This window comes from Rhodococcus sp. C-2, from assembly GCF_027854095.1.
In the GTDB taxonomy this organism is placed as follows: Bacteria; Actinomycetota; Actinomycetes; order Mycobacteriales; family Mycobacteriaceae; genus Rhodococcus_F; species Rhodococcus_F qingshengii.
Window position 1 is genome coordinate 1 of record NZ_JAQGFI010000024.1, and the last position, 49,967, is coordinate 49,967.

Below are 49,967 nucleotides of genomic sequence, written 5' to 3' on the forward strand. Positions count from 1 at the left end.
GAGAGAACAACACATTGCTTCTTTCCTTCTTTGAAGACCACGTCAGTCAGCCGCGAAGCCAACAGATTATTGCGCGTATCGCACCCGTCATGCCCGAACTCCACATCGACATCATCAGACCATGCCTGACCGAACTGATCTCTGCTGTAACCAGTTTTCGGAGCACGCCCCTTCACCGGAAGCGTCTCCAACAGCGCAACGGAAGAAGCCACATCAACATCGTGCTGACCGACAGAGCTCTCCACAGACAACGATCCTGCTGGGATCACATCCGCCAACGTCGTACTGCAACCGGAAATCGACAACCCGACCAAGGCAGTGACGGCAACCAGGAGGGAACGGGAACGCACCAAGCGACTATGCAACGTGAAACTCCTAAATCATATGCAGTGCAGAGGATCTACACTCTTATCAACAAAACTCATGAGGATGATGTCGGGAAAACCCGACATCAGACCAGTCGTGCTACACATCCACCGAACCCAATCAACCGGCCACATGCGTGATTGAACATGCCATCGTCCCTATCCGTGCGGTCGAATCGGTCGACCGTCACACGACCTGACCATCGTCACTCACATAACTCACACCGTCGACATCGAACGATGGAGCCCCTACCAGCGAGGTTTTGAGATATGTCAAAACTGCGTGCAGATAATTCGGGTATCGCAGCCGTTGTGGCCGAATTCGACGGTGACGTCGTCGGTCCAGGCGGTACCGAACAGCGCGCGGTCGTATCCGGTCTTGGGTGCGCGTCCCTTGACGGGGATCTGTGCCAGCAGTTCAATTGCGGCGGACGAAGGAGCCGAGGCTTCGGTCACGACCGTCGTGGTGACACCGGATCCGATTCCCGAACCAAGAGAAGATGTTTCGGGCGCGTCGGCGTTGGAATTGGCGCAACCTCCCAGCACGATCACGGCAGCAATGCCGATGGTGACGCCGGTGATGCCGCGCCTGTGATGTGCCGTGCGTGCCATGTGTGAGAGTCCATTTCTGCGAGAGATGAACTACAAGTATGTCATTCACGACAATTCGGGCCTAACCGGCACTGTCTGTCAGTCTGGTCGAAGGAACCATCGAGTCACCGGGACCGAGACGAGGACCCGCGGACCGTCACGAGTTTCGTCTGCGGCATCCCAGCCGTCGTACTTCTCGCCGAAAAGTCTCAGGAGGTCGACGAATTCGCCGACATCGTGATGAATTGTCGCGAGGCCCTGTGCGACCCACGGGTCGCCAGCGGATCCGTCGACTGCCAACGAGACCCGAGGATCGTCCAGCAGGTTCCGAACCTTACGATTCTGCTCAGCGCTCGGTATCCAGAATGTGTTCTGATGCAGTAAGAACCAGACCGGAGTCGTGTGCGGCGAGCCGTCGCTTCGGAGGGTGGTCAACCACACGCAAGGAGCATCCGCGATAGTCACGGTCCCAGTATCGGCGCCGGCGCGAGGTTCACCAATCGAGTGTTCGGAACGAACAATGCCCGGCCCTCGCCGTTGGCGAGGACCGGGCATTGTCGGGAAGGAAGTGGAAGCGTCAGATCTCGATCTTGGGGGTCTGTTCGCCCAGCTTGTGGCGGGCCAGTGCCAGGTTCGCACGCGCACGGTCCAAAACGAGGTACACGAACAGCGTCGACAGTCCGGGCGTCTCGAGGACGCGAATGAGGTGGTACTGGTTGCTCAGGGTGATCAGGATGTCTTCCAGGGTGTCGGTAATCCCCAAGTTACTCATCGTGCGGAGCTTTGCTCGCACAACCTCGGAGTTGCCGGCGCCGGCGTACTCGAGGCTGAATGACGGGTTGCCGCTCATGCCGAGAACCATTCCGCTGTCGGCGTCGACGACGGCTGCACCGCTGGCACCGTCGATGCGCATCAATTCGCCGAGGATCTTGTCGATGTTGCTCATTGCTTCTCCTTGGTAGGGCCGAGTCGCGCGGGGCGACTCCAGGTGATGCTTCGGTGGTGAAGTCATCGGTACATTTCGAGGTGGAATCGTTGGTTGCGGCGTCGGGAGTGGGTCGGGCGGCAACTTTTCAGTTTGGGAGATTTGTGGGCTCGTTCCGTTCGGTGCAGATGGGCGGCCATTCGACGACTCGAATTCGTCGATGCGGTCTGCGGGTAGCCAGCCGTCTCCGGCGGGTGCGTTGAGTGGCCGTCTCGTATCCGTCTCGTAGTCCGGGGCCGGCGGCTGGAGTTGCGGATACACCGGTGCGGTCAGCGGTCGCTTGTACGGAATCGGCTGACCACCCGCGTCGGCGACGTTCGCGAACCAGGCGGCGTACCCGGGGTCGCTGCGATCGAGGTTTTGCCCGCGATCGTCGTCTTCCTCGCGGGAACCTCGTCGACGAAAAAGTCCCACTCGTTCCAGCCCCTTATAGACGAACTATTTCCGATCGGAGCGTTCCGGATGAACGCGGCAGACCGGACAATCCCACCCGTAGTTATTTTGCAGTTAAGTCACCGTAGCATGGGTTCGCGAACGGGGCATACAGTCCAATCCCGCAGTCGGGAGGGCGAGGCGCTCGGATTCGGCCGGATGCTCGGGCAATTGGCGCTGACGGGCGATGCCGGTCCGTTCGAACGCCAGTGGCCCTCTGGCATCCTTGAGGGATGAAGAAAACGATCACCGGGTTCATCGGTGCCTGCTCGCTGGTGGCGCTGGTTGCCTGCGGTTCAGACGGAGACAAGCCGACCGAGGTCGGAACACTCACTTCCTCTGCTTCGGCGACCACCACAGCGACGTCGACGACGTCATCCGAGGCTCCGGCGACGTCGTCGGAAATACCTACCGAGACCCCTTCGGTCGACTCGAGTGCTCCGGCTGAGGTCCCGTCCGACCCGAATGTGAGTTCGGCGCTGCCACGGACCTACGCGCAGGCGTGCTCCGACGTTCTCCGGTACCTCGACGCATACCAGCCGGCCATCGACGAGTCCGGAGAGGAAATGGGCATGACGCGTGAATCATTGGCAAACGACATGCTGACCTCCATCCAGGCTTATCCCGAATGGTCGAGCCTGTCTGCCGACGAGCAGGCCGAGGTCACTCGCGGATTCGCCGCAGCGACCGCGGGAAGTTGCTGACCTACTTTCAGAACAACGATTCCTGAATCGCCACGCCAGGGGACTCGAACTCGCCGACGGTGATGGTTCGACCGACCAGTCCGGACACATCCGCGACGAAGCGTGGCGATTCAGGATCGGGGTCGATCCGCAGCGAGGCGATCGAACCGGCAAGGCCCTCCAGATACAAGGAATGTTCCCCGGACTCGAAAGTGTGCGGATACGCGATCAACGGTGCCGCATCGAAGACCACGTCAGCGCACGCCGGCGCCGTCCATTCTTCGGGAGCCTCCAGGATCTCGATTCCGTCGATGTCCGATCCGATGTCATTCAGCTCGTCTTTGATCGACGATACGAAGTGGTGCAACGACTTTCGTAGTTTCTCTTGATCCAAGGGACCTGTCAACGCTTCGATCTTCCGAGACGTACGTATTGCCTGGCTCAAGTGGAAGTGCTCCGAAACTCGGGCTTCGAGGGCGCGAATGCTGTAACCGTCCGTCGACCGCGCTACGAACAATGCGCAGACTGCCCCTTGTTCGGCGACTCGCGGATGCTTGCGGAACTCGGACGCCGTCCCCACCTTCATCTGGCCGCCGGCGAATACGTCGACGTAGAGCCATTGTGGTTGTGCGAGGTAGGTACGCACATTCGGATGAATGTGCGCGCCGCTGACGTGTGCCTGATGAACCGTGGTGAACCCCTCACGATTTCGGCATCGGTCGCATTGGCGTCCTGCGGTGACCGTCGCCCCGCGGTCGCACGGCGAGTGTCCTGGACCTTCGGCGGTGAGATCTCGCCAGCCGAGGCAGCGGCGGCCCTTCGTCTCGTCGACGGAGAATCGCAGCACCGAGTCGTGAGTGAAGAAGGTCGTAGCAGCAGTGGTGTCGTCGACGCATCGGATCCGCGGTGCTGTCGGGTTCGACCAATCGATTCCGCGAACAAGCAGGGTCATGATGAAGTGTCGATTCCTTCTGTAGTTCGCAGGTCGACACCTATGGTAGTCACTGGACATGCGGGTCAGTGCAGTGGTTGTGCCCCACGTTGTTCGAGCATCAGTGTCATCAGCCCGGATTCCTGACTCTGGGTGTTGATCATGTCGCGGGCGGACTGTTTCACCGGCCCGCTCTCGAGCAGGGCATCGGCGGCCTGCGCCATGGCGATCCCGCCACGGTGGTGGCGTTCCATCAGTTGAAGGAAAAGGACCTCGGCGTCGAGCCCGCGAGCGCTGCTCAGTTTCTCGAGTTCTTCGGTCGTAGCCATACCCGGCATGGAGTCGGTCTCGGTGTCCAGCGTTGCCGGGTGATGACGAGAGTCGCCGGCGCCGCTCGGCGACGCCTCCATCCACGCCATCGGCGTTCTACTATTCGGCGGGACACCGGCCAACCTCAGCCAACCGAGCATGACACCGATTTCCGTTCGTTGAACATCGTCGATCTGCTGGGCCAGTCTCGTCACCGCCGGGTCCACATCGGGACTCAGACGCGCGAGAATGAAGAGGGCCTGTTGATGGTGGGCCGCCATGTCGTGCACGAATCCGATTTCGGTTTCGCTCAGAACAGCTCTCTGCGTGTGGTTCTCGGGTGCGAACAGGGGACGTAATGCTGCGCCGAGTACGAGCAGCATCAGTGCCGCGGCCACGAGTGCGACGGCTTTGACCGATCGCGGCGCCGTCATGATCCCACGGTCGTCTTCTGGTCGGCGGGTGGTGTGTAGACACCGTTTTCGAGTTGCATGGCAACAAAGCCGTTGTCGGCGCACGTCGCCCACAACGTGGTCCCGCGCCATTCGGGCGGGGAGAAGCACCAATCGGTCGAGATGTCGCCGAGAGCGACCATGCCCGACCGCGAACTCAGTGCTTGGCCGGGGTCGAACTGGCCCTGCGCGATCGACTGCGCGATTGCCGGGGTGCTGAGAACGGGTACCCCGATGAGCGACGCGAGAGCGTGTGGCGAGTTGGCGAGTTCGAGATTGTCACCGGTCCGAGCAGGTGGATTGAAGTACGCAATTTCGTGGACGTCGAAGGGATCTCGAACATCGAAGACCCGAATCCCGCTCGAGATCCATCCACATGCGAGCGCAGTCGGGTCGACCGGGCGATCTGCCGAACAGTAGTGAGATTCGTACGCGAACAGCGATCCACCGGCCGAGGACGCCAGCGCAGCGTCTTGATTCTCCGGCAGATTGATTTCGAGCTTCACCGAATTGACGACCGACGGTTCGTCGTCATCGGAGACGTCGATCAATTTGACTCCGCCGGAACCACCTTCGTCGACGGTGAACAGGTACGGCGAACCGTCGTAGGTGACCGGAATGCTGTGTTGGGTGGCCCACCCGTCGGTCCACGAGAGCTGGGACAGTTGGCGCACCCGAGGATTCGGGACGCGGCGCTGAACCTCACTGATGTCGAGGACATGTATTCCGCCGAGATTGTTCGACAAGTACATGCGATTTCCGTCGGGACTGATTCCGAAGCCGTGCGTCGACAACCCGATGAGGTCCTGCCAGACGACGCGTGGGTTGGCGGGATCGGTGAGATCGACGGCGCTCACCACGCCGGGAGCGGTGCCGGAAGACCAGTAGGTGTTCCCGTCCGGTGAAAATCCTCCCTCGTGATTGGTGATGGGCAGCAGCATCCCCAGATCGGTTCCTGGTCCGGGGTTGAGTAGTTTCGGGTGCGCGCAATCGGAGATGTCGTAGACCGACATCAGGCCGACGCCGGTCAAGAGCGGAACGCCCGTGCCCACCAGCAGCTTTCGCGCGGTGTTGACCTTGAGGCTCTCCCACGTTCCGGCCAGCATCGCGGGTTCGGTCAGCGTGGCGGTGAGAGCAGGATTGGCAGGATCCGATACGTCGAGAACTTGGACGCCCTGGGCGGGGCCCAGGAGGTTCCCGGGGAAGAAACTGCCGACGTACGAGCAGTGTTCGAAGTTGGTGGACGTGATCCCGCCGCCGCGACCCGAGTAGCCGCCGATCTGAGACATGTTGCAGCTGTAGCCGTCTCGGCTGCGTCCGCTGTTTCGGTCCTCGGCCGGAACATCACCCTGCAACCCGGTCTCGGGCATCGATCCCGGGCCGCATTCGGCGCGGCTTGCGGCGGTGGAAGCGACACCCGGATTCTCGTGGATCGAGCCCGGGGCAGTGGCGGGCTCAGCCGACGCGACGCACACGGGAAGGACGGTGATCAAGGCGACGAGTGCGATGGCAGATCTGGTTCTGATGGTCGTGAACGATTTCATCGAGTCCAACTCCCGGTGCGGGATTGCCTTTCGTATCTCACGGGCAGACGTATCTCACGGACAGGCAGCACGGAGGCAGGCGCGTGTTCGAGCGCTCACGACGATCGGGTCGGGGTGTGAACCGGTGTCGGGCCGCAACCAACCGGACAATGCTGTCCGGTTGGTATCGTAGTGTGCGTGACATCGTCTGGCCGCGTCAATAGCGGATCTCTCAACAGAGGGCCGAGAGATGCGGCGCGCAATCGTGCGGCACTCGTCTCAGCAGCTCGTGAGGTGTTCGCCACTCAGGGTTTTGCTGCTCCGCTCAGCCTGATCGCCCGCACGGCCGGCGTCGGTCAGGGCAGCCTCTACCGGCACTTTCCCACTCGCGAAAGCCTCGCACTCGCGGTGTTCGACGAGAACATCGTCGAGCTGCAAGATATGGCTGCCGATCCGGATTCGACTCTCGACGATCTTTTTCGATTGTTGGTAGACCAGATCACCACCTCCATCGTGTTCGTGGAGGTCATCAAGCCCGTCTCCTTCGGCGACTCACGACTGAATTCGGCAGGCACCCGCCTGACCGATCTCCTCGAAGGACGCCTCGAGGAGGCGCGTCGAGCTGGGAAGATACGCGAGTCCGTGACTGCTGAGGACGTGATCCTGGCGATCGCCATGTTCGCCGCGATCATGGAACGGACTGCCGAGAGCTCGCGAAAAGAAGTCGCGCACTCGGCCTGGAACCTACTTGTGCAGGGACTGGCCGGGCCGGCAGCGGCGGGCTGAGTCGCGTTCGCCTCGCGTCTCGAGGTGATCGCCTAGGCTCGTGGCATGGCTATTGTCTGGACAGTTCCTCGCGCTATCGGCTCCACTTTGCTCGTTGCTCCGTTGATCAAGGAGTTCCTTGTCGAGGGTGACGGCACCCTCGATGCAAAACTGACTGCGGTCGGTACGGTCTCTGCATCTCTCGAGAAGCAAGTCGGCCGCACGTTCACCTCGATCAGCGCTGCTTCGGCGGCAATCTTTTCCGGTGCTGCCGGTTCCACCAGCGTGCCAGACGCACTACGTCTGGCCGTGATGCGCACTCTGTCCACCGAGGTCGTCGTCAGGAAGCCCGCTCCGCAGCCGTTCTCCGAGAAGGTCGGGAAGAGGCTGGGGCAGTATGTCTTTGCTTTGCGTGACCCGCGTAACGACCAGGTGTTCCATGTCGGGCACGGCACGGGAAATCAAGTATTCGCGCCGGTATTCGAAGCGCTCGGTGAACTCGCGAACCTCGAAGGAGCGGACGCTCCGGCCGAGTCGAATGCTGCTGTGACGGCAGCCAAGATCGCTCGGATCCGCGAGATCTACGACGCAGGTTCGGCGGTGGAGCACTTCGTACTCCTCCGCTCGGTCTCTGCCGCCACGGATTCGGCCGCCACTACCGACGAGGTCGTCCGAGGCATCGTGGAAGCTTTGCGGATCACCGACGCGGGAGAGGGTCTGACCAATCTCGCAGGCGATACCTCGGACAAGGACGCCCGTGCGACGCGCGTCGAGGAACTCGCATTGCGCTACTCGGCTGATCCCGCGCCGGAACTCCCGACGCCGAGCATCGTCCTCCACGTACCGGCCTCCGCCCGTCCGGGAGCAACGCCGGAAGAGATCTACGAACTCGCGCGCGCCGAGTGGTCTGCCGGTGCGGCCGTTCGTGCCGAGATCGGAATCCCCGTTCTGGTGTTTGCCGACAGCATCATTCGTGGTGCCTTCCGTGCTCAGTCGTGGGAGGTGTCCACGCGCAACGCCGACGGAAGCCAACTGTGGCGGTTCAACGGAACCGTCGACGACGAGCTTGCTGCCAAGTACGTCGGAACCGAGGTCACCCCGCACAACGTCGGCCTGAAGAAGTGGCCCGTCAGTGGTTGGGTCACGAGGTTGACTACCGCCCGTCCAGGTGCGGTCATGCCGGGACCTCGTAAGTCCAAGTAACGCAACAACTTCAGGTAGAAGGAATTGTGGGGGCGGGATCCGTTCGGATCCAGCCCCCACAATATCGTTGCCCGGGGTTGTCAGCCGAGCAATCCGCTTCCCAGATAGTCGTTCTCGGTGCATCCCGGCGGAATGAGATACACCGCAGAACCGATCGGCGTCGTCCACTCGTTGAGTGCGTCGAAGTCACTCAATCGCTGTTGGACCGGTAGATATTGCTCGGCGATGTCCCGTTGGAATGCTGCGAAGATCAATCCCGAATTCGAGGTCTGCCCGCTCTCGGGTGCGTCGTCGTAGTTGTATGCCCGACGGAAGAACTGCTCCTTCTCATGCGTCTGGTGGGCTCGCGCGATGTGCGATCCTGGCGGGATCACCGGAATGCCGAACTTGTCCGTGAGTGTGAAATCCGCTTCGTCGAATTCGTTGGTTCCGTTGAGCGGAGCGCCATTGGACAACGTGCGCCCCATCGTGAGTTCGCGCCCCGAACGGTCGAGTTCGTCCCAGGTATCCATTTCCATGCGAATGCGTCGCAGTACCAACGAGGTTCCGCCCGCCAGCCACGACTGACCCGCGCCGTCGTGCCAGATCAGTGAATCGAAATCCACTGTTCCCGGAGCAGGATTGACGGTCCCGTCCACTTGGCCCATGAGATTGCGCATCGTGGTTCCCTCAGGCGTGGTGCCGCGAGCGTTGCGGAATCCCTTTTGCGTCCACCGGATGGTTGTCAGTGATCGGACGTTCTTGGTCAGAACTCGCACAGCATGAGCAATGGTCACCGGATCGTCGCCACAAATCTGCAGCAACAGGTCCGATCCGCCCCATCGATCGTCAAGTCGGTCGATCGCGTAGCTCGGCAACGGCTCGAACCAGTCCGGTTGACGTGCTTGCAATCCCAGCTTGGTGAACAGGCCAGGGCCGTAGCCGACGGTCACTGTCAAGCGTGCCGGATCCACAGCCAGTTCCCGTTCGGTGTCCGCCAACGCCGGGTTGCCCGCGGTGAGCCGTGACGCATCCTCGGACCACATCTTCATGATTCCGACGACGACTGCTCGATCGGTTCCAGGCAAGAGGTCGAACCCGATGAAGGTGCCGTGCGCTTGCGGCGTGGTGTCGATGCCGGCTTGGTGGACTCCGTAGAACGGTTCCACCAGCTTGCCTGCTTGCTGCTCGTGTTCGCTGCGCTCGACCACTGTGGTTGCGCCCCAGGTTATTCCCGCCACGCCGAGCGCGGCGGCGCCTCCTCCGAGAAGGCGCCGCCGACTGACTGCTCGGCTGGGCGGGTTCGTGTTCTCAGCCACCGTGATTCGGGTCGTAGTTCTCCTGATTACCGGAGAAGTCGCGAATCTGGGCTGTGAACGTGGTGCTGGAACCGTCGTCGTAGATCAAGGTGAGGTCGGTTTCTGCGCCTGGGAGCAGCGGCGCGGACAGGTCCATGAACATGAGGTGGTCACCGCCCGGGGTGAGGGAGGCGGACCCGTTGGCAGGGACCAGGAAACCGCCGTCCTTGGGACGCATCGTCATCGTTCCGCCGTCGCCGGTCACGACTTCGTGCAGTTCGAGTCGAGACGACGCGGGGCTGGTGGCCGAGACCACGCGTACGTCCTTGTCACTGGAGTTGACGAGTTCGGCGAACGCCGCGCTCATTCCTTCCGGCGCGGCCTTGACCCATTGATCCTGAACTGTGATGGATTGTGCAGCTTCGGTTTCCTTGTCGGAGTTGGAAGAACAGCCGGTCAGGGCGAGAGCTGCGGACAGTGCAACAGCTGCGAATATCTTTGTGCGAACAGTCATGTGTGTCTCCGTAATTCGTGAAGTGTCAGGTGGTGGCACGGCGTTTGAACGCCGCAATGCACAGGTCGATCAGCAGGAATGCGAGAAGGCTGATGCCGAGTAGCGGAACGAACCAGCCGACCAACGCCGTGATCGCGACGAGAGCAACGAGGCCGACCGGGGAGAGGTTGCGGATTCCGCCGCGGGCAGGAACCCGGCCGACTGCCCAGTCGGAGCCACGAGTGGGGCGTCGGCGCCACCACATGATGTAGCCCCGAATGACCACGCTGACCAGTGCGAGTGCCAGTGCGGCGAGTGCGATCTGGTTGGCAAGACCGAACAGCAGGCCCATGTGGAGTTGGATTCCCCAGGCCGAAAGTTTGGCTGCGAGTGGCCAATCCGAGAACCACAACTCGTCGGTGACCTTTTGCGTCGCTCCGTCGATTGCGATGGTGTTGTTGCTGTACACCCAGGGCTGACGTGTCTGGGCGACGGTGAACGCCGTCTCGGCGTTCGCGGGTATCGATACTTCGACAGGACCGGTGATCCCGTTGTACCTGGCGATACCGAGGACGGTGTCGACGCGTCCGACGTTGGTGTCCGTCAGCGTGCCGGTGGCGGCGGGGGCCATGTCGTGACCCTCGTGCCCGCCTGTCGCCGGAGGGGGAGCGTCGCCGAGAGTTTTCACAACTGAGGGCGTCGTCCAACTCAACGCGGTTCTCAGATTGCTGACGTTCTCTCCGGCGTAGGTCGACCACGTGAGGCCGGTCGCCGAGAGGAAGACCAATGCAACTGCTATCCAGATGCCGACGACACCGTGCCAGTTCAGGGTCCGGCTTCGTCCGGTGGATGCTCGGTCGATCGTGAGCAGTCGAGCGTTCCGGGCGGTGCGGTAACGACGGAACCAGAGGTAGACACCGCCGAGTGCGACCACCCACATCCACGACGCGGCCAATTCGCTGTAGAGGCGGCCGGGTTCGCCGAGATGAAGGTGGCGATGCAGTTGGGAGATCCAGGTTCGCAGCGGCAGCGAACCACTGCTTCCGTAGACCGCCAGCTCGCCGACCGGCTGTGCGAGCACCGGATCGACGAAGACGGCGAGTCTCTCCGATTCGCCCAGTGACGGATCGGTGAACAGGACTCGGGTGGTTTCGCCGGCAGCAGGGGACGGACGTACTGCCGAGACCGTCAAGTCGGGGCGGTACTGCTGAGCGGAACGGATCTGGTCGTTCAGTGACGCGATCTGTCCGGTGGTGTCGGTCTGGAGGTAGTCGCTGTAAACGAACTTCTCGATGGTGGGTGCCATCGCGTAGAGGCCGCCGCTCAATGCGGCGATGAGGATGAACGGTCCGATCAGGACGCCGGCGTAGAAGTGCAGACGCAGGATCAGTGGTCTGGCCCCGCCAACCTGCTTCTTCGGGGGAGAACTGTCGTTGGACGCGCGCGTTTGTGCGCGCTCCAATTCGGGTGCGGACATGCGTGTACTCGATCCCGCTGTGCGCCTTTATTAACCGCGGGCGGTTAATAAAGGCGCACAGCAAAGTGGCGCACGTAATCACGTGCGTGAAAGGAAAGGGGAGGTGAGTTACACGAATGCCGGTGGGCCGCGAGTGCCCAGGCCAGAGGTGAGAAGTTGACGCAGAACAACTTTGGCGCGGTATCGAGTACGTGCAGCGAACGGTGACGGTTCAGCTGCCCACGGGCGCAATAGAACGGCGACGATTGCCGCTACCGTCGATGCGGCCACGACGTATCCGCGTTCTGCGCCGCGGATCAGCACTGCGCACACTCCGACGGCAGCGATGTGTGCTGCGAGCATCGGAAGGGACAGGAGCAGGCCGTGTTGATGATCCGAAGCGATGGTCAACGTCGCGTGACCGATGGCCTGACCCGCAGCGAGCATGAGGGCGAGCAAGAGCGCGGGGGAGCGACGGGTGTCGATGGACGTGACCACCGCGCCGACGCTCGCGCAGGCGAGGATCAGCAACACGACAGCGCTTTCGGACGGGGCCATGCCGCCACCACCGAGCGCGTGGGCTGCGACGGAAACCGCGCCGGAGGTGCCGCCCACGAAAGCACCGCGCAGCTGCGCGACATCTTTCGGACCCGGCGTCATACGCGAAAGGATACAGGCGCCTACTACCGGGCTTAGTAGGTGATCGGTCGGGATCGTTTCGGTGGCCGACCGACGAACGCGTTAGGTGGGGGATTTGTCCGATTCGCCAAACTTTGCCGAGGACCGGGTGAAACAAACGTGACGGTCATTTTCCGGTGCCAGACTTGGCTCTGGTCGCCGGCAACGGGTCGACGGCAGGGCAAACACATAGGAGAGTTTCATGAGGCGTCGATTCTTTGCGATATTCGCCCTGATGGGTGCGTTCGGTCTCTTCCTGTCTTCGGTGGCCTCGGCGGACCCGGTCACACGCTCCGTGTCGGGCACCCTTGTCAACTCGTGTAGCGATACTGGCGATCCGGTCGGGATATGGATGGTCGTATGGGATGGCTCGACGCAGATATCCTCGGCCACTGTCGGGGTGGGTGGCGCATACACGATCACGAACGTTCCTCCGGGCAATTACACGGTCAGTCCATACTCGCCGGCTGGATGCGGATCCGTACCCGACAGGACGGCGGTAGATCTGACGACGTCCGACGCGACCGGGATCGACTTCGAGTTGGTGAAGGTGTTCAGCATCGTCGGAACTGTCACTGGGTGTCCGGGTGCCGACGGGGTCGGGGCGTCTGACGTGACGTTGAATCTCCTCGATGCCGGCACGCAAATCGCGACGACAACGACGGATGATTCCGGTGACTACTTCTTTCAGTACAAGCCGGCCAAGGACGGCTATTCCGTAGAAGTGGTTCCCGGCAGCGGATGCGGTGCCGATCCAGCAGCAATTCCGGTGAATCTGAGCACGAATGACGTCACCGGTGTCGACTTCGCGCTCACTGCCGACGGCTGCGATACGGGCAGTTCGTTCGGAAGTGTGGATCTGTCGACGATTTTCGGAAGTCTCGGTAGTTCGGAATTCTGCAGCAGCTGAACACTTGTCCATGAAGGGAGGGCGATCGCCGAGGCGATCGCCCTCTCTTTTCTCGTTTGTTACCAAGGGATTTGCCCTGACATTGCGGAAGGCTGTTTCTAGCGGCAGATGAAGATATCTGTGCCGCATATCGTTACGACGTTCGTATTTGCTGAGATCGGCACAAGCTTGGGGACCAAAGTCATCGAAGTGCGGGTGTAACGGTCTGTTGTGCCACGACGGTATTGAGCAGAGAACGGCAAGCCCGCCAGAGTGATAGCGTCCGAGAGGCTATGTCCGAAATGATTCCGAACTCGACCTAGGAAAACGGTGCGCAGCGATAACAACGGTTCGAATAACGGAGTCCTGGGGAACAACTCCGGAACGACTCAGGGCGACGGCCATTTCGACGCGTCCGACGACGGCTATGCAACGTCGATTCGAACCGTCACCTTCACACCACAATTCGACGAGCCTGCAGCAAAACCGTTGCCCAGTCAGCGGATGCGCCAGCAACGTCGTGAAGAGCCGACCGATTTCCGGACCTCGACGCCCAGGCCTATGACCTCCGTCGACGACCTGGACATCATCAAGCGGGCGAAGCGTCCACCCGAACGCGGTTTGGGCAGTGTGTTGTTCAAACTCACCGGGGGCCGGATCAACACTGGGCAGTCGGCTGCCGAACTCGAACACCAGGCTCTCGTGCGCCGTGCCAACCGAACGGTGCGCGGCGTGTACAAGATTGCTTTCATCTCACTCAAGGGTGGAGTGGGGAAAACCACGGCGGCCAAAACTGTCGGTTCGACGTTCGCATCGATCCGTGGGGATCGAATCGTAGCCATCGACGCCAATCCCGACCTGGGGACCCTGGCTGATCGCGAACGACGTGAACATCACCTGACCGTTCGTGATCTGTTGGCCGACGGTGACATTCGTACGTACAGCGATGTTCGCTACTACACCTCGCAAGGCGACAGCCGACTCGAAATCCTTGCGAGTGAGGCAGATCCGGAAACTTCGGAGTCGTTCAACGAGCAGGACTACCTCGATACTCTCCGAATTCTCGAGGTGCACTACAACATCGTCATCACCGACTGTGGCACCGGAATCATGCACTCGGCCATGTACGGAATTCTCGACGAAGCAGATGCTTTGGTTGTCGTCAGCCCGACGGCTCAGGATGGTGCCCGTAGTGCTGCAGCAACGCTCAGTTGGCTGACCAAGCACGGATACGCAGATCTGGTGAGCAGGTCGGTCGTGGCGATCAATTCGACGCGGCCGGGTTCGTCTTCGCTCGACCTCGATCAACTCGAGGACGTTTTCGCTCAGCGTGGAGTGCGAGCGGTCAAGACGTTGCCCTACGACGATCACCTGGGCGAAGGCGGTCCGATCGACTTGAAGTTGTTGAACAAGCGCACGGCACGGGCATATCTGGAACTCGTCGCAGCAATTGCCGATGGGTTCCCGGACTCGGTGGGCAAGCACGCTTCTCGATAGAACGTGCTCGCCACCGAATCTGATCAGCAGGCTCCGGCGTTCAAGGGTGCCGAAGTATCGCGCCGTATCCGTCGGCGAGAACGAGGCGTTCGTCGATCTGTACCAACTCGGTGCCGGTCCCGATTGCGATGTAGGGGAGTACGCGATCGGCGGGCCCGATCAACTCTCCACTGGTGACTTCCTTGTCGTCAGGATCGGTGAGCAGCAGCGTCTCGACCTTGCCCTGTTCGAGGGCGTCGAGGACGCGTGCGGTCCCGTCGATGGAGAGGCCGGAGTCCCGGCCCTGCTCGGCGACGTAGCGTTCGGTTTCCACATCCATTCTGCGCAGTCGCTGCGTGTCGATCAGTTCACGAATCGACTTGGACACCTCGGCGGGTGTCGAACCGACTGAACGCGAACCCTTTTCGACGTCCACCACCCGTAGCGTCGACGGCAAAAGCTGTGCAAAAGCTTTGCGGGATTGTACTTCTCCGATGACAACTACCAGCGCGACCTTGTGTTCACGGGCGAGCGCCGCCGCGCGCTCCACAGCCTGAGTCAGGTTCTTCCGGATATTCTCCTCCACGAGGCTTTGGCTGTCGGTGTATCGCTCCTGACCGCCCACGTGTGCCTTGTGGACCGGGAAGCCGTCTCCGTCTACCGTTTCGCCGTACACGTCACGCCCGCGAGCATCGCGCACGCACAGGTCCGCGCCAGTGTGGTCGACCTTGGCGATGAGGAACGGTTCGGTGTCGTATCCGTGTGCGATCAGTGGAATCAGGTAGGGCAGTTCGCCCAAGGTCGCGATAGTGGAGCCGGCAGGTTCGAGCAGAATATCGTCGATCAGCACTGCCTCGGAAGTGGCGACGATCGCGCGCCCGGCGCGACCTGAGATGCCGTGATGGTTGTCCTTCACCTCGTCCAGTCGTGCGATCAGCGATTCCGATGCTCCCTGTTTCGTGAGTTGATTGCGCATCGAGCGCCATTCGAGTTCGAAGCGCTCGCGCGCATCTTCCCGGTTACGGACGTCTTCGAAGTACACGGAGACAAACGGGCCGTCACTCGAACCGACCTTCTTCAGTCGCCCAGCATGCATGTCGGCTCCCTTCTGTAGTGGTCCTATGCCGCGTACCCGACAACCGGTGATTCGACACGACCGCTTTCAGTTCGCACGTTTGTTCGACTGCTGGTACTGTCTGTGAACGTGAGGGTGGTGCAGAGGGAAGCCTGCATCACCTTCACGCCAAGAGCCCGGGACCTGCCGCCGACTGCCTTCGGCGGCAGGTCCCGATTCTGCTTACTCGGCGTCGTCAGTGCCCTTCGACCTGTCGGAACTCTTGCGCCAGTGGGTGAATCGTTCCTTGATGTCCGACGCTACATCGCCGACGCCATTCCCCACGGCGCCCACCGCACCGCCCAATCCGCTACCGATGTCGCGCACCATGCGGATCAAAGGGTCCTCCGACTCGTCGAAGTTCTGCTTGTAGGTCTTGGCTGCATTCTTGAACTCGTCGCTGATCTTCGCTCCGTCGTCATCGCCGCGACGGGGGTAGTTTCCGCGCAGAATCGCGGCGTAGTCTCCGCTGTCCACCCACTTCTTGAGCTCGGCGGCGCGAAGCACCGAGAACGGGTGAGAGAGCAGTTCGATGTTGAGGAGCTTGAGTACACCGTCGCGGAGGTCGCCGCTGGCGTCGTACTCGGCGGCCTGGGCAAGAAACGCGTCGATGTCGATTTCACTGACTCGGGATCCGCCCGCCAATTTCATCTGGACGCGAATCGCGGTGTGTACGTCCTGCCCGCACAACAGTCCGGCACGATCACCGGACAGTTCTGACTTGCGCTGCCATTCCATGAGGGCGGCGATGATCGCGCGCAATGCCCACCCGCCGACGGGCAGCCATCCGATGGTTCCGGCCAGTCGCATCAAATGCATCAGGATGGTCCGATACACAGCATGACCGGACAGCGCGTGGCCAAGTTCGTGGCCGATGATGAACCGCTGTTCCTCGTAGTTCATCACGTCCAATAGGCCGGTAGTGACCACCATGAACGGCTTGTCCATGCCGATGGTGAAGGCGTTGACCATCGGGGTCTGGAGTACGAACAGCTCGGGTGTCTCGTCGGCCTGCAGGATGTCGACGCAGTCACGGCGCAGGTCGTTCAGGTCGCTGAACTGGCGTTCGTCGACTCGCACCGACGTGGCCAGGTACATGAGGCGGTGCTGACGTTCTTGGAGCAGTCCGGACAGCGTCCGCAGGACAGTGTCGAACCCCCGAAGCGTCCGGAGCGTCACCAATGCAGCCCGATCGGCTGGGTGTTCCCACGCACGCGAGCTGATGTCCGGGAACTCGATTCGGGTGCGATCTGGTGCAGTGGTCATGGTGGCCCCTCACTTCGATGTGTGTCGACTCACCTCCAGGGTAACGACTAGTCGGTTTAGCGTGGATTTCCGGCAGCTCACTCGGTGGGCTGGGGGAGCGTGCAATCGGTGACTTTGGGGTTGACGCCGAAGTAGTTCAGCGGACCCGCGATGACCGTGAGCGCGATGGTCCCGACGCCGGCGCAGTTGGTCGGCGAACTGCTGTAGTAGCCGCGTTGGCCGGCCGCGACGGCCCCGACTATCAGCCAGATCAGAACGATCAGAGTCACAATTCTCATCATGGCGGGCTCGATTCTTCAAATATTATGGTGCCCAGCGAAATACCCGGTCAGAGTGGGTATGAAACGCTCTGCCGACGGGTATCCGCGGTGTATGCGGCTCGAGGCGGGCGTATCCGCCCGAGTGAACGCACTGAAGGAGCTTGTGATGATCATCCTCGGCGTGATCCTGCTGATAATCGGTTTCGTGGTGAACATTCCGATCCTGTGGACGATTGGTGTCGTCTTGCTGGTGATCGGAATCATCCTGTACGCGCTGGGCGCGGCCGGGCACGCCATCGGTGGTCGGCGGCATTACTACTGATCCGTTGTCGGCTCGTCGTGCGTATCCGTGCCAGTCGGCGCGGTCGGTACGGTGCGCTGAACGGCACGCGCAATCAGTTCCCGAAGGCAGACCTGGCGCAGCGTTCGCTGTTGCCAGTCGCTGCCGTTGCCTGTGACTGACTTGAGCTGCAGCGCCGGCTCCACGCTCGAGTACTCGCCTCCCTCGTCGAGGGAGTCACGGACATGGATCAGGAGCCGGTGCAACAGTTCCGTGGCTGAAATTCTTTGTGAGGTAATCGGATCGATCGACGCTCCCAGGACGCCTTCCTTCGCGGACACCCAGGTTGCGAGGCGGACGCTCTCGAGGGAAATGTTCGGAGCCTCGATGCCCCGGTCTATCGCGCGTAACGCAGTTGCCACCAGAGCCCGTCCAAGGGTTGCAAGTAGCGCTGCATCCTCTGCTGTCGGCTGAACGTCGCAGACTCGGATCTCGACGGTCGGTAGGTGGCAGGAAGGTCGGATATCCCAGTAGGCCATCCGCTTGTCGAGCATCACGCCGCAATCCACCATCTTCGCAACCGCGGTGTCGAAGTCCCCGGTGGTCTCGAAGTACGGCGGCGGCCCGGCGACTGGCCACCTGGACCATTGGATCGCCCGCCAACTCGCGAAGTCGGTGTCGACTCCTTGGTGGACACGGGAATTGGCGCTCAGTGCCAACAAGGCGGGCAACCAGATGCGCACGTGATTGCAGACCTGCACGGCCTGTACTTGATCAGCGACGCCCACATGTATGTGGCAACCGCAGATGCTTTGTTCGGCAGCGAGGGCGCCGAAGCGTTCGCCCATCCGGCGGTAACGAGGCGAGTCGCTGATCTCGAAACGCGAAGGCCCCGAAAGCGATGCGCCGACGGCCAACAGCCTGCAGCCGTTCAACTCGGCAGCTTTTGCCGCGAGCCGACGCATGTCGGTCAAGTGGGTTCGGAGTTCGTCGATGCCATGGCACACGGGAGAGTTGGTCTCGACTTGGCAGCGGGACAACTCGAGCTGAAGATCCAATCCCAGTGTCGACGCGGTTTCCGCAACCGCAGCATTGTCGGTGGACGGCAACCAGGAGGTCGGGTCGACGAGGATGAATTCTTCTTCGACGCCGACGGTCGGGGTCGTCGATTCGTGGCGGCCAGCGGTGGATTCGGTCGAGCAGGTGGCGCCCATGCTCGCGTCTACCCGGTCGGTCGAAGGCGGAAACCGACCCGAGGAAGCCCCGTTCTCGTCGGGAGAACGGGGCCTGTGGTCGGCCTTGCCAACATCTCGGAAGCGTCAACGAGTCCTTGCACACCGTATGAATCTGGGGACTGGCGTGCCTGGGAAAACGTACTGTGTCGGACTCGGTAAAACGAGACCCCAAGGCATGTCTCACCCCCTATTTCACCCTCGTGTGGACTTGTCCGCACACCCTTCGCCGAGTCGCGGATCATGACCTGGCGGCCTGCGGTGGTGCAGTCTCGGCTTTATCCGTGGGGCCGCCGTTATCGAGCAGATTCCGAGAATGCGAACCCATCTAAACTAACGTCCAGCATTCGGATGTGGCGTTCTGGCGGAGTGTGTGGGTTCGGTGAGTCAACAGATATTTGATCAGTTAATCGCGTGCACAGCATCCGGAGAAGTTGTGGAACTTTCGAACTGGTATTGCGTTTCACCAGCGCAAATCTTCAGTGGTCATGGGTAAAAGTCAGAAGATGGGAGAAAGTGCCTGGGATTGTGTTGCTACCGGTTCGTTATCGCAGACGAATGTCCACTATGTGCGTGGATGACGACTCTTGAAGGCGGGCAAAACTGCGTGTCAGCTGTGTCGGAGCTTCCTCTGTCTTTGTGTTCTTGGATTGAGAGTTTCACCAGGAATATCTTTCGTGATCGACGCGCCGGGAAATTTTTCTCAAGATTTACCCACTTGCTAATTGGGGAATTCAGCGGGTTGCAGAAGACTGAAATATTGCGGGTGGGAGCTGTTATTTCCGGTGATTTGCCCATATCTTGCTGAGTGGCGTATTTGCGACCGAAGTGTCGCGCGGTCGAGAAATAATGCTTTTCATGCTTTACATTGGAAATTGCAAGATGCACGTTTCATCCTCAGTGTTAAACGAAAGGACGAACGCAATGGGTAGCTTGGAAGATTTCGACATCGCGGCACTTCTTCAGAAGGTCATCGCATTCTTCGACGGATTCTCGTCGGACGAGACCGAGACCCCCACGGGCTAAGACTTAGCGAAGCCGCTGTGCATCCGGATGACACTGGATGTGCAGCGGCTTCTCTGTATCCGGCGCCTTCATCGGCGAAGGCAATGAATCGGCGTGCGTGGTTTCGGCCCGCCACTGGGCACTAACTGGTTGCATCCGTCTGGATCAAGAGCATCGCGTCGTCGACCGGATCGAAGTACAGAGCCGGGTCGGCAACCAGTGCAGCGTCGTCACCATGAGTTTGCATGGTGACAACCCAGGCACGATCGTCGTGTTCCACGTAATAGGCACCCGCGAGGACCCCGATGGAACTGCCGCCCTTGAATCCGCCGTAAGTGAACCATTTCGCGGACTCGTCACTGAGCGCCGGATCCTCGGCGAGAATGTCTCGAACCGGTGCGCCGCTCTCGGTCTTCGCCTTCTCTTGCAACGTGACCAACGCGGCACGCAGGTCGGCAGGCGAGGCGAACCAATCGATGTCGAAAGGCCATGCGGGGGTGGTGAATGCTGACGCCGGGATGTCCACCAGGCCGCCAGGTAGTGCCGCGAGTATCGCTCGACGCTCGTCCGGAGTTCCGTCGCGCCAAGCGATACGTTGTGCGCCTTGGCCACCCCAGCCGAGTTGGAACAGTGCGCGAGTCGGCTTGAGCGGGATGTTGAGCGAACGATTTGCCATGCCCATCGGGGCGAATTCGGCTTCTACCTGCTCGCGCCCGACAGCAGCGATCAGCATGTCGGTGGCGGTGTTGTCGCTGATCGAGATCATCTTGCCGGCGGTATCTCGGACCGTGACTTCAGTTCCCGATGGCAGGTCCTGCATGGTCCCGCCGGGCATCGATTTGAGGTCGTCGGTGATGGTGAGCTTCTGATCCCAGGAGAGTGTCCCGTTCTGGACGGCCGTCGCGACCGCGCCGAGAACGTACAGCTTGATCGTTGACCCTGTGGGCTGTGGTGAGGTGTCGCCGACACTGAAGACTTCGGCGTTCTTTCCTTCGGTGACCTCGGTGACGGTCAGATTGGTCGGCGCGGGAAGCGCTTTGACAGCTGCCTCGAGTTCTTGCCAAGATGCGGCCGGCACATGAACGTCCTTGGTCGGTGTGATCGCCATCCCGAGGATCAGCCCGTTGCCGTCGACGACGACGTTGACGTCGAACGCACCGCCGGAAGTGCTGGTGATGGAAACTGTGCCGTCGGAGTCGCCTCCCTTGTACTTCACTGTTGTCCAAGGCAGTCCGGCTCGGATGGAGTCGAAGTCCGGAGGTGTCAGGACTACGGGTGCAATGGGCCCGAAGTGTTCGGCGATTTCTTCCTGGGTCAACGGCGTGCTCGTGTTGAACGCACTGAGAAGCCAGGTGATCTGCTTGCCGACGGAGCTGTCAGGGATCGTGACCGTAGCGGGTGCCGCGGTGGGGGAGGTCTTTGTGCTGTTTTCAGAGGTTTGTGCGGAATCAGTCCCGGAAGTACATGCGGCGAGGGCGAATACCGCTGCGGAGGCAAGTGCTACCAGCGCGAGCGGGCGGCCCTTCCTGCGTGTGTGTTCGAGATTCATGGACTTATTTCATCAGCATCTTCTTCGGCGCGCGTCCGTCTGAGGTGTAGACATACTCAGCCTGAGGTACTGAATCGCTTCATTCTGGAGTACCGTCAACCACTTGTAGTGGTGACACGCGCCTTGCCGCTGGACAAATGGGAGAAAGGCTGCACTCGAAGAACTTTCGTGATGACTGCGAGAGCTAGTTCTTGGTCGCGGCCAAAAAGGACGGTTGCGTTGACAGCGCTGCGATTTCTTCGGGGAGTTCGGGGATCCGGCGATCGTACAGTTCTGCCAACTCGACCGAGCTGAAGCGTCGGACAGTCCAATTGTGTTCAGCTAACCACTGGCCCGGATCGGATCGCTTGTCGCTGTAGAACAGTTGCGAAATGTCCAGGTCTCCGAACGGGTCCTTGGCGAAGTACTTGGATCTGATGGCCGCAAGCTTGCTCGGGTCGGTTCCGGCCGGAAAGTCGTTCACCGCCAAGCGACTACCGGTGGCCGAGAGTTTGTCGATCCGCTCGAACAGGGCGTCGTGGGCCGGGCCGGGGAGATAGGCGAGCAGGCCTTCCGCCGACCAGGCCGTGGGTTCGTTCGGGTCGAAACCAGCCTCCTCGAGTGCGGCCGGCCAGTCGTTTCGCAGATCAGTAGGCACAGTGCGTCTATCGGTCTTCGGCTGGGCGTCGTGCGCAGCGAGCACTTCGGCTTTGAACTCCAGCACCTTTGGCTGATCCACTTCGAATACCGTCGATCCTGAGCTCCAATCCAGCCGGTACGCACGCGAATCCAACCCTGCTGCAACGATTACCGCCTGCCTTACTCCGGATTCGGTTGACGACGAGAAGAATTCGTCGAAGAACCTGGTTCGCAACCCCATGAAACCGCCGAAGGGCGTGTCCTCGAGGAGCGTGGGATCTTTCAGAAGAGCTGTGAAATGCGGCTCGGCTGCAGCTTCTACGAACCACGATGCGAACTTGTCTTCGATGATCGCGTCCGGACGGGTGCTCTCCAGTGCTCGGAACGTTGCCACTGCCAGCGCAGTAAGTCCGACGCTACTGACGATGTCCCACGTATCTCCATCGCTCCGCATTGTCTGGGTGTCCTTCCGCTCTTGACGACTGAGCCGAACTCTCTCGACCCTACGCCCGTGTGACCCCTCGTCGCCTGGAACGGAACGGTCGGACTTGGAGCAGCAAATACACGCTGACCGGATCGAAAAATTCTGCAGTGCAAGGCGTTCGGTTTGAATCAGCATCCTGCCAGGAATTTGCCAGGTCAGTGCCAGTGAGCGGCAAGGATGCAGGACTTCACTGGGGTGTGCCTCAGGGCTGAGAGAGAGCCTCGAGAATCCTTCGGGCAGGGGATTGATCGTGGCATGACCATCCGCCGGAACCACTTCGTGGGACCGTTCGGTTCCAGTTGATCTCTCGGACCGCACAACGAATGTCCCGTCGAGAAAGAGAGATGTGAGCCCATGTTGCAGGAAGGCTCGCTGGATGTATTGGCCGCCGCGGCGCGGAGCGGTAGCCGTGAGTCCATGGCCAGTTTGTATGCGGCGTTTCGTCCGATGGTTGTGCTGCGGAGCCGCGCCGAGCTTGATCAGGCCGTTTCCGATTCCGCCGCGGATGCCGCGTGCGTCGCCGTTCTCACGGCAGTGTGCGACGGATCGGAGACGTATCAGCCTTTTCTACGCGTGCTGTACGCGAGTACAAGCATCGCGATTGCTCGGGCGGCATCCGACGGGTTCAGCGGTGGATCGCTCCCGCCTCCGACAACGCTCCCGATTGTCGAACGCGATGTCCTGGTGTTGCGGCTGATCGTCGGGCTCGATACAAAGGCGACCGCAACGTCGCTTGCCCGTACGACAGACGAGGTGTCGCTCGACCTGCATCGGGCGCTGCGGCGACTGCGAAAGTTGTCTTCTCCGAATGCAATCAGGGAGAGTTTGGTATTCACCTGAGGGCGTTCGGAATGCGCAGATTCGGGCGGGAACGGATCCCTGCCTTACTGGCCGGCGATGTATTCGATCGACGGGCCGGCAGTCCAACCGCCGTCGACGGCGATCTCGGAACCCGTTGTGTACGAGGCATCGTCGGAAAGCAGGTAGGTGACCGCGCCGACCAACTCCTCCGGGCGACCGACACGGCGATACGGATTATTGGGGAATGCGCCCTCTTCGAGGCTGATACCCGTCGGTGCAGTCATGGGCGTCAGGACCATGCCGGGGTGAACCGAGTTGACCCGGATCTTGTCGCGGCCGAGTTCGACGGCGGCGATCTTGCTCAGCCCACGCACGCCCCACTTGGCTGCGCCGTAACCGCTGGTCAGAGCCATGCCCATCAGGCCGGCGGCCGAGGAGATGTTCACGATGGATCCGCCGCCGGCTGCCTTCATGAACGGCACTACCGTGTGGATACCGGTGTGCACGGACACCAGGTTGATCTGGATGATGCGCTGGAACGTCTCGAGTGGTTCCTCGGCGACTGTCTGGCCGGACGCCGAGATTCCGGCGTTGTTGACCAAACCGTTGATCGCGCCGAACTCGGATACTGCGTACTCGGCGGCGGACTTCCAAGACGCTGGATCGGTGACGTCGAGGTGAACGTAACGCGCTGCGTCGCCGAGAGATTCGGCCACTGCTCGACCGTCGTCGTCGAGTAGGTCGCCGATGACGACGCGGCCGTTGCCCGCGACGATGCCGCGGGCAAACGCCTCGCCCAGGCCGCGTGCGCCGCCGGTGACGAGAACGACTTTTCCGGAGAGATCCTGAGTCATGATTGTTCCTTACCTGTTGGTGTTGCGAGATATGGCTTCGAGAACGCCCTGAGCGCGCGGGTGATGGCCTCGGGTGCGGGCGTCCGGAGGTCTGCCATCTCACGCAGTGCGGCGACTACCGCAAGTGTTGCCTGGCCCGAAGCCGCTGTGGTGTCGAGCGAGGTTTCCGGACGGTCGATCAGGCGTGCGACTTCTGGGCGAATCAGTTCCATCGTCTCGAAAGTTGCTGATTCCCAAACTCTCCGGAGTGCCGCATCACCGAAGATGATGGGCATCAGTGATCGGGTCATCGGCTCGAAGGACTCGCCGACCGATGCGATAAAGGCATTCTTCACAGCCGCTGCGAGCCCGAATTCGCGGGCTTGCGCGCTGAGTGCCGTGGCCAGACTGCGGTTTCCCTCGTCGAGCATCGGCCAGATGCTCTCCTCTTTGGTGGCGAAGCAACGGTAGAACGTTCGCTCGGAGATTTCTGCCCGCTCGGCGAGCTCCGCGATGGTCGTCGAAGTGTCGCCGCGTTCGACGAAAGCGGCAGCACAACTCTGCGAGACGCGGAGAAGTAGTGCAGTGCGGCGGGCTGTTGCCATATCCGCACTGTACCAAAAGTGGCAGAAACTGCCACAAATGGTGTCGGCCGGTCAGCCGACGTTGCCTTCGATTCCGGAAACCTCCTGCTCAACTGCGTTCTTGAGGTTCAGGAGCGTCTTGCGGATGTTGCCGCGCTGAAAGTCGGCGAAGGTTTTTCCTCCGGTGGCAATTTTGTCGAACATGTCGGCGGCGAAGTCCGGCCAGCCGCGCCTGTCGTCGGTCCACGTTTCGGTAACTCGGGTTCCGTCGGGCACCGGCGAGAATCGGTACTGCCAGGTTGCGATAGAGGCGGGGATCCGGGGAGTACCGAGGCCGATCTTGTGAACACGGAATTCGAAGAGCTTCCCGGCCTCGGCAGCGGTGACTGTGCATCGCGTGGTCCACTGCGCGCGCCCACGCTTGTTGTGCCCGTCGAACTCCATGCCCAGGAAAGCGCTTTCGCGGTCTCCCCGCAAGGTTGCGCCTATGTTTTCGGGACTCCAGGCACCCATACGAGTGGGATCGCTGATGACCTCGTAGAGGGAAAGCGCGTCGGAGCTGACGACGATGCTGTCGGAGACGGTAAGTTCGCGAGCCATTTCGGTTTCAGGTTCTTTCTGTCGAGCGTGTGTGAGGTGTGAGTATGACGATCGGTGGTTTCGCGAACAAGATGCGGACGTGGCGGATGAACCGTCGAACTGATCGGCGTTGAACTACAGGTGCGGTTTCAGTTGGATCTTGACCGCGCCTTCCTGCTTCTTCTGGAAGATCTCGTAGGCGTGTGGCGCCTGATCGAGCGGCAGCTGATGGGTGGAAAAGGTGTCGACGCCGAGTGGGTCGTCGTCAGTGAGCAGGGGCATGATGTCCTCTACCCACTTCTTGACGTTCGCCTGGCCCATCCTGAGCTGAATCTGCTTGTCGAACATGGTCATCAGCGGCAGCGGATCAACCATTCCGCCGTAGACACCGATCAAAGAAATGGTTCCGCCGCGCCGAACGATGTCGATGGCCGAATAGACAGCGCCAAGGCGATCGATTCCTGCGTTACGCATCGCAGGCGCGGCAAGAGCATCGGGAAGGAGTCCGACGAACTGCTGCGCGAGCTTTCCGATCGGAGACCCGTGCGCTTCCATACCGACAGCGTCGATCACCGAATCGGTTCCGCGGCCGTTTGTCGCGTCTCTGATGGCATCGCCGATCTTGCTGCCGTAGTCGTCCAGGTTGAGGGTCTCGATACCGCGTTCGGCAAGGCGCGCAAGGCGTTCGGGTACACGGTCCACACCGATTACTCGAAACCCCTTGTGGTGGGCGATACGAGCCGCCATGTCACCGATCGGTCCGAGGCCGAGGATTGTCACGGACCCACCCGGCGGAATGTCGGCGTATTCGACCGACTGCCAAGCGGTGGGGAGCACGTCGGAGAGGTAGACGAATCGCGAATCCGCGGGACCTTCGGGAACTTTGATGTGTGTGAAATGTGCTTGCGGTACTCGGAGGTACTCAGCCTGCCCGCCGGGCACCGAGCCGTAGAGCTCGGAGAAGCCGAACAATGCTGCGCCCGTTCCCTGATCGCGGACCTGCGTCGTCTCGCACTGTGTGTAGAGGCTCGAATCGCACATGAAACAGTTGCCACACGAGATCTGGAACGGAATCACGACGCGGTCACCTATCTCGAGATTCGTGACTTCCGAACCGACTTCTTCGACGATTCCCATCGGTTCATGGCCGAGAATGTCGCCGGCATTCATGAACGCACCCAGAGTCTCGTACAGGTGCAGATCGGATCCGCAGATATTCGTCGTGGTGACCTTGATGATTGCGTCGGTGGGTTCGACGATCTTCGGGTCCGGAACCGTATCGACGCTTACTTTCCGTTTGCCTTGCCAAGTCACTGCGCGCACTGGGATCGACCTCTCATCGTGGAAATGCTGTTCGCAGTCACCTGCCCGAAAGCACTGAAATGCAAACAAAATCGGTGAGGGTTGCGAGAAGTCCTGAGCGCGTTAGATTGAGATGGAGCTAGGTCCCGGTCTCTTTGCACCGGCTCCAGGACCGAGACGACGAGATGATGAGGACGATCGCATGACCGACAAAGACGACAACGACCAGTCGCCCAAGGGCGGGCACCCAGGACCCGTGGACAAGGGCGGCGACGGGGGAATGGCAACGCGAGAACAGGCGCCTGAACTGGTCGAGGAGACCTCCGACGAGAAGTCTGACGACGAGTAGTTTCCTTTTACTCCGCGTTGGGTAACAACGGGGATAGGCCGCATCGGACCGTCCCGGAATCAATGCGGGCGAGGTTCCTCGAGGTTGAGCAGCCAGCCACGGGAACCGCCTTGAGCAGATCCCTCAACCCTGTTGTCATTCAACCCTGTAACAGCACGTGATCGAATCGGGTCCGCAGTAGTGTCGGGACCCGGAAGTCGTCAAGCGTTCGAACTATCAACTGCTCGGCAACATCCCGGAGTTTCACGTTGGTCTCTTGAGAACGCCACACGAGTATGTCGAAGGCGCGATCGGCCGAAATGCCGTAGATCACCATGAGCATGCCTTTGGCTTGCTCGATTACTCCGCGAGAAGCGGTGATTTCGTTGACCAGCACGTCGACAGACGCTTTCACCGTGCTGTCGAGGGTTTCGGTGACGTCGATGTAGAAGCCTGAGCTGCCGACCACGGCACCCGACTCGTCCACGACGCTGTCGCCGACGACGATTACCGAGTGAGTGTCCCCTGCAGTGTCGATGATGCGGTGGCGGCTGCTGAACGGTCCGCCTGAAGTGCGGATGGCGTGCAGTGTCTGGGCAACGTGTCTTCGGTCGTCGGGATGCTTGTGCGAGAGCATCAATTCCGTCGTCGGAGCTACTTGGTCGGGTTCGTATCCGTGAATCCGTGCAACTTCGTCCGACCACTCCCACCGGTCGCCGTTGCGGTGATAGAGAAAGCCGCCCACCCGGTGTGGAGCCCCCGATCCTGACGTTCGCCCCAACCCGTCCTCGTTCACCACACACGCCCCCTCGTTCTCGACCTCGTCCCAACCGGCGTACTCGCCAGTTAGTTATATCGGACAAATCCGGCGGAGGTGGTGTCCGTCCCATATTTCGGAGCATCGTCTGGATCGCTACCGCATGGGTCGGGGAAACCGGCGCTCAGAGTACTTGGCGACGGTCCCACGTCACTCGCGGTTGAAACAGTGTTGCCGCTGTGTCCATTCGATGATCGCCGCCGCGATGGCCGCAGGCTGATCCTCGGGGGCGAGATGTCCTGCGGGACCGCACTGTTCCACCTCGAGATTTGCGATATTCGATCGGCTCCACGTGACTTCGTCAGGTCCGATCATGAGAAGTTCTGCGGGGCCGCTGAAGGTGAGAAGAAGTTTGGGTACGTCAGTGCTTTCTGTGAGCCAATCGCTGTACGCCGCCACACGTGCATTCACGTCACCGGGAGTTCCTTCGATGGGGAAGGATCGTGGCCACTCGAGAAGGGGTCGGCGACTCTCTCGTGACGGATAAGGGGAGCGATAGGCCTCGGCATCGGTTTCGGTCATTTCGCCGAGAACCGTTCTGTGAAGCGCTATTTCGAGAAAGAAGTTCTCGTCGAGTACCTTTGTCTCTCCTGTGTCGGAGTCCCTCAGAGCTTCCACCCGTGCCCGTGCCTCTCCCGGGAAGTGTTCGTCCCAGGTCATCGGACGAAGGATCGTTTCGAAGAAGGCCACACCTCGGACGCGATCGGGGTGGCGGGCAGCCCAGTCCAGTGCAAGTGCCCCGCCCCAGTCGTGTCCGACGAGTACGACGTCGTCGAGTTCCATCTGGTCGAACCAGGCGTCGAGGTAGCGGGCGGTGTCGAGGAAGCCGTAGTTGATTGGCGGTTTGCCTGACCGCCCCATTCCGATGAGGTCAGGGGCAAGTGCGCGGCCTAGATTTCCTATCTGCGGCAGGATGTTTCGCCACAAGTGCGAGGATGTGGGGTTTCCGTGGATGAGTACGAAGGGTGTTCCTTCACCGCGCGAGCGGTAGGCCATGGTCGAGTCGAGCACGGGAATTGTGGGCATTGCGACTCTTCAAATAGTTTCCATATACTCTAATTGAGATAGTAGCCATGTATTCTATTTGTATGCAAGATCGGGAAACATGGACGACAGGGTCGCTGGTGTGGCACCTTGGCTTGCGCTGGCGGGCGGGGGTTGACCGAGCGATCGCGCACCTGGGGTTGACTCACGCCCAGTATTCAGTGCTCGCGTCTCTGCATGGTCTGGTGAGTGCGGGGGAGAGGCCGAGTCAGCGAGAACTCTCAGCGCACACAGGATTGCAGCGAATCTACATATCCAAGCTCGTGCGAGCGTTGGAGAAGAGCGGGTTTGTTGTCAGTGAACGCGATAGACGCGATGCGCGAGCCGTTCGCCTCGATCTCAGTGACGAGGGCAAACGAGTCATAGAGCTCGCTAAAGACATTGTCCGCCAATTGGATGCAAAGAATACGGAAGTGCTGACGAAAACCGGAGGGCGGGAACTCGCCGAGCTCCACCGCGCCCTTGACGCGTTACTCGACGCCACCGAAGCAGGAGATGGATAATGCGCCGGTCCGCTTAGTGGCGCAACCGAAGGCGATCGTGTGCGGACCCGGTCCACAGGACGTTCGTTGGGGGAGCGACGGAAGCGTCGATCCCCCAACGAGCCCTATTGTCTAGCTGTCGATCGTCACGGTGTCACGTTGATCGGTGTGGCCGATGCGAACTGCAGTGTGCCCGACATTGTTGCCGTCCCAGTGGCTGCGGCGGGGCAGACGGGTCCGGTGCCGGTGCGTGTGTAGTTCACGGTGCCGGTGTTGCTGGCCACGACGCGCTGGTTGGGAATATCGAATGGCAGCGGTCCGACAGTGCTGGCCCCGACGGTGACTGTGCATGTTGATCCGGGCATCGTGACGACTGCGCCTCCTGCAGGAATGACCAGGGATCCCTGAGCCGATCCGGTGTCTGCCGAGACGTTCAATAGCCACGAGCCGGAGGTCGTGACCACAGCGGGTAGGCCGTTAGCCTTGCACCCGGTCAGGCTGGGGGTGCCGATATTGACGTTGACTCCGCCGGTGCCGGCGTTGGAATTACCCGGCGCGGATGGGATGGTCCCGGAGCCCGTCGTACTGGAGCAGGTAAGTGTGATCGTTCCAGTCTTGATACTGAGATTGCTGCTCGAAGCAGTCACGGCTTGACCCGCTGGAGTGACGACGGTCGAAGCCAGAGCGGTGCCGGCTGCGACCGCAATCGCGGCTGCGGCGGCAGCTGTGACGATGGTGGTGCGGCGAACTGCATGGGTCATCGATATCTCCTTGTTGTCGGTGATACTTCGTGAGTCGCCGGTGCTTGCTCTACTGCGTCCGCAGGCTGTCGGCGCCGATGTTGAACACATCGCTTGTGGTGGTCAACGAGTTGTGACCACTCGAAGACGGAACGTTGGCGCGAAGATTGACTGCCCAATTCAATGCGCCGAACAGTCCACATCCAGATGCGCCCGGTACCGCGAACGTCTGGTCGGCGTGCGTCACGTTTCTGACGGCGGCGGTATCCGGAAATCCTGGAACTTCCTCCAGGACACCATTTTCGGACACTCCGAGTTTGAACATGATCGGGTTGCTCGCAGAACCCAGATAGCAGTTGCCGCCCAGCAAGGGGTTGGAGATCTTCAATCTTGCCGGAAGTGTGACACCGAGTTGGAATGCGTCGACTGTTGGCAACGCGACCGGTTCGACTGTTGCCTTGATGGTGGTCAAGCCGCCGGGGAACGGTATACCGAGCCCGAAGATTCCTCCTGGTACCTCGATGGGGGTGGAATAGACGCCTTTGGTGCCGTCAGTGGGAGGAATGAAGATCTGGTCGAACCCGAATTCAGCGTCGGGGTTCTCGCGATAGGCGACACCGCCGGCGATATTCAACGAGCCGGAAGGAATCGGTACTTTGAGCCCGTTGATGTTCATTTCGCCGCCTTTGACGACGACATCGACACAGGTGCTTGTCTCCGGATTGGCTATCGGGCATTTTCCCCAGCCCCCGAACGGCGCATTGGGCAGCGGGGCCGCCGTCGCGGTTGACACCGCCCCGAGAGTGAGGACTCCCGCTGCGACGACGGCGAGCGCGGCTCTGAATCGTATTGTGCGCATGGACAAGTGAACTCCGTTTCGAGGTGGCAATCTGTCGTCGATGACGGTTCTGTGGCAGTGGGTTGGATTGCTAGTTGGCGCTACGCTCGGCAACGACGGCAGCGGGTTCGGGTGAGCCGGCCGGCTGGGGCCTGAGGCTGTCGGCACCGATGTTGTAGACGTCACTCGTCGTGGCGAGGGAGTTGGACGTGGTGGACGAGGGAAGCCCGGCGCGCCAGTTGACGATTGGATTCAGAACGCCGAACGGGCCACACCCGGAAGCTGTCGGGACCGCGAAGGGCTGTCCGGTGTGCCCGGTGTTTCGAACGACGGCAGTGTCCGGGGAACCTGGAACCTCTTCGAGGACACCGTATTCGGTCACGTCCAAGTTGAGTTGGACGGGGTTGTTGTCCGAGCCCAGGTAGCATTTGCCGCCGAGGAGAGGGTTCGCGATCTTCAGTTTGACGGGTAGCTTCACACCAAGCTGAAATGCGTCCACGGTGGGGAGTGCAGACGTCGACTCTACGGTGGCCGAAGCCTTGTTCAGTCCGAAGAGATTGTTGAATGGCAGGTCGATTCCGAGTGCGCCCCCGGGGATATCGATGGGTTTGGCGTAGATCCCCCGACTGTTGTCGTTCGGTGGGATGAATACTTGGTCGAATCCGAATTCAGCCTCTGGATTCTCCCGGTATGCAACTCCGCCTGCGATGCGCATCGCCCCGGCGGGAATGCTGACGGAAAGCTTGCCGATCTTCATGTTTCCGCCGGTGACCGTGACGTCCATGCAGGTGCTGGTCTCGGGATTGTCGATCGGACATGAATCCCAACCGCCGAAGGGGATCTCCGCTGCCGGGGCGGCTCCTGCAATGCTTGCTGACAAGCTTCCCACCGCAGCGGCGGTGGCGAACACAGTTGCGGTGGCGAGTGCGCCGAAAAGCCCACGCGACGTCGAACGTCGGGACATGTATTTCTCCTTTGGGTACAACCGACCAGTCGGGATTGTGATGATGAGTGACGGTAGTCACGTGTGACTTAGATGTACAGACAATTTGAAACAATTCCGACAAAAGTATTACTGCGATCGCCTCCGCTACTACTTGTGGCTGTGAGGATTGAAATTTGTTGCAGTGCTCTGTGTCTCGTCATTCACCCACGAATCGCTGTGAGGTGCTTCGACCCGAAAAGGCGTTCGTCGACGGGAGTATCCGACTCCTGTCGAAATCGAGGGGGCAATGTTTTGTCGGAGTCGCCAATGAGGGAAGTCAGGGCGAGTAACTTTGTCGAACAGCGGCTGATCGGTACTCCGGGCAGCTGCCCGAGAGAACGGATCGCCATGACGCTGATGCTGCCGCTCGACTCGATGTTCCTACTGATGGAGTCACGGGAGGATCCCATGCACGTCGGTGGCCTGTCGCTTTTCGTTCCGCCGGAAGGGGACGACGGCGAATTCGCCAGGTCGCTCTACCGTTCGCTCACCGACGTCGACTCGATTCGGCCACTCTTTCGCCGCAAGCCGGTGCAGTTCTTGTCGAACTTCGCGCCGGTGCGTTGGACGGAGGACGCAGACGTCGATCTCGAGTATCACGTCCGGTTGCTCGCGCTGCCCAAGCCGGGTCGAGTCCGCGAGTTGCTCGAGCTGACCTCCATGCTCCACGGCACGCTGCTCGATCGGCATCGGCCGCTGTGGGAGGCGTACGTGATCGAAGGTCTCGCCGACGGCCGAGTTGCCGTGTACATGAAGACGCACCACGCGCTCATGGATGGTGTGTCTGCTGTTCAGGCGTGGTACCGCAGCCTCTCGTCGGATCCGCACGATCGACATTCGATGCCTCCATGGGCGCAACGACCTTCTTCGGGGCGGGTTCGTGCCGGTCGCGGGCTGGACCTGCAGAGGCGGGTGGGCTCCGTGATCGAGACTGTGCAAGATGTGGTCGGGGTCGGCCCTGCGATAGTGAACGCTGCTGCCTCGGCAGTGAAGGACCACGTCGCACCGTTGCCGTTTGCTGCTCCGAAATCGATCTTCAACGTCCCGATCACCGGAGCGAGGCGTGTCGCCGCGCAGTCGTGGCCGATCGAGCGCCTGCGCAAGGTCAGCTGCGTTGCAGACGTGACGCTCAACGATGCGGTGTTGGCAATGTGCGCGGGTGCGCTACGGCGATACCTGATCGAACTGGACGAGTTGCCGGACAAACCGTTGATCGCGATGGTGCCGGTATCCCTTCGCAAAGGCGAAGAGGGTGAGGCTTCCGGCAATGCCGTGGGTGCGGTGTTGTGTGATCTGGCAACCGAATTGGCAGATCCGGCGGCCCGACTTCAGAGAGTTCACGACTCGATGAGTAGCGCCAAGTCCCTGATGTCGGGCCTGACGCCCCTGCAGATCACGGCGCTCAGTGCATTGAACGTCGCGGGTCTCGGGCTGCCGCTGATCCCTGGTTCATCCCGACTGATCACTGGGCGTCCAGTCTTCAATCTGGTGATTTCCAACGTCCCCGGCCCGACAACGACGCGCTATTGGAATGGCGCGAAACTCGAGAGCTGTTACCCGGCATCGATTCCGTTGGACGGGCAGGCGATGAACATCACCGTCATCGGCTACGCGGACACCATGCAGTTCGGGCTCGTCGGCTGCCGCCGCAATGTTCCGCACTTGCAGCGGCTCCTCGGCCATCTCGAGGAATCCTTGAGTGAGCTCGAAGCCGCCGCAGGCTGATCAATTCGACTCGCGCCTTCCGACGTCACGTCCGTTCACGACCAACTGGTGGACGTCCAGTTCTTTGTCGTCGAGGCCGAAGCTGATGATGCGTTCGGGGTGGATACGGATGATCGGTGCGTCGAGACCATGTGCAGCAGCACCAGTAGCATCCAAAGCCTCTGCCCGGCCACGGATTTCGACGCACCTGACCTGCCATGGATCTACGGATGCGATGTCGTCCACGACGAACGCGACCCGACCGTTGTCTGCGACATTGTGAAACTTACGGCTGCCCGTCATGTTGTAACCGCTGATGTCGATCGTGGCTGTATCCGGGTTGTAGTGGAACCCGACCGGACTGACTTGCAGCGTTCCGTTCCGTTGAACCGTCGCGAGGCGACCGAGAGTCTGTGTGACCAGGTAGTCGAGTTCGATTCGGGTGAATGTCATGAAATCACGCTAGAACCTGAACTGCTGTAGAGGTCAAGATCTCCGAACGTACAACTCATTCCATCTCGTCGAGGGCCTCTTCTGCTTCGTCGACCCGCCACTCGGCCTCGCGAAGTTCCTCCTCGGACTCTCGAACTGCGACGCGGGCAGCCTTCTCGGTGTTCTTGGCGAACTGTCGTTCTTGTTCTGCGTGTTCGAGATCGGCGCGGAGTTCTTCGATGCGACGGTCGAGGTCGGACAGCTTTGACCTGGCATCCTCGAATTGGGCGGTCTCGGCCTTGACCCGTCGTCGGATCTTCTCGACGCCTGCCCTGGCTTCCTTCAATTCTGCTTTCGCCTTGGCTTGTTCGGCCTTGCGATCCGGAGCAGTGGACTTGGCCGGAGCGTGTTCTTCGGTGGGGATCGCAGGGGCGTCTTGTGCAGAATCCTCCTCCACTACAGCAAGTCCCGCCGGCCCGAAACCGCTGTAACTCGCGGCGGTCACGACCCGTCCGAGTCGAACCTGCGCGGCAGTCTCCTCATCGGCCAGGGCGGCATTGAGAGTCTGCGCGACATCGCGCAACGAATCCTCGCCGACGCTTTTTCCCCGTGAAGCGGCGATCTCACCGGATTTGTGGGCGAGACTCCGCACCACCTGCTGCCTCTGTGTCGTCAGCCGTCGCAAGTCCGGGCCCGAGAGATGGCGTTGAGCGTCGCGTAGCGATTCGCCAAGCGCGAGAAGTGCATCCAGATCCTCTGGTGCATCGCGCGAGATGAGATTGACCAACCACCCCACGGTGGTCGGCTTCCGAAGTTTTCCGATCTCTGCGGCCAGTGTGCGGTCGTTGTCGTCCCGGGCAGTCTTCACATGCTTTGTACGCGCCTCTACGAACTCGCCGGGGTCGAGGCCGTAGAGTTCGTCGGCGACATCATCGAGGGTCACGTATCAATACTGTCATTCGGCGAATCGTTCGAAGACTGTCTTCCAGTCGTTCTTGATGCTCACCACCGTCCACCCGTTTGCGCGCGAGACGTCGAGTGCGTGCTCGGCCCCGTCCACGTAGTCGAACTCGCGTTCCGGATCGTCATGGAGCACCAGAAGGCGAAGTGCCGGAACGTTCGGGTGTTCGGCGAACTTCAACATAGGTAGGTCACCGTTGCTGTTTCCGGCCGCGATGACAGGTCGTCGGCCGATTCGGTTCCAGATCTGTACGGGCTTGGCCGGCCCGTCGTCGACGACATCGGTTTGGGGCTGACGGAGAATTGTGCCGCTGTGCCCGTCGTCCTTCCACGTCAAGGCCACGCCGCTGCCGATGACGCGATCTCGGGGGATGCCGTAGACCTCCTGGCTGATCGGACGCATGAAGTCACGTCCGCCGCCAGAGACTATGTAGTTCGAGAATCCCTTGGCTGCAAGGTAATCGAGCAACTCCACCATGGGTGTATAGCTGCAGTGCAGATACTCGCGACCGAGAGTGGGGTGCGAAGCAGTGCGCAGGTAGGTATCGGCGTGGGTTTCGAACTCGTCGACCGTGACTTCGGCGAATGCCGCCAGGACACCGGCCGCGAGCACCTTCAGTGCGCTGTCGTCGCCGCGATAGTGCTTCGAGATCACTTCGTTCAACCAGGCGTAGTCCTTTTCGAACGCAGCCTGCCACGGTTGACGGTTGCGAAGAGACGGATCCTGGGCGGTCATCTCGACGAGGCGGCGCAGGATGAAGTCGAGTTGGATCGGCATCGGCTTCTCACACCACAGGGTTCCGTCGTTGTCGAAGACTGCGATCCTGTCTTCCGGTGCGATTTCGTCCGGACTTCCCTCAGTCGTCGCGCGTTCGACGAATTGCCGGACGGCCTGTTTCGGCGTGCCGTCCTGCCAGCTCGGAAGCGGGTCAGGGTTATCGGAGGTGGAGGCTTCAACGAATTGACTGCTCATGTGGTCCCTGGCTTCCAGTGAGTCGATGACAAATCCGGCACTCTCATACTCGGATCTCCTGCGGAAAATGGCATCGCCCATTTCGGGCGACAGCGGTTCGGTGACCACAATCGGGGTATGCGATTCACCATGCGGCCGTAGAGGCTGGAAATCAGATGACCTACAAGGAGCCAGATCATGGCCAACGCATTCAAAGGCGTCGTCAACCTCGATATTCGCGATTCGATTCCCGACTGGAGCCCGTACGAGCAGCCGAAGGCCGCCGCCGGCACACCGAATATTCTTTACATCGTTCTCGACGACGTCGGATACGGCGCCTTGGGTTGTTACGGGGGACCGATCGAGACGCCGAACATCGACCGCATCGCGGGCAACGGATTGCGGTACGGGCAGTGGCACACCACAGCGCTGTGCTCCCCGACGCGATCGTGTCTGCTCACCGGGAGAAACCACACGACCAACGGCATGGCCTGCATCAGCGAGTGCGCGGTCGGTTTTCCCGGCGGAAACGGTCACATCCCTCCCGAATGTGCCACGCTCGCCGAGGTTCTGGTCGAGCAGGGATTCAGCACCGCGATGGTCGGCAAATGGCACCTGTGCGCAGAAGACGAGATGAATCTTGCTTCCACGAAACGGAATTGGCCGGTCGGCCGCGGATTCGAGCGGTTCTACGGCTTTCTCGGTGCCGAGACCAATCAGTGGTATCCCGATCTCGTCCACGACAACCACCCCGTCGAACAGCCGTCGACGCCCGAAGAGGGGTATCACTTCAGCGTCGATATCACCGACAGAGCGCTCGAATACATCGGTGACGTGAAGTCGATAGCTCCGGACCGGCCTGTATTTCTCTACTACGCACCCGGGTGCGCACACGCTCCGCATCACGCGCCCCGCGAATGGGCCGATCGCTACGCAGGCAGGTTCGACGCAGGGTACGAAGCCATGCGGGACGAGATTCTGGCCAGACAGAAGGAAATGGGACTTGTCCCGAAAGACACGACCCTGCCCTCACTCAACCCGATAGGCACTCCTGAGACCCGCACCGGGCCCGACGGCGAACCGTTCCCGCCGCTGGATTTCACCCGCCCTTGGGACACCCTCTCCGCTGACGAGCAGCGACTGTTCTCACGGATGGCGGAGGTGTACGCGGGCTTCCTCTCGCACTGTGACGATCAGATCGGACGCCTGCTCGGATACCTCGAAGAAATCGAGCAGCTCGACAACACGATCATCGTGGTGGTCTCCGACAACGGTGCCAGCGGTGAGGGTGGACCCGACGGATCTGTCAACGAGAACAAGATTGCGAACGGCGTACCCGACGACCTAGCCGAGAACCTGGCGAAGCTGGACGAGTTGGGCAGCACCGAGACGTACAACCACTATCCCAACGGGTGGGCGATGGCGTTCAACACGCCCTTCAAGATGTGGAAGCGTTACTCGTTCAACGGTGGAACCTGCGACCCATGCATCATCTCGTGGCCGGAGGGCATCGATGCCCGTGGCGAGATTCGAGATCAGTACCATCACGCCATCGACGTCGTCCCGACTCTGCTCGACTGCGTCGGCGTCGACTTGCCTGACACGGTGAAGGGGTACACCCAGCACCCGATTCAAGGCGTGAGCATGCGGTACAGCTTCGATGCCGGCAACATCCCCACCGCCAAGCACACCCAGTTCTATTCGATGCTCGGAGGACGAGGAATTTGGCATGACGGCTGGAAGGCCGTCACCACGCACCCGACTCTGAGCGGGTGGGGCCATTTCTCGGAAGACACCTGGGAGCTCTACCACACAGAGTTGGACCGAGCCGAGCTCCGGAACCTTGCGGATGAAGAACCCGGCAGGCTGGCAGAGCTGGTGGGGTTGTGGTTCCACGAGGCCGGTGCCAATCAAGCTCTGCCACTGGACGATCGGTCCGGTGTCGAACTTCTCACCACGCCTCGCCCTCAGTTGGCCCCGCCGCGAAACCGGTATGTCTACCGCCCGGGCGGAGCCGAGGTGCCGGAGGCCGTCGCCGTCAACCTTCGTAATCGTTCATTCTCGATCGGGGCAGTTGTCGATTTGGCCGAACCCGGTGCGACCGGTGTGCTTTTCTCGCATGGTGGCAGGTTCGGTGGTCATTCGCTGTACGTCAAGGACAACCGCCTGCATTACGTGTACAACTTCCTCGGCAGTGAACAGCAGAAGATCGATGCCACCGAAGACCTTCCGATCGGCGAAAATATGATCTTGGCAGCAACTTTCGAGAAGGAAGGCGAGGATCCGCCGGGCACTGCGCACGGGGTGCTCGGCCTCTACTACGGCGATCGGAAAGTCGGTGAGGGCAGAATCCGCACTCAGCCAGGCAAGTTCAGCATCGGTGGCGGCGAAGGGCTCAATGCAGGCCGTGACAGCGGGGAGCCCGTAACCGACGACTACCCGGGTACGTCACCTTGGGCGTTCACGGGTGGAACGCTCAACCGGGTGGCCATCGACGTCAGTGGTGAACCGTACGTCGACCTCGAACGCGAAGCAGTGGCGATGCTCTCGCGTGAATGACAGTTCCGGGTGCGTCTAGTTCGAGCCGGGCGGAAGGTATCGCACGGTAGGTACTCCGCCGGGACCGTCCAGGCGAACCTCGGCGTCGACCTGGTAGACCTCGGCTATCAGGTCAGCGGTGAGGACCTCGGTCGGGCTTCCGTGGGCAACGATGGATCCCCGGTTCAGCATCACTATCGAATCGCAGAACATGGCGGCCAGATTCAGATCGTGCAATGCCATGATCGTGGTGGTGGGGAGGCGTCGCACGAGCGCGAGCAATTCGAGTTGATGGTTGATGTCCAGGTGATTGGTCGGCTCGTCGAGTAGCAACTCGTGAGGTTCCTGAGCGAGGGCGCGCGCGATCTGGACGCGTTGGCGCTCCCCGCCGGACAGGGTGTGCCACGACCGGTCCAGCATGCCGGCGAGGTCGGTGTGTTCGATCGCTGCCCGAACGGCGTCGCGATCGGAATCCGACTGCCCACCCCACAGTCCGCGGTGCGGTGTGCGTCCGAGTTCGACTACCTCCGCGACCGTCAGATCGATCTCGGTGTTGCTGTGCTGATCAACGGTCGCGATCCGACGCGCGACGTCGCGGCGTTTCCAGTCGGACAACGGGGTTCGGTCGAGGGTCACGACACCGGACGTCGGACGATTGTGCCCGGCAAGCAGTTTCAGCAGCGTCGATTTCCCCGAACCGTTGGGGCCGAGAAGCCCCACCGTACTTCCGGTTGTAGGCGAGACGTCGAGGTCGTCGACTATGAGCGCCCCGCCGACCCGCCAACTGACGCCGGCAGCTTCGAGTGTCATGGCCTGGCCTTCCGTCTCCAGAGGATGACGGCAAACGCAGGCACACCGACCAGCGCGGTCACCACACCGGCCGGGAGTTCCTGCGGCGCAATGGCTGTGCGTGCCACAGCGTCGACCCAGACAAGGAAGATGGAGCCGATCAGTGCGGACGCAGGCAGGAGTCGGCGGTGGTTCGAACCGACGAGAGCCCGCGCCGCGTGCGGGAGGACCAGGCCCACGAAGCCGATGGCACCTGCGACGCTCACGATCACCGCGGTCATCAAGGCTGTTGCCAACAACAGGGTCACACGCACCCGCCACACGTTCACCCCCAGCGACGACGCCGCGTCCTCGCCGAAGGCAAAGGCGTCGAGTGCGCGGGAGTGAGTCAGACAGACCACGAGGCCGACTGCGACCACCGCAGCGCAGAGTGCGACGTCGAGCCAGTCGGCGCCGCCGAGTGAGCCCAGGAGCCAGAACATCACGCCGCGGGTCTGCTCGGGATCGGCCGAGGTGATGACGATGAACGAGGTGAGCGCGGAGAACAGTTGGGTCGCGGCGACACCGGCCAGGATCACCCGATCCGGCGTGCCGCCGGCCGCATGGGCGAGCAGCAACACAAGGGCGAAGGAGATCACCGCGCCGATGAAGGCGCCGCTCGACAAGCCGATCACTCCCGACCCGACTCCGAGGATCACGATCAGTACGGCACCGGTCGAGGCGCCGGACGAGATACCGAGGACAAACGGATCGGCCAGCGGATTGCGAAGCAGCGACTGCATGATCGCACCGCACAACCCGAGACCGGCACCGCAGAGCGCGGCGAGCAGGGTGCGCGGCAGACGGAGGTCCCACACGATGCCGTCACGGATAGGGGTGACGTCCGCCGCGGTACCGCCGAGATGGCCGACGACAATCGAAGCCACCTCACCGACCGACAGACCGGCGGGCCCCAACGTGATCGCCACGGCAGCCGATCCGGCCAGCGTGACAACACCGATCATCCACAGCAGGGTGACGGTCGTCGGGTTGTCACGCAGCCGAACTCTTGTCGTCATCTCACGCCGTAGACCACGTAGTCGTCGAACAGTTGCCAGACCGTCCCCGACTCCCGAAAACCTGCTTGCGCGAGCGCCGCCAACTGGAAGTCGACGGCCGTGGGCGCAGTGGCGTCACGTCCGGCGAATCTGCGCTCACGCTCGTCGGTCAGTGCCCCGATGCCGTGAGTGGCCCGCAACTCGTCCCACCAGCTCTCCCACTCGGGAGCGCCCGCAGCAAAGGCGGAGTGTTGCGTCTGCTCGTCGTGAGCCTTCGCCCATCGCCCGATGACAGGGAAGCGGCTGTCGAAACGAAAGTGATCACCATTGAGCAGGACTCCGTCCGGACTCAGCAGTTCGCGGCACTGCCGGTACACCTCGACGAGTTGCTGCGGTTGCAACCAGTGCAGCGCGGTTGTCGACACTATCGCCTGAACCGGCGCAGCCACCGAATTCGGCCAATCGGCTCCCGCCAGGTCTGCGTCGATCAGCTGCAGTCGGTCACCGAAACGCGTCGACGACTGGCGGGCGAGCTCCAGCAGCATCGGGTCGTAATCGATCCCCACAACGCTCGCATGCTCGAACTTCTCGAGAATCCGGGCGCTCAGTGAACCCGGCCCGCAGGCCAGATCGACGACCGTGAACGGGGTGTGCGCGTACTGCAATTCGAGAACGTCGAGAATCACGTCGAAGCGCTTCTCGCGGTCGGCGATGTATGCCGCCTGCTGGTCGTCCCACTGACGCACCAGTTCACAGATCTCCGCGGACATCTAGACCACACCCAACTGGCGCAGCCCGTCGGAGAGCTGTTCGATGCCACCGACATTGCGGATCGAGGGATCCATCGTCGTTCCTTCGAGGATGATGTAGCGCTTGTTCTTCACTGCGGTGAGCTTGCTGGCGACCGGGTCCGATTCGAGGAACGCGATCTTGTCTGCGGCACTGTCGCCGTCTCCACCGCGGTCGAGATCTGCGAGCACCAGCACGGTCGGGTCTCGATCGAGCACACTCTCCCAACCGATTTCGGGCCAATACTGCTTGTTGTCGTCGAAGGCGTTCTTCGCACCCACCGCGTCGGTCATGATTCCCGGTGCACCGCAGCACCCGGCGAAGTACGGAGTCTTCGTGGCTGCGTACCACCACGCCAGCGTCACGTTCTCAGCTCCCAGTGCCGCCGTGGCGGTGGCCGCGCGATCCTTCAAACTCTCGGTGAGCTCGACACCTTTGTCCTTGGCATCGAACAGTGTTGCCACGTCGTCGATTTCGTCGTACAAGTCGTCGAGCGTGAGGGCCTTGCTCTGCTCGGCATCCTGACCGGTGCACTCGCTGGGTGACTGATATGTCGCGACACCGAGGTCGGTGAACTTGATCCGGTCGGCGATGCCCTCCGAGGTGAACGTGTAGTTGAACGTCGTGTAAACCATGTCCGGTTCGCGTTCGAGGACACTTTCGAATGACGGGAACTCGGTGTCGAACGCCTGGACCTGACCACGCGCCTCGCGCAGTTCGGGGAGGACATCGTCATCGCTCATGGCGTACCCGGCCATCCGGTCCTGCACTCCCAGCGCGAACAGCATCTCTGCTGCAGGTTGATTTACCGCGATTGCCCGTTCGATCGGTCGCTCCACCGTGACGTCTCGGCCACAGTTCTGGACTGTCACGCGCGATTGTTCGGAAGAGTTGGATTGTCGGGCAGCACTGTCGTCGGAGGAGCAGGCAACCAACGACGCGCTCAACAGGGCAGCGACGGCGGCGGCGGGTAGGTGAAGTCTGGACAGACGCATGGAATCTCGTTCTCGCAGGGGCTCGTTCGCGGAGCCCGTTACCGTGTGAACAGGCGCCTGTTGACCCCTGCTGCCAGCCGGTATTCGGACTCGAGATCGCCCCACCCGAGCGCCTTCCCAGATTCTCATCCAGTGGCGTAAGCCCGGGCGGTCACCCTCACCGCTGCGCGTCAGTTCCGGATTCACACCGGATTCCCTGACCCCCTGTGTGGAGGTCCGCTGGCACAGAGGAACTTATCACCGCAGTGCACCGCCGGTCAGGTCGGCTGGTGTGAGGCAATCAGATCTCGATGGCCAGGTCGTCGATGTCGGTGAGGGTTCCGCCGTCGGCGAGGATGCGCTCGTAGTTCTCGCGTCGACGGAGGTCGATTTCGGTGTTGCTGACGCCCTCCTTCCAGTATCCGAATATCGCGACGTCGTTTTTGTCGAGTCCGACGGTCGATCGAAAGTGCTTCCGGATTGCGCGCATCTCGTTGCGTTCACCGGCGCCCCACACGACGTAGCTCGCGGGATTGGCAAGCTCGCGTGCTCGTACCGCAAGTGGGCCGTCGGGCTCGGCCGGATCTGCGCTCACGCGGTGAAGCTCCAGGCCGGGGAGGGCGGGCAGTTCGGCGAAGGCGACCTCGTCATCTGTTGTGACCCAGCCGATTCCGACGACGTCGTTAGGTAACTGCTCGATGATCGAGTGCAATGCGGGTATTGCGGTGCCGTCCAGAAAAAGTGCGATACGTCGACCAGGAACATCAGGGATCAAGAAGTGTGGCCGCGGACCGGTGAGGCCGAAGGTGTCACCGACGGCCAACGCTGCTGCCCACCTCATCATCGGACTGGTCTGTCCGTGCAGGACCACATCGACGACGATCGATCCGCTCGCTGAATCGTAGGAACGCACCGTGTACACGCGCGAAGCGTCGTCGAAGGCCGGCCCGAGATTCATGCGTACGGTCACATTCGGGCGTGACCAGGTCGGATCGTCGGTCGACTCCGTCAAACGAGCCGTGATCCGCAGCAGGTGATCGCTCGGTCGCTCCAGTGCTTCGACGATCGCGAGAACGTCGTTGAGTCCGCGATTGTGGTCAGCGGTCCGTAGGACGGTCGTCGGGGGAGTTGTTGTGCGCGAGGCGTCTGCATGTGTCATCGACTGTGCTCCTGGATCGGGTTTTCGGGATGCCGCCAGGTTAGTGCTACCTAAGTCGAGCGAGTTGTCCAGAAGTGACATTTGATTACCTGAATGATTCGGGTCTCGAAACGACGCGGTTGAGTGAGTGGTGCCGGCGCTGCTACCGTGCCTGTGATGTCCATGCGCCGCTGTTCTCTCGCTTCCGGCCGTGCACTGCGCACGGCCCGATTCGGCGTAGCGACTTTCCGACGTGGGCGTAAGGCGATCGACCGCCGCCCGTCCGGTCTTGTCTGGATCGAAAGAGCCTTGGCCGCACCGGCCGGATCCGTCTGACATTCGCCACTTCGGCGAGCATTGCCTCGCCGAGATTTCGCAGTGCCACACCTGTTGCAGTGCTGCGCATTTCCCGTACCTGAAGTTTCTCGCGGGTGAGTTGTGAGTGTCGGCGCCACCGAGCCTGGAATGCCAGCCAACTCGTTTTCGTGAAAGGTACACAGCAATGAATCGTTTCGAAGGTCGTCGTATTCTCGTCACCGGCGCAGGATCTGGAATCGGGCAGGCCACCGCGCTGCGGTTGCTCGCCGAAGGTGGCCGCGTGGTCGCTGCAGACATCTCCGAGCAGGGTTTGGAGAACACCCGGAAATCGGCAGAACATGCTTCGACGGAGGATCGCCTCGACACCCTCGTCGTCGATATCGGTGACGAGAGTTCCGTCATCAAGGTTGTGGGTCAGGCGATTTCGACTCTCGGGGGATTGGACGTACTGGTCAACGCCGCCGGGATACTGCGTGGTGGGCACACCCACGAGACCTCGCTGGACCTGTGGAATCAGGTGCTCTCCGTGAATTTGACGGGCACTTTCCTCGTCACCCGCCAGGCACTGCCGGCTCTCCTCGCCACCGCCAACGCAGTCGTGGTGAATTTCAGTTCCACCTCCGCGGCCTTCGCGCACCCGTACATGGCCGCGTATGCCGCAAGTAAGGGAGGAATCCAGTCCTTCACTCACGCACTGGCTCTCGAATACGGCAAGCAGGGTCTGCGTGCCGTCGCGGTGGCTCCAGGCAGTGTGAAGAGCGGGATCACCGACACTACGGCGTCGTACTTGCCGGAAGACACCGACTGGTCGCTCTTCGGCAAGTTGTCACCGATTCTGAGCACTGATCTGGAGTCCGGTGGTGCCCCCATGGCCGGGCCGGAAAGTGTTGCGGGAGTTATCGCGATGTTGGCATCCGACGATGGTGCCTTCATCACGGGTACGGAGATCCGGATCGACGGCGGCACGCACGCCTGATTCTGCGTCCGTCTGACGGCCCGCACAGGCAGGCCGTCAGACGCGAGCCGTCATTCTCGCGAGCGAGTGATGGCGGGGACGACGTAGGACTTATCGAGCACGGCGGGCGAAGGTTCGTACATTCTCAGTACCGGTCGGAAATCCCCGCGCGGTGCGGGCAGCCAGTTTGCCTTCGCCGTGGGATCTTTCGGCTCCTCGTGGCTGATCGTGATCGTCAACGCACCGTCGGCGTCGTGGACGATTCCTGGAGTGCGGTCGCCGATCGAGTATCGGTCGACGGGGTTCGCCACGAGGAAGAAGTCCGGCACCGAGTACATCGTCAGCGACCAGAAGGCGCTCACCGGCGGAGTGGGGTCGAGTCTTATTGTGTAGGTGTGGGTTCCGTTCAACTGCTCGCCCTGATCGTCGACGTAGGTCATGATGTACGCCGCTTCGTAAGGGTGGTTGCCCCACAGCCCGCCCTTGGCAGCCGCGGCGCGTTCGACGATGCGCAACTTGGGATCGGCGATCTTGAATTGTGAATCGTCGATTGTGCCGACCTCGAAGTAGTCGAGGTTGTAGTCGAAGGCGTGGAATGTGAGCTTCCATCCGTTGACTTCGGGGCTGGAGCCTTTCGTGAGGGCCTCGAGCAGGTTCTTCTCACCGATCGTCAATCCGTCAGCCAACGCGGCTGCCTCGTCGGCAGACAGCGATACATAGGGAGAGGCCCCGTGCTCGGTGATTCCGATCAGGGAGAAGGAATCCTGGAGTTCTCGATCGCGCGGGGCCGGCGGAAACGCCTGTGACCAGATGCGGAGTTTCTCGAGGAACAGGAGGTCCTGGCTTACCCCGGGTTCGGGCACTGGGAGACCCGCCGAGTTTCCGGTGGAGTCGACGACGGTCAGCGTGGTGGCGTCCTGCAAGGCGTGCACCGCAGGGAGGTCGTCGTCGCCACCGCATGCCCACCGGCCCACGATCGACGCAATGTTCGTGGGAAATCTGATCACCGTGGTCTGGTCCGCCGGGGTTCCCGTCCAGGTGGGTGGGACGAGAAGGAAGTCTCCGCTCTTCGTGCCGGTGGCCCGATGCCCGACGTAAGCGAAATTGTTTGTCCAGGCGTCCACGAACTGGAGGACGTAGTAACGGCCATCGGTATCGGGGACGTGCAGCGCAACGGGGCCGACAGAGAGATCGATCTGCGCCATGGAATACACGGTGTCGTTGTTGATCGTGACGAAAGTGTCTGCCGGCCCGGCCAGTGTTCGGGCGTGGCTGAAGGTGTTGAAAGGTGCGGCGGGGTTCGCTCCGACACCGTTGTGAACATACCGATGGACCTGGTCGAGATTGAAAACGAGGGGAAATCCGTAGATATACGCCTGAGCTGCAAGCTCGGTGCGACTGGTGTCTGTCATCTCTGCCCTCTCGTCGTGCACGTCGGTTCGAAGTCCACCCTGCGGGAACCCTGCCGTCGGGGCATCACCCGCCGAGGGTGACGACGGTAGAGGGAGAAGACATGTCGGATCAGGAGAGTGCGGCATTGGTCGCTGTCGCAGACGAGTGGAACGTCGCGATGTGCTCGAACGACGCCGAACGGATCGGCGATTTCATGGCAGACGACTGGGTGATCGTCTCGGAATCCGGAGTGTCGACCAAAGCGGAGTTCCTGGGTTTCGTGGCCTCGGGCGACCTGACTCATTCGGCGATGGACCGCGTCGGGAGCGCTCGCGTGCGTTTCTTCGGTGACGTCGCACTGTTCACCACGCGGATCGTCAATACCGCGCACTACGGCGGCAGACAATACGACGCCGACGAGTGGACCACCGACGTGTTCGCGCGGCGAGACGGTCGTTGGTGCTGCGTGTTGAGCCACATCACGCCGGCGGTCGAGGCGAAGATCGAGGACGTGGAACTATGACGTAGAGATAAGAGAAAGGCTGATGTTTTAACGGTGACACTATTGGGTAGTAATACGAGTTTCGCATTTATGAATGTATTTATCGGATTTATCGATTGTGAAGTTTCTGTAGTAGCGTCAGTTGAGTAGATCATTTTGATACGCATACCGGATGAGGTTCTCACATGATTGTTCTCGGCATTATTCTGGCGTTGATCGGCTTTTTCACGGGGTTGAGCATTCTGACCACCGTCGGCATCATCTTGGTCGTCGTAGGTGCAGTTTTGTCCATCCTCGGTGCTACCGGGCGCGCAGTGGGCGGACGAAAAGTCTGGTATTGATCAATACTGCGCGAGTAGCTGAGAAGGCGGTACCCGATCTCTTCGGAGATCGGGTACCGCTTTTTGTGCTCCAACTGGTTTTCGGTCTCTCTACCCCAAATTATCGATCTGAGCGGCATCGGGTAAACATGAAGGATGCTTTCTCGAGACCATGACGAAGAGAAATCTGCCGAGCGATTCAGATTCCCTCGCAGATGGAATCAGGTTGACGAATCGCGCCGCGGTTTGGTGTTGGCGTGGGTGGCCTTCACGTTGACGTTCGGCGGAGCACGTCTGGTGACGTGGTTGATCTAGATCGACACCAGGGACGTCGGCGACATCAGCGCCGGTGGCACTCATCTGCATCACTATTTATGGGGAATTCTGCTGTTGGCCGGGGTGGCGATCTTCGGACTCGTAGACCGAAGCCCTCGCGCAAGAACATGGATGGGCATCGCGTTGGGCATCGCACTCGGGCTCATCGTCGACGAGGCTGCGTTACTGATCACTCTCGACGACGTCTACTGGCAGAGCGACGGTTGGCCCAGCATCGCCATCGCTGTGTCGATTATCGGAGTGGTAGGAACCGGTCTCGCGCTGACCCGAAGCGGAGCGGAGAAGCCTCGAGGTTGATCCGGCCACGGCACGGGTACTCACTCCCGTGCCGGGAAGTCGCGCGGATCGTGAGGTGGCTTGAATGGATCCCAGTTCCGCGGACACCTCACCGGACTCCGAAAGTAAAGTCCAAGCCATAGATCCGATGGCGGAAGCCGAACGTGAAGCCGCAGCATTGGCGACTCCCGTCCGGCCGCTGGGCGAACCGGGGCCGAGGTTCGATCGTCGTTCACCGTTCTTCATCGGTCTGAGCGCGGCGGCCGGTGTTGCCGTGACGTACGCGGTGATCGAAGTGCTCCTGGCGGCGCGAGGCATGCTGATCCTGATCGTGGTCGCGCTGTTTCTCGCGGTGGGCATCGAACCGATGATCGTCTGGCTGGAGCGGAGACATTTCCGACGCTGGATCGCAGTCACCGTGGTACTCCTCGGAATTGCAGTGATGTTGGCGCTGTTTCTGGTTGCTGCGATCACCCCGCTGGTCGAGCAGGGACGTCAGTTCGCATCACACGCTCCCGAACTTCTGACACACATTCGTGACCGGTATCCGATCGTCAGCGACCTCGACGAGAAGTATCACCTCGAGGAGCACCTCACCACCCAACTGGACGGTTCGGGGTCTGCGCTCGCGACGGGTTTGCTCGGAGCGGGGCGGGCGGTGTTCAGCGCAGTCGCCGACGCTGGAATCGTTGCTGTACTGACGACGTACTTCTTGATCGACTACCCACGAATCCGCACGAATCTGTATCGGCTGGTGCCACATTCGCGGCGGCCACGAGCAATCGCCATCGGTGATCAGATACTGGCAGGTGTGGGTGGGTACGTCCTCGGCAATGTTCTGATCTCCGTGATCACCGCAGTGTGCACCTTCGCGTGGTTGTTGATCTTCGACGTGCCGTATCCGTTGATCCTGGCGCTGCTGGTCGCTCTGCTCGATCTGATCCCGATAGTCGGTTCCACGATCGCAGGGGTTGTCGTCGCCCTGGTCTCCCTGACAGTCTCTGTCCCAACGGCATTGGCGACAGTCGCGTTCTTCATTGCGTTACGTCTGCTCGAGGACTACCTGCTCGTTCCGAAGATCATCGGGAAGACGGTGGCGGTCCCGGCACTGGTGACCGTTGTCGCGGTTCTGTTGGGTGGAGCATTGCTCGGTATTGTCGGTGCGTTGCTGGCGATTCCGGTCGCTGCGGCCTTGCTGCTGCTTGCAAGGGAGACGCTCTTCCCGCGCCTCGACGCTTCTTGACCGGCTTCTATCGGACGCTTCGCGCGCGACGCCGAGAACCAGGATTCGGCTTGGGGCACATCCGAGTCGGGATGGTTTCTCCCTCGGCGGTGATACGGAATACCGAGACTTTCTCGCTACAACCGTGATTCAGATCGACCGCGTATGCGATTGCGGCGCGATCCGAGACGAAATCTTCCATCACCGTTGTACCGTCCGGTAGTTCGATTCTGTAGTTTTCCATGACTCACACAACCTTCTTTCGCTAAGACGATCCTACCCGGCTCGAGAAGTGGCAAACCCGTGGAACACAACGTGCGACAGTCGTCTTCGTGCCTCGCCGGTGCAATGTTTCGACACCTCGCCTGCCGGGTAGTGAGAGTCGGTCAGCCCGCTCAGGCGGTACGTATCGAACCACGGAGGATCCGCGCAATGAGCGCAGTATCGAAAGCGATGTACAAGCCACTCTCACTGGCGACCAGCGTCCTGGGCGGCATCTTGGCCGGCGCTGTCTTCCAGCAGGTGTGGAAGCGCATCGGTGACGACAAGAATGCGCCCGAGCCCAAAGACTTGAGCAGGTCGAGCAAGGAAGTCCTGATCGCCGCAGCCCTGCAGGGAGCCATCTTCGCTGTTGTGCGAGCCGCAGTGGATCGTGCGGGGGCAAAGGGCTACCAGGCCCTTGCTCATGAAGATCCTCGGTAGGGACGCCCGGTTCGGTTCGAGTTCAGTCGACGACGGCCGCGATTGCCTCGATCTCGACCAGTTGATCGTCGTAACCGAGAACGGTCACACCCATCAGAGTGCTCGGGGCGTCGTGATCGCCGAACGCGTCGCGGACTACCTCCCACGCCGCAACCAGGTCGGCTTGATTGCTCGACGCCACCAGGACGCGGGTGTTGATCACGTCGGTGATGGACGCGCCCGCGTCCGAGAGAGCTGTTCTCAGGTTGTCGACGGCCTTGGCTGCCTGTCCTGCGTAGTCACCGATGGCGGCAGTGGAGCCGTCCTCGTTCAACGGGCAGGATCCGGCCAGGAAGATCAGCCGTGCATCGGCGGGAGCCGTTGCTGCATAGGCATATTCAGCCACCGAAGAGAGTGACGTGGAACGGATCAGAGTTACCGACTTCGACATTATTTCCCCAAGGAATAGTAAAGTTTTGCAGCGAGTCTTTCACAGCACGCCAGGGGTTGCCAATTCATCGTCGGACCCATCCCTTCAGTCGGCAGCTACGAATGACTGCCAATGAGCCGAGAAGAAGAGCACACAGCACCTGTCGACGAGTGGCTGACGACCAAACAGGTTGCAGCACTGTTCCACGTCGACAGGACCACGGTGTCCAGATGGGCGAGGGAGGGCAAAGTCGGCACTCTGAGAACGCTTGGCGGGCATCGGAGGTACCGGCGATCGGAGATCGAGACGTTGCTGCGTAACCGCTCGACGACGCTCGATCACCAATAACCTCCGGCACGAAACAGACAGGTCGCCGAGCATGATGAGGGCTCGGCGACCTGTCTGGTGAGCAGGAAGTAATTACGCCTTGGGGACGCGGACGATGAGTGCGTCGCCTTGTCCGCCGCCGCCGCAGAGTGCGGCTGCGCCGATGCCACCGCCGCGGCGTTGCAGTTCGAGGGCGAGGTGCAGGGCGATGCGGGCGCCGGACATGCCGAGGGGGTGGCCGACGGC

At 61.2% G+C, this 49,967-nt stretch carries 54 protein-coding genes, 3 pseudogenes and 1 riboswitch; of the genes and pseudogenes, 19 read left to right on the forward strand and 38 right to left on the reverse strand.

The features are described 5' to 3' along the window. From PCS43_RS31775 to PCS43_RS31790, 4 genes and pseudogenes are all read right to left on the reverse strand, one after another. A pseudogene (locus PCS43_RS31775) lies at positions 1-350 on the reverse strand (hypothetical protein); the annotation flags it as partial. 288 nt (positions 351-638) lie between these two features. Beyond that, a complete protein-coding gene (locus PCS43_RS33580; RefSeq protein ID WP_230691590.1) occupies positions 639-977 on the reverse strand; it encodes a hypothetical protein in 339 nt (112 codons plus the stop codon). Positions 978-1,055: 78 nt separating this feature from the next. Continuing rightward, positions 1,056-1,421, reverse strand: a complete 366-nt coding sequence (locus PCS43_RS31785; protein ID WP_047269305.1) for a pyridoxamine 5'-phosphate oxidase family protein — start codon at positions 1,419-1,421, stop codon at positions 1,056-1,058. A 112-nt stretch (positions 1,422-1,533) separates the two neighbouring features. Next, the gene (locus tag PCS43_RS31790) at positions 1,534-1,902 is read right to left on the reverse strand and encodes a hypothetical protein (protein WP_020906454.1); all 369 of its coding nucleotides are present in this window, start codon (positions 1,900-1,902) and stop codon (positions 1,534-1,536) included. A 704-nt stretch (positions 1,903-2,606) separates the two neighbouring features. Between PCS43_RS31790 and PCS43_RS31795 the strand changes: the two genes are divergently transcribed. Further along, a complete protein-coding gene (locus PCS43_RS31795) occupies positions 2,607-3,077 on the forward strand; it encodes a hypothetical protein (protein WP_003945723.1) in 471 nt (156 codons plus the stop codon). Positions 3,078-3,084: 7 nt separating this feature from the next. On the opposite strand, the gene PCS43_RS31800 is transcribed toward PCS43_RS31795, so the two are convergent. The 3 genes from PCS43_RS31800 to PCS43_RS31810 all read right to left on the reverse strand — a co-directional run bounded on the left by PCS43_RS31800 (position 3,085) and on the right by PCS43_RS31810 (position 6,292). After that, positions 3,085-4,008 carry a DUF2797 domain-containing protein gene (locus tag PCS43_RS31800; protein WP_136471543.1) on the reverse strand — a complete coding sequence of 308 codons (924 nt, stop codon included), beginning with the start codon at positions 4,006-4,008 and terminating at the stop codon, positions 3,085-3,087. A 65-nt stretch (positions 4,009-4,073) separates the two neighbouring features. Then, entirely contained in the window at positions 4,074-4,730 is a 657-nt protein-coding gene (locus tag PCS43_RS31805; RefSeq protein WP_064112936.1) for a DUF305 domain-containing protein, read from the reverse strand. Next, positions 4,727-6,292: an LVIVD repeat-containing protein gene (locus PCS43_RS31810; RefSeq protein WP_118605125.1), complete on the reverse strand. Its 1,566-nt coding sequence runs from the start codon at positions 6,290-6,292 to the stop codon at positions 4,727-4,729. Before PCS43_RS31810 ends, PCS43_RS31805 begins: the two co-directional genes overlap by 4 nt. A 177-nt stretch (positions 6,293-6,469) precedes the next feature. Between PCS43_RS31810 and PCS43_RS31815 the strand changes: the two genes are divergently transcribed. Beyond that, complete coding sequence (locus PCS43_RS31815; RefSeq protein ID WP_223304676.1) at positions 6,470-7,057, forward strand: TetR/AcrR family transcriptional regulator; 588 nt, start codon at positions 6,470-6,472, stop codon at positions 7,055-7,057. A 45-nt stretch (positions 7,058-7,102) separates the two neighbouring features. Continuing rightward, complete coding sequence (locus PCS43_RS31820) at positions 7,103-8,239, forward strand: GIY-YIG nuclease family protein (RefSeq protein ID WP_047269279.1); 1,137 nt, start codon at positions 7,103-7,105, stop codon at positions 8,237-8,239. An 80-nt stretch (positions 8,240-8,319) separates the two neighbouring features. Here PCS43_RS31820 and PCS43_RS31825 read toward each other — a convergent pair whose 3' ends face one another. From PCS43_RS31825 to PCS43_RS31840, 4 genes are all read right to left on the reverse strand, one after another. Then, entirely contained in the window at positions 8,320-9,537 is a 1,218-nt protein-coding gene (locus PCS43_RS31825; protein ID WP_047269280.1) for a Dyp-type peroxidase, read from the reverse strand. Further along, positions 9,530-10,030, reverse strand: coding sequence for a copper chaperone PCu(A)C (locus PCS43_RS31830; RefSeq protein ID WP_003945769.1), 501 nt, complete (start codon positions 10,028-10,030; stop codon positions 9,530-9,532). The genes PCS43_RS31825 and PCS43_RS31830 overlap by 8 nt, the downstream gene beginning before the upstream one ends. A 25-nt stretch (positions 10,031-10,055) precedes the next feature. Next, positions 10,056-11,486, reverse strand: a complete 1,431-nt coding sequence (locus PCS43_RS31835) for a PepSY-associated TM helix domain-containing protein (RefSeq protein ID WP_007734624.1) — start codon at positions 11,484-11,486, stop codon at positions 10,056-10,058. A 108-nt stretch (positions 11,487-11,594) separates the two neighbouring features. Next, entirely contained in the window at positions 11,595-12,125 is a 531-nt protein-coding gene (locus PCS43_RS31840; protein ID WP_007734626.1) for a hypothetical protein, read from the reverse strand. A gap of 220 nt (positions 12,126-12,345) precedes the next feature. Between PCS43_RS31840 and PCS43_RS31845 the strand changes: the two genes are divergently transcribed. Both PCS43_RS31845 and PCS43_RS31850 read left to right on the forward strand, forming a co-directional pair. Further along, positions 12,346-13,053 (forward strand): collagen-binding protein, encoded by a 708-nt coding sequence (locus PCS43_RS31845; protein WP_058037547.1) that lies wholly within the window; start codon positions 12,346-12,348, stop codon positions 13,051-13,053. A gap of 309 nt (positions 13,054-13,362) precedes the next feature. Continuing rightward, entirely contained in the window at positions 13,363-14,529 is a 1,167-nt protein-coding gene (locus PCS43_RS31850) for a MinD/ParA family ATP-binding protein (RefSeq protein WP_003945525.1), read from the forward strand. Between the two features lie 40 nt (positions 14,530-14,569). Here the strand turns inward: PCS43_RS31850 and PCS43_RS31855 are convergent, their stop codons facing one another. The 3 genes from PCS43_RS31855 to PCS43_RS31865 form a co-directional block, all read right to left on the reverse strand. Continuing rightward, on the reverse strand, positions 14,570-15,604 hold the full coding sequence (locus PCS43_RS31855; protein WP_209907814.1) for a baeRF2 domain-containing protein: 1,035 nt from the start codon (positions 15,602-15,604) through the stop codon (positions 14,570-14,572). Positions 15,605-15,805: 201 nt separating this feature from the next. After that, complete coding sequence (locus tag PCS43_RS31860) at positions 15,806-16,888, reverse strand: M48 family metallopeptidase (RefSeq protein WP_042452503.1); 1,083 nt, start codon at positions 16,886-16,888, stop codon at positions 15,806-15,808. Between the two features lie 77 nt (positions 16,889-16,965). Next, positions 16,966-17,169, reverse strand: coding sequence for a hypothetical protein (locus PCS43_RS31865; RefSeq protein WP_003945456.1), 204 nt, complete (start codon positions 17,167-17,169; stop codon positions 16,966-16,968). Positions 17,170-17,314: 145 nt separating this feature from the next. Here PCS43_RS31865 and PCS43_RS31870 point away from each other — a divergent pair, with 145 nt between their 5' ends. After that, entirely contained in the window at positions 17,315-17,470 is a 156-nt protein-coding gene (locus tag PCS43_RS31870; RefSeq protein ID WP_003945912.1) for a DUF6131 family protein, read from the forward strand. On the opposite strand, the gene PCS43_RS31875 is transcribed toward PCS43_RS31870, so the two are convergent. The 3 genes from PCS43_RS31875 to PCS43_RS31885 all read right to left on the reverse strand — a co-directional run bounded on the left by PCS43_RS31875 (position 17,464) and on the right by PCS43_RS31885 (position 22,286). Next, positions 17,464-18,642, reverse strand: coding sequence for a carboxylate-amine ligase (locus PCS43_RS31875; RefSeq protein ID WP_209907816.1), 1,179 nt, complete (start codon positions 18,640-18,642; stop codon positions 17,464-17,466). The genes PCS43_RS31870 and PCS43_RS31875 overlap by 7 nt on opposite strands. 1,165 nt (positions 18,643-19,807) lie before the next feature. Next, the gene (locus PCS43_RS31880; protein WP_209907818.1) at positions 19,808-21,214 is read right to left on the reverse strand and encodes a serine hydrolase; all 1,407 of its coding nucleotides are present in this window, start codon (positions 21,212-21,214) and stop codon (positions 19,808-19,810) included. Between the two features lie 184 nt (positions 21,215-21,398). Beyond that, on the reverse strand, positions 21,399-22,286 hold the full coding sequence (locus PCS43_RS31885) for a class I SAM-dependent methyltransferase (protein WP_161120320.1): 888 nt from the start codon (positions 22,284-22,286) through the stop codon (positions 21,399-21,401). Between the two features lie 384 nt (positions 22,287-22,670). Here PCS43_RS31885 and PCS43_RS31890 point away from each other — a divergent pair, with 384 nt between their 5' ends. Then, positions 22,671-23,156: an RNA polymerase subunit sigma gene (locus PCS43_RS31890; RefSeq protein WP_209907820.1), complete on the forward strand. Its 486-nt coding sequence runs from the start codon at positions 22,671-22,673 to the stop codon at positions 23,154-23,156. 44 nt (positions 23,157-23,200) lie between these two features. Here PCS43_RS31890 and PCS43_RS31895 read toward each other — a convergent pair whose 3' ends face one another. The 4 genes from PCS43_RS31895 to PCS43_RS31910 all read right to left on the reverse strand — a co-directional run bounded on the left by PCS43_RS31895 (position 23,201) and on the right by PCS43_RS31910 (position 26,436). After that, complete coding sequence (locus tag PCS43_RS31895; RefSeq protein ID WP_007734653.1) at positions 23,201-23,971, reverse strand: glucose 1-dehydrogenase; 771 nt, start codon at positions 23,969-23,971, stop codon at positions 23,201-23,203. After that, positions 23,968-24,555, reverse strand: a complete 588-nt coding sequence (locus PCS43_RS31900; protein WP_064074094.1) for a TetR/AcrR family transcriptional regulator — start codon at positions 24,553-24,555, stop codon at positions 23,968-23,970. Before PCS43_RS31900 ends, PCS43_RS31895 begins: the two co-directional genes overlap by 4 nt. Positions 24,556-24,606: 51 nt before the next feature. Continuing rightward, a complete protein-coding gene (locus PCS43_RS31905) occupies positions 24,607-25,134 on the reverse strand; it encodes an SRPBCC family protein (protein WP_007734657.1) in 528 nt (175 codons plus the stop codon). Positions 25,135-25,248: 114 nt separating this feature from the next. Beyond that, positions 25,249-26,436: a zinc-dependent alcohol dehydrogenase gene (locus PCS43_RS31910; RefSeq protein ID WP_042452468.1), complete on the reverse strand. Its 1,188-nt coding sequence runs from the start codon at positions 26,434-26,436 to the stop codon at positions 25,249-25,251. Positions 26,437-26,617: 181 nt separating this feature from the next. Here PCS43_RS31910 and PCS43_RS31915 point away from each other — a divergent pair, with 181 nt between their 5' ends. Beyond that, on the forward strand, positions 26,618-26,764 hold the full coding sequence (locus PCS43_RS31915; RefSeq protein ID WP_003945804.1) for a hypothetical protein: 147 nt from the start codon (positions 26,618-26,620) through the stop codon (positions 26,762-26,764). A 139-nt stretch (positions 26,765-26,903) separates the two neighbouring features. Here the strand turns inward: PCS43_RS31915 and PCS43_RS31920 are convergent, their stop codons facing one another. Both PCS43_RS31920 and PCS43_RS31925 read right to left on the reverse strand, forming a co-directional pair. Further along, positions 26,904-27,542 (reverse strand): PAS and ANTAR domain-containing protein, encoded by a 639-nt coding sequence (locus PCS43_RS31920; RefSeq protein ID WP_037132380.1) that lies wholly within the window; start codon positions 27,540-27,542, stop codon positions 26,904-26,906. Between the two features lie 168 nt (positions 27,543-27,710). Then, positions 27,711-28,586: a haloalkane dehalogenase gene (locus PCS43_RS31925; RefSeq protein ID WP_058228149.1), complete on the reverse strand. Its 876-nt coding sequence runs from the start codon at positions 28,584-28,586 to the stop codon at positions 27,711-27,713. Between the two features lie 62 nt (positions 28,587-28,648). On the opposite strand from PCS43_RS31925, the gene PCS43_RS33585 reads away from it, so the two are divergent. Then, on the forward strand, positions 28,649-29,107 hold the full coding sequence (locus PCS43_RS33585; protein WP_192712017.1) for a MarR family winged helix-turn-helix transcriptional regulator: 459 nt from the start codon (positions 28,649-28,651) through the stop codon (positions 29,105-29,107). Positions 29,108-29,232: 125 nt separating this feature from the next. Here the strand turns inward: PCS43_RS33585 and PCS43_RS31930 are convergent, their stop codons facing one another. From PCS43_RS31930 to PCS43_RS31940, 3 genes are all read right to left on the reverse strand, one after another. Then, positions 29,233-29,847 carry a hypothetical protein gene (locus PCS43_RS31930; protein ID WP_042920173.1) on the reverse strand — a complete coding sequence of 205 codons (615 nt, stop codon included), beginning with the start codon at positions 29,845-29,847 and terminating at the stop codon, positions 29,233-29,235. 49 nt (positions 29,848-29,896) lie between these two features. Continuing rightward, positions 29,897-30,685: a hypothetical protein gene (locus PCS43_RS31935; protein WP_003945568.1), complete on the reverse strand. Its 789-nt coding sequence runs from the start codon at positions 30,683-30,685 to the stop codon at positions 29,897-29,899. Positions 30,686-30,755: 70 nt separating this feature from the next. Next, complete coding sequence (locus tag PCS43_RS31940) at positions 30,756-31,628, reverse strand: hypothetical protein (protein WP_209907822.1); 873 nt, start codon at positions 31,626-31,628, stop codon at positions 30,756-30,758. 369 nt (positions 31,629-31,997) lie between these two features. On the opposite strand from PCS43_RS31940, the gene PCS43_RS31945 reads away from it, so the two are divergent. Further along, entirely contained in the window at positions 31,998-33,374 is a 1,377-nt protein-coding gene (locus PCS43_RS31945) for a WS/DGAT/MGAT family O-acyltransferase (RefSeq protein ID WP_209911519.1), read from the forward strand. Here PCS43_RS31945 and PCS43_RS31950 read toward each other — a convergent pair whose 3' ends face one another. Genes PCS43_RS31950 through PCS43_RS31960 form a run of 3 tightly spaced genes read right to left on the reverse strand, consistent with a single transcriptional unit; the run spans position 33,375 to position 35,718 of the window. Then, the gene (locus PCS43_RS31950) at positions 33,375-33,806 is read right to left on the reverse strand and encodes a PPOX class F420-dependent oxidoreductase (protein ID WP_065352020.1); all 432 of its coding nucleotides are present in this window, start codon (positions 33,804-33,806) and stop codon (positions 33,375-33,377) included. 55 nt (positions 33,807-33,861) lie between these two features. After that, positions 33,862-34,728 carry a hypothetical protein gene (locus PCS43_RS31955; RefSeq protein ID WP_065352021.1) on the reverse strand — a complete coding sequence of 289 codons (867 nt, stop codon included), beginning with the start codon at positions 34,726-34,728 and terminating at the stop codon, positions 33,862-33,864. A gap of 12 nt (positions 34,729-34,740) precedes the next feature. Further along, positions 34,741-35,718 (reverse strand): HAD family hydrolase, encoded by a 978-nt coding sequence (locus PCS43_RS31960; RefSeq protein WP_209907824.1) that lies wholly within the window; start codon positions 35,716-35,718, stop codon positions 34,741-34,743. 177 nt (positions 35,719-35,895) lie between these two features. Here PCS43_RS31960 and PCS43_RS31965 point away from each other — a divergent pair, with 177 nt between their 5' ends. Beyond that, on the forward strand, positions 35,896-38,256 hold the full coding sequence (locus tag PCS43_RS31965; RefSeq protein ID WP_003945730.1) for an arylsulfatase: 2,361 nt from the start codon (positions 35,896-35,898) through the stop codon (positions 38,254-38,256). A 15-nt stretch (positions 38,257-38,271) separates the two neighbouring features. Here PCS43_RS31965 and PCS43_RS31970 read toward each other — a convergent pair whose 3' ends face one another. The 5 genes from PCS43_RS31970 to PCS43_RS31990 all read right to left on the reverse strand — a co-directional run bounded on the left by PCS43_RS31970 (position 38,272) and on the right by PCS43_RS31990 (position 42,983). Continuing rightward, positions 38,272-39,045 (reverse strand): ABC transporter ATP-binding protein, encoded by a 774-nt coding sequence (locus PCS43_RS31970; RefSeq protein ID WP_007734693.1) that lies wholly within the window; start codon positions 39,043-39,045, stop codon positions 38,272-38,274. Continuing rightward, on the reverse strand, positions 39,042-40,082 hold the full coding sequence (locus PCS43_RS31975; RefSeq protein WP_042452436.1) for a FecCD family ABC transporter permease: 1,041 nt from the start codon (positions 40,080-40,082) through the stop codon (positions 39,042-39,044). Before PCS43_RS31975 ends, PCS43_RS31970 begins: the two co-directional genes overlap by 4 nt. Further along, a complete protein-coding gene (locus tag PCS43_RS31980; RefSeq protein ID WP_209907826.1) occupies positions 40,079-40,831 on the reverse strand; it encodes a class I SAM-dependent methyltransferase in 753 nt (250 codons plus the stop codon). The genes PCS43_RS31975 and PCS43_RS31980 overlap by 4 nt, the downstream gene beginning before the upstream one ends. After that, the gene (locus PCS43_RS31985) at positions 40,832-41,845 is read right to left on the reverse strand and encodes an ABC transporter substrate-binding protein (protein ID WP_209907828.1); all 1,014 of its coding nucleotides are present in this window, start codon (positions 41,843-41,845) and stop codon (positions 40,832-40,834) included. Between the two features lie 58 nt (positions 41,846-41,903). Next, a riboswitch (cobalamin riboswitch) is annotated at positions 41,904-42,084 on the reverse strand. A gap of 41 nt (positions 42,085-42,125) precedes the next feature. Then, positions 42,126-42,983: a siderophore-interacting protein gene (locus PCS43_RS31990; RefSeq protein ID WP_209907830.1), complete on the reverse strand. Its 858-nt coding sequence runs from the start codon at positions 42,981-42,983 to the stop codon at positions 42,126-42,128. Between the two features lie 156 nt (positions 42,984-43,139). Between PCS43_RS31990 and PCS43_RS31995 the strand changes: the two genes are divergently transcribed. Next, positions 43,140-43,298, forward strand: a complete 159-nt coding sequence (locus PCS43_RS31995) for a hypothetical protein (RefSeq protein WP_158656571.1) — start codon at positions 43,140-43,142, stop codon at positions 43,296-43,298. 166 nt (positions 43,299-43,464) lie between these two features. After that, on the forward strand, positions 43,465-44,256 hold the full coding sequence (locus tag PCS43_RS32000; RefSeq protein ID WP_042452426.1) for an SDR family NAD(P)-dependent oxidoreductase: 792 nt from the start codon (positions 43,465-43,467) through the stop codon (positions 44,254-44,256). 50 nt (positions 44,257-44,306) lie between these two features. On the opposite strand, the gene PCS43_RS32005 is transcribed toward PCS43_RS32000, so the two are convergent. Then, positions 44,307-45,647, reverse strand: a complete 1,341-nt coding sequence (locus tag PCS43_RS32005; protein ID WP_042452423.1) for a DUF1254 domain-containing protein — start codon at positions 45,645-45,647, stop codon at positions 44,307-44,309. Between the two features lie 101 nt (positions 45,648-45,748). Here PCS43_RS32005 and PCS43_RS32010 point away from each other — a divergent pair, with 101 nt between their 5' ends. The 4 genes and pseudogenes from PCS43_RS32010 (at position 45,749) to PCS43_RS32030 (ending at position 48,304) form a co-directional block, all read left to right on the forward strand. Beyond that, positions 45,749-46,150, forward strand: coding sequence for a nuclear transport factor 2 family protein (locus PCS43_RS32010; RefSeq protein WP_007734703.1), 402 nt, complete (start codon positions 45,749-45,751; stop codon positions 46,148-46,150). A gap of 164 nt (positions 46,151-46,314) precedes the next feature. Then, on the forward strand, positions 46,315-46,470 hold the full coding sequence (locus tag PCS43_RS32015) for a DUF6131 family protein (protein ID WP_003945564.1): 156 nt from the start codon (positions 46,315-46,317) through the stop codon (positions 46,468-46,470). 135 nt (positions 46,471-46,605) lie between these two features. Continuing rightward, positions 46,606-47,082 (forward strand): annotated as a pseudogene (locus tag PCS43_RS33390) (hypothetical protein). A 64-nt stretch (positions 47,083-47,146) separates the two neighbouring features. Next, positions 47,147-48,304 (forward strand): AI-2E family transporter, encoded by a 1,158-nt coding sequence (locus PCS43_RS32030; RefSeq protein ID WP_007734704.1) that lies wholly within the window; start codon positions 47,147-47,149, stop codon positions 48,302-48,304. A gap of 7 nt (positions 48,305-48,311) precedes the next feature. On the opposite strand, the gene PCS43_RS32035 is transcribed toward PCS43_RS32030, so the two are convergent. Continuing rightward, a complete protein-coding gene (locus tag PCS43_RS32035; RefSeq protein WP_003945874.1) occupies positions 48,312-48,527 on the reverse strand; it encodes a hypothetical protein in 216 nt (71 codons plus the stop codon). A 188-nt stretch (positions 48,528-48,715) separates the two neighbouring features. Between PCS43_RS32035 and PCS43_RS32040 the strand changes: the two genes are divergently transcribed. After that, positions 48,716-48,985, forward strand: a complete 270-nt coding sequence (locus tag PCS43_RS32040; RefSeq protein WP_007734706.1) for a DUF4235 domain-containing protein — start codon at positions 48,716-48,718, stop codon at positions 48,983-48,985. A gap of 22 nt (positions 48,986-49,007) precedes the next feature. Here PCS43_RS32040 and PCS43_RS32045 read toward each other — a convergent pair whose 3' ends face one another. Beyond that, a complete protein-coding gene (locus PCS43_RS32045; protein ID WP_007734708.1) occupies positions 49,008-49,415 on the reverse strand; it encodes a RidA family protein in 408 nt (135 codons plus the stop codon). 111 nt (positions 49,416-49,526) lie between these two features. Here PCS43_RS32045 and PCS43_RS32050 point away from each other — a divergent pair, with 111 nt between their 5' ends. Further along, positions 49,527-49,742: a BldC family transcriptional regulator gene (locus PCS43_RS32050; protein ID WP_003945782.1), complete on the forward strand. Its 216-nt coding sequence runs from the start codon at positions 49,527-49,529 to the stop codon at positions 49,740-49,742. A 72-nt stretch (positions 49,743-49,814) separates the two neighbouring features. Here the strand turns inward: PCS43_RS32050 and PCS43_RS32055 are convergent. After that, positions 49,815-49,967, reverse strand: a pseudogene (locus PCS43_RS32055) (acetyl-CoA C-acyltransferase); the annotation flags it as partial.

What these genes read in the sequence shown, in the direction of transcription:
- PCS43_RS33580 (WP_230691590.1), bottom strand. Translation starts at nt 977, where the DNA reads ATGGCACGCACGGCACATCACAGGCGCGGCATCACCGGCGTCACCATC.
- PCS43_RS31790 (WP_020906454.1), bottom strand. Translation starts at nt 1,902, where the DNA reads ATGAGCAACATCGACAAGATCCTCGGCGAATTGATGCGCATCGACGGT.
- PCS43_RS31795 (WP_003945723.1), top strand. Translation starts at nt 2,607, where the DNA reads ATGAAGAAAACGATCACCGGGTTCATCGGTGCCTGCTCGCTGGTGGCG.
- PCS43_RS31800 (WP_136471543.1), bottom strand. Translation starts at nt 4,008, where the DNA reads ATGACCCTGCTTGTTCGCGGAATCGATTGGTCGAACCCGACAGCACCG.
- PCS43_RS31805 (WP_064112936.1), bottom strand. Translation starts at nt 4,730, where the DNA reads ATGACGGCGCCGCGATCGGTCAAAGCCGTCGCACTCGTGGCCGCGGCA.
- PCS43_RS31810 (WP_118605125.1), bottom strand. Translation starts at nt 6,292, where the DNA reads ATGAAATCGTTCACGACCATCAGAACCAGATCTGCCATCGCACTCGTC.
- PCS43_RS31820 (WP_047269279.1), top strand. Translation starts at nt 7,103, where the DNA reads ATGGCTATTGTCTGGACAGTTCCTCGCGCTATCGGCTCCACTTTGCTC.
- PCS43_RS31830 (WP_003945769.1), bottom strand. Translation starts at nt 10,030, where the DNA reads ATGACTGTTCGCACAAAGATATTCGCAGCTGTTGCACTGTCCGCAGCT.
- PCS43_RS31835 (WP_007734624.1), bottom strand. Translation starts at nt 11,486, where the DNA reads ATGTCCGCACCCGAATTGGAGCGCGCACAAACGCGCGCGTCCAACGAC.
- PCS43_RS31840 (WP_007734626.1), bottom strand. Translation starts at nt 12,125, where the DNA reads ATGACGCCGGGTCCGAAAGATGTCGCGCAGCTGCGCGGTGCTTTCGTG.
- PCS43_RS31845 (WP_058037547.1), top strand. Translation starts at nt 12,346, where the DNA reads ATGAGGCGTCGATTCTTTGCGATATTCGCCCTGATGGGTGCGTTCGGT.
- PCS43_RS31855 (WP_209907814.1), bottom strand. Translation starts at nt 15,604, where the DNA reads ATGCATGCTGGGCGACTGAAGAAGGTCGGTTCGAGTGACGGCCCGTTT.
- PCS43_RS31860 (WP_042452503.1), bottom strand. Translation starts at nt 16,888, where the DNA reads ATGACCACTGCACCAGATCGCACCCGAATCGAGTTCCCGGACATCAGC.
- PCS43_RS31865 (WP_003945456.1), bottom strand. Translation starts at nt 17,169, where the DNA reads ATGATGAGAATTGTGACTCTGATCGTTCTGATCTGGCTGATAGTCGGG.
- PCS43_RS31870 (WP_003945912.1), top strand. Translation starts at nt 17,315, where the DNA reads ATGATCATCCTCGGCGTGATCCTGCTGATAATCGGTTTCGTGGTGAAC.
- PCS43_RS31875 (WP_209907816.1), bottom strand. Translation starts at nt 18,642, where the DNA reads ATGGGCGCCACCTGCTCGACCGAATCCACCGCTGGCCGCCACGAATCG.
- PCS43_RS31880 (WP_209907818.1), bottom strand. Translation starts at nt 21,214, where the DNA reads ATGAATCTCGAACACACACGCAGGAAGGGCCGCCCGCTCGCGCTGGTA.
- PCS43_RS31885 (WP_161120320.1), bottom strand. Translation starts at nt 22,286, where the DNA reads ATGCGGAGCGATGGAGATACGTGGGACATCGTCAGTAGCGTCGGACTT.
- PCS43_RS31890 (WP_209907820.1), top strand. Translation starts at nt 22,671, where the DNA reads ATGTTGCAGGAAGGCTCGCTGGATGTATTGGCCGCCGCGGCGCGGAGC.
- PCS43_RS31895 (WP_007734653.1), bottom strand. Translation starts at nt 23,971, where the DNA reads ATGACTCAGGATCTCTCCGGAAAAGTCGTTCTCGTCACCGGCGGCGCA.
- PCS43_RS31900 (WP_064074094.1), bottom strand. Translation starts at nt 24,555, where the DNA reads ATGGCAACAGCCCGCCGCACTGCACTACTTCTCCGCGTCTCGCAGAGT.
- PCS43_RS31905 (WP_007734657.1), bottom strand. Translation starts at nt 25,134, where the DNA reads ATGGCTCGCGAACTTACCGTCTCCGACAGCATCGTCGTCAGCTCCGAC.
- PCS43_RS31915 (WP_003945804.1), top strand. Translation starts at nt 26,618, where the DNA reads ATGACCGACAAAGACGACAACGACCAGTCGCCCAAGGGCGGGCACCCA.
- PCS43_RS31925 (WP_058228149.1), bottom strand. Translation starts at nt 28,586, where the DNA reads ATGCCCACAATTCCCGTGCTCGACTCGACCATGGCCTACCGCTCGCGC.
- PCS43_RS33585 (WP_192712017.1), top strand. Translation starts at nt 28,649, where the DNA reads ATGCAAGATCGGGAAACATGGACGACAGGGTCGCTGGTGTGGCACCTT.
- PCS43_RS31930 (WP_042920173.1), bottom strand. Translation starts at nt 29,847, where the DNA reads ATGACCCATGCAGTTCGCCGCACCACCATCGTCACAGCTGCCGCCGCA.
- PCS43_RS31935 (WP_003945568.1), bottom strand. Translation starts at nt 30,685, where the DNA reads ATGCGCACAATACGATTCAGAGCCGCGCTCGCCGTCGTCGCAGCGGGA.
- PCS43_RS31940 (WP_209907822.1), bottom strand. Translation starts at nt 31,628, where the DNA reads ATGTCCCGACGTTCGACGTCGCGTGGGCTTTTCGGCGCACTCGCCACC.
- PCS43_RS31945 (WP_209911519.1), top strand. Translation starts at nt 31,998, where the DNA reads ATGACGCTGATGCTGCCGCTCGACTCGATGTTCCTACTGATGGAGTCA.
- PCS43_RS31950 (WP_065352020.1), bottom strand. Translation starts at nt 33,806, where the DNA reads ATGACATTCACCCGAATCGAACTCGACTACCTGGTCACACAGACTCTC.
- PCS43_RS31960 (WP_209907824.1), bottom strand. Translation starts at nt 35,718, where the DNA reads ATGAGCAGTCAATTCGTTGAAGCCTCCACCTCCGATAACCCTGACCCG.
- PCS43_RS31965 (WP_003945730.1), top strand. Translation starts at nt 35,896, where the DNA reads ATGGCCAACGCATTCAAAGGCGTCGTCAACCTCGATATTCGCGATTCG.
- PCS43_RS31970 (WP_007734693.1), bottom strand. Translation starts at nt 39,045, where the DNA reads ATGACACTCGAAGCTGCCGGCGTCAGTTGGCGGGTCGGCGGGGCGCTC.
- PCS43_RS31975 (WP_042452436.1), bottom strand. Translation starts at nt 40,082, where the DNA reads ATGACGACAAGAGTTCGGCTGCGTGACAACCCGACGACCGTCACCCTG.
- PCS43_RS31980 (WP_209907826.1), bottom strand. Translation starts at nt 40,831, where the DNA reads ATGTCCGCGGAGATCTGTGAACTGGTGCGTCAGTGGGACGACCAGCAG.
- PCS43_RS31985 (WP_209907828.1), bottom strand. Translation starts at nt 41,845, where the DNA reads ATGCGTCTGTCCAGACTTCACCTACCCGCCGCCGCCGTCGCTGCCCTG.
- PCS43_RS31990 (WP_209907830.1), bottom strand. Translation starts at nt 42,983, where the DNA reads ATGACACATGCAGACGCCTCGCGCACAACAACTCCCCCGACGACCGTC.
- PCS43_RS31995 (WP_158656571.1), top strand. Translation starts at nt 43,140, where the DNA reads ATGTCCATGCGCCGCTGTTCTCTCGCTTCCGGCCGTGCACTGCGCACG.
- PCS43_RS32000 (WP_042452426.1), top strand. Translation starts at nt 43,465, where the DNA reads ATGAATCGTTTCGAAGGTCGTCGTATTCTCGTCACCGGCGCAGGATCT.
- PCS43_RS32005 (WP_042452423.1), bottom strand. Translation starts at nt 45,647, where the DNA reads ATGACAGACACCAGTCGCACCGAGCTTGCAGCTCAGGCGTATATCTAC.
- PCS43_RS32010 (WP_007734703.1), top strand. Translation starts at nt 45,749, where the DNA reads ATGTCGGATCAGGAGAGTGCGGCATTGGTCGCTGTCGCAGACGAGTGG.
- PCS43_RS32015 (WP_003945564.1), top strand. Translation starts at nt 46,315, where the DNA reads ATGATTGTTCTCGGCATTATTCTGGCGTTGATCGGCTTTTTCACGGGG.
- PCS43_RS32030 (WP_007734704.1), top strand. Translation starts at nt 47,147, where the DNA reads ATGGATCCCAGTTCCGCGGACACCTCACCGGACTCCGAAAGTAAAGTC.
- PCS43_RS32035 (WP_003945874.1), bottom strand. Translation starts at nt 48,527, where the DNA reads ATGGAAAACTACAGAATCGAACTACCGGACGGTACAACGGTGATGGAA.
- PCS43_RS32040 (WP_007734706.1), top strand. Translation starts at nt 48,716, where the DNA reads ATGAGCGCAGTATCGAAAGCGATGTACAAGCCACTCTCACTGGCGACC.
- PCS43_RS32045 (WP_007734708.1), bottom strand. Translation starts at nt 49,415, where the DNA reads ATGTCGAAGTCGGTAACTCTGATCCGTTCCACGTCACTCTCTTCGGTG.
- PCS43_RS32050 (WP_003945782.1), top strand. Translation starts at nt 49,527, where the DNA reads ATGAGCCGAGAAGAAGAGCACACAGCACCTGTCGACGAGTGGCTGACG.